This is a genomic window from Streptomyces sp. NPDC008086 (assembly GCF_042957325.1).
Classification (GTDB): domain Bacteria; phylum Actinomycetota; class Actinomycetes; order Streptomycetales; family Streptomycetaceae; genus Streptomyces.
Genome location: NZ_JBIBIA010000008.1, coordinates 284,771 through 341,033 on the forward strand (window position 1 = coordinate 284,771; position 56,263 = coordinate 341,033).

A 56,263-nucleotide genomic window follows, 5' to 3' on the forward strand; every position below is an offset into this window, starting at 1 on the left:
CCGGCCGATCCAGGCGGCCTGCGGGTCCTCGTCGGCCCAGCGCGCGATGGCCGCCTCGCCCACCCCGTACACGGCCGCCTGCCCCTCGATCAGGCATCGGGTCACCGGTGAGACCGCCGGGTAGCGCACCGACTCTCCCGGTGTGACGCGGGCGCCGCCGTCGTCGACGACGGACCGCATCGCGACCCGGTTCAGCACGGCCCGCCCCGCCGACTCGGCCGACAGCACGGGGTCCGCCTCGCCGCTGCGCCGAAAGGCGTCCAGCACCTCGACCGAGACGTAGTCCGCGACGGCGGGTACGACCACCTCGGCCAGCTCCTGTGCCGTGCGCTCGGCGTCCTCCGTGGTGCCGATGCGGGGCAGGGCCTGCAGCAGCATCCGCTGCCGGGCCGGATCGCCGCCCGCCGTGTGGTACGCCACCAGGCACACCGCACGGACCTGGCCCTCGTCGTCCTTCAGCGGGGCCAGCGACGCCGGCCAGCCGCCCTCAGCGCCGACACCCCCCGGGCCCATCACATCCGCGACATGCTGGATCCCGCCCCCGTCGAGAACGAGACGCATCGCCGCCTCGGCCCGATCGCTCAGCGGATGCGGCGCGAGCTCCGCCAGACGCCAGCCGTGCATTTCCTCCGCGCTCAGCGACAGCGCGCCCTCCAGGCCGGCGTTCGCCGCCACCAGCCGCAGCTCCCGGTCGAACACCCCTACGCTGCACGGCAGTTGACGCAGCACCCAGTCGCCGAGCATCCCGTCCCTCGGCAGATCCTCGCCCGGCGACGACGGCCCCCCGGCGGCGCCCGCCACCACCAGCCACTCGGCCGCCGCTCCACCGGACGTCCTCCGGTGCGCCAGCAGCCGCCGCGGCAGCTGGCGCCCGTCCCGGTGCCGTAGGACCGCCGAGCCGCTCCAGCCCCGCCGCCCGGCCGCGACCCGCCGTACCCGTTCCTCGATGTCATCGGCCACCAGCAGGGCCGCCGGACGGCCCACCACGTCGGCCGGTCCGTAGCCCAGGAGCCGCCCGGCCCCCTCGCTCCACCCGGTCACGATGCCCCGGTCGTCCACCGTGGCCGTGCACGGCTCCTGCGGTGCGGCGCTCGCCCGCGCCCACTCGCCGGAACGGGAGGAAGGACGCGCCATCACCGCTCCTCTCGCCGTTCACCGTTCACCGCTCACGTGCCGGCACCCCTCTGACCAGCATGATCCCGGCGCACACCAACCACAACCGGAGGCGGTGTCGGCACGGGACCGCGCCTGTGACACGCCTGTGACAGCGGGCGGACGCGGTGATGACCTCGCCCAAACATTCTCTTTACAAGGGGCAAAACAAAGTATTCAGGCATTCAGTCGTCACCAGCCACTGCTGCCAGTCATTGCCCTCTGCTTCCAAGGGTGTGAGCAGAAACGACCGTGCCGACCAGCCGGTGAAACAACCGTGCCGACCAGCCGGGAGAACACCCCCATGCACCCCACCCCCACCGCGACCCGCACCACGACCCCCTCGCTCACCCCGCGCGAACTGGAGACCCTGCGCCACATCGCCGCCGGCCGCACCTACTGCCAGACGGCTCGCCACATGGGCCTCTCCCAGCACACCGTCGACACCTACCTGCGTCGCATCCGGGCCAAGTTCGACGTCAACACCACCGCCGAACTCACCCGGCTCGCCATGGCCCTCGGCCTGTAGTCCGGCCGCAGTTCGCTCTGTAGAGCCGGCCCGGCGCAGTTGCGTTCATAAAGAACGCGGCCTTTCCCGGCATCGTCACATCCCCGAAATACGACCGTCCCATCCCCTCCAGGACTTCGATCTACGGTGGGCAGCACAGCCCGCCGCCCGGCCACCGTCGCCCGAAGGCACACCCCCGCCCTCGCCCCGACAGGAGCCCCTTGTCCCGCCCCGCACGCCCGGCCCTCGCCCTTCCGCCCTGGCTCGCCCACGCGCTGCGCACCCAGCGTGGACCCGTGCCCTGGAACGCGGTCCTCCGAGGAGCCCTGGCCGCCGGCCCCCTCCTCCTCGCCGCGGTCCTCGCCGACCGCACCTCCCTCGGCGTGGTGGCCGCCATCGCCGCCATGCTCGCCGGAATCAACGACCGTCCGGGCAGCCGCCGCGCCTCAGTCAGGAGGCTCGGAATGCCCGCGCTGGCCGGAGCCGCGGGACTGTTCGTCGGTACGTACGCCGGTGACCACCTCGGCGCCGTCCCGCTCACCCTCCTCCTCACCGGCCTCGGCCTCCTCGCCGGCGGCATCAGCGCCATCGGGTCCGTCGCCTCCGCCGCCGGCACGCAACTCCTGGTCGCCGCCGCCATCGGGGCCGGAATGCCGTTGCCGGACAGCGGGTGGCAGCGGGCGCTCGTCTATCTCGCCGGCGCCGCCTGGCTGCTCGGGCTCCGGCTGGCCCTGCCGACGCCCGGCTCGCTCGTCGGGGACTTCCGCTTCGACGGGGAGCGGGACGCCGTCGCCGATGTGTACGACGCCGTCGCGGACCTCCTCGACGCCGTCGGCACCCAGGACGCGGTCGCCCGCCGCGTCGCGCTCACCGCGGCCCTCGACCACGCGCAGGACGCCCTCACCGGACCCCGGCTCCGGCGGTACGCCTCTTCGTCCGCCGAACGCCGGCTGCACGCGCAGTACGCCGCCGCCCTGCCCCTCGCCGAGGCCGCCACCGCGCTCGCCTGGGCCGGGGAGAGAGTCGCCGAGCGCGCCTCCGAAGGGCCGCGCAGGCTCGCCGCGGCCGTACGCGGCAACACGCACACCGGCCCCCTCCCCGCGCCCTCTCGCTCCGCGCCCGCCCTGCGCGCCCTCGACGACGCCCTGCTGCACGCCGCCGAGGCGTTCGACCGGGGCCGAGGCGACAGCGACCTGCACACCCGGCGTCGCCGTACGGCCAAGGACCGGGTCCGGGCCGTCCTCGGGGCCGGCGGACGGGAGTACGGACTGCGGGTCGCGCTCGGCTTCGGCGCCAGTGCCGCCATCGCCCAGGCCCTGCACCACGCCCAGTGGTACGGCCAGCACGAACACTGGTACTGGCTGCCCGCCACCGCCGTCTTCCTCGTCAAGCCCGACCTCGGCCCGCTCGTGTCCCGGGTGCTCTGCCGGGCCGCCGGCACCGTGCTCGGCGCCCTCCTCTTCGCCGGATTCGCGGCCGTGCTGCCCCGACCCGAGGGCCTCATCGCGCTGGTCGCCCTCAGCGGCGCCCTCATCCCCGTCGCCACCCGCCATTTCGCCGCCCAGACGGCCGTCGTGACCGTGCTGGTACTCGCCCTGGTCATGGTCGGCGGCGAACCACAGGCCTCCGCCAGCCGTATCGGCGAGACCCTGCTGGCCTGCGCGATCGTGCTGGTCGTGGGGCACCTTCCGATGCCGGGCCAACGAGGCGGAGGCGTCCGCGCCCGCGTCGGCGAGGCACACCGGGCCGCGCACGCCTACCTCGCCCATGTTCTGCGCGAGGCGGACGAGGCCGACGGTGCTCACGGTGATCACCTTGGCCGCGTAAGGGATCCCCGCGGGTCGGGCGCCGCCCACGACACCCGCACGGACGCCCGCCCCCTGCGCTGGACGCTCCGTCGCGAGGCCTACCGAGCGCTCGCCGAGGCACGTACCGCCATCGCCCTCGCCGCGGCGGAACTGCCCGCGCTCGCCCGCCACACCGAGGGGGCCGATGACGTCGTCGCCACGCTGGAGCGGCTCGTCGACGCGACCACCGCGTGCGCCGTACACCTCGACGACTCGGGCCGGCTGACGCCGCGGCACGGCGCCCAGCTCACCGAGTTGCTGGCGGAACTCGCGCAGGAGCGGGGACCGGTCGGGCCTCGGCCCCCGACCCGCACCCGGACCGGCGCGTGATCCGACCCGGCCTGCCCGCGCCACCGGGCGACGGCCGCGGGATGCGCGGTTCACCTCACGCGGCCCGACGACCGAGCCGTACGTTGGCGTGATGACGCCTTCTCCCGCACAGGCCCCCGCCGACCTCATCGTCACCGGCTGCACCGTCCTCCTGCACGACGACCAGGAGCGGATCGGGTTCCAGGAGGACGCCGCGATCGTCGTACGCGGCGGTGTCGTCGAGGAGGTGACCACGGCCGACGACGTACGCGACCGGACCGCCGTCGAACGCCTCGACGCGTCGGGCCAGGTGGCCCTCCCCGGCCTCGTCAACTGCCACACCCACGCCCCGATGGTGGCCCTGCGCGGGGTCGCCGAGGACCTGCCCACCGAGGAGTGGTTCAACGACGTCGTCTGGCCGGTCGAGTCCAACCTCACCGAGAAGGACGTGGAGTTGGGGGCGCGGCTCGCCTGCGCCGAGATGATCCGGGGCGGCGTCACCTGCTTCGCCGACCACTACTTCTCGATGGACGCCGTGGCCGCCGTGGTCGAGGAGTGCGGCATCCGGGCCCACCTGGGGGAGGCGTACTTCTCCTCCCAGGGCCCCCGAGGGCGGGAGAAGTCACTGGAGTTCGCGCTGCGGCACCGCGACTCCGCCGACGGCCGGATCACCACCACCCTCGCCCCGCACGCCCCCTACACCGTCGACGACGCCGACCTCTCAGCCACCGCCGAACTCGCCCGCGAGCACGGCCTCCCCGTCCACCTGCACGCCGCCGAGAACCGCGACCAGGCCGAGACCAGCCTCGCCCGCCACGGCGTCACCCCGATCGAGGTGCTCCGGCGCACCGGGATCCTCGACACCGACGTCCTCATCGCGCACGGCACCGGCATCCTCGACCGTGACCTGCCGATCCTGCGGGACGCCTCCGGCCGTACGGCCGTCGCGACCGCGCCCCGCGGCTACCTCAAGTTCGCCTGGCCCACCACCACACCCGTCCGGGCCCTGCACGACATCGGTGTCCCCGTCGGCCTCGCCACGGACGGCGCCGCCTCCAACAACTCCCTCGACGTCTGGGAGTCGATGGCCCTCACCGCCCTCGTCCAGAAGTCGACCACGGGCGACCCCCGCTGGCTGACCTCCCGTCAAGCCCTGCACCACGCCACTCTCCAGAGCGCCCGCGCCCTCGGCCTCGGCGACATCCTCGGCACCCTCGCCCCCGGCCGCCGCGCCGACCTCATCCTCGTCGACCTCACCGGCCCCCACACCCAGCCGGTCCACGACCTCGCCGCCACCCTGGTCCACAGCGCCCGCTCCTCCGACGTCCGCACGACGATCGTGAACGGCCGGATCCTGATGCGCGACCGGGAGCTGCTGACGATCGACGTGCCCGCGGTGGTGAGGGAGCTGGGGGAGAGGCTCCCGGCGCTCCTGGACCGCGGCCACGGCGGGCGGATCCAGGAATACGACACCTGAGAAGTCCTCCGAAAAACTTCCGCACCCCGCGATGAGTTCCGCCCCGCCCACCGGTCACCACCCGGAACGGACCGTTGCGAGGAGGGGCGTCCATGTCGCTTCCGGAGGTCGTGTCGCGGGCGCGGTGGCGCGCGGCACGTGAGGAACTGCTGGTCAAGGAGAAGGCGGTCACGCGTGCGCGTGATGCGCTCAACGCCGAGCGGCGCAGACTGCCGATGGTCGAGGTGGAGGAGGAGTACGTCTTCGAGGGCGGTGACGGCAAGGCCGCCCTGCTCGATCTGTTCGAGGGGCGGGGCCAACTCGTCGTCTACCACTTCATGTTCGCCCCGGAATGGGACGCCGGATGCCGCAGTTGCTCGGGATTCCTCGACCAGATCGGGCATCTGGCGCACCTCAAGGCGCGCGGCACGACCCTCGTCGCCGTGTCCAGGGCGCCGTACACGAAGATCCTTCCCTTCAAGGCGCGCATGGGCTGGACCGTGCCTTGGTACTCGTCGTACGGCAGCGACTTCAACCACGACTTCGAGGTGACCCTGGAGCACGAGGGCGAGCTGGTGGAACGGCCCGGTGTCAGCTGCTTCCTGCGGGAGCGGGACCGGGTCTTCCACACCTACTCGACCTATGAGCGCGGTCTGGACGGGCTGGGCTCGACCACCGGCTTCCTGGACCTCACCGCGCTCGGCCGGCAGGAGGAGTGGGAGGAGCCCAAGGGGCGTGCGTCGGCCCTTGGGGCGCCTGCGGGCAGTGAGCGCATCCGGTATCACGACGAGTACGAGGACTGACACGGGGCGTAGCGGTGGATCATCGAGGGTGAGCGCATGCTCACCCATCGCGCTGAACGAGTGTCAACTACGTCTCAGTCCCGTCACCGGGCGAGGCGATTCATCTCCGGCAGGCGTTAACTCCTACAAGTACGAACGACGCTGATCGGAGGTGCAGGATGCTGAACGGGCGAACCGTGCTCGAACGCTTTCCCGCGGGCGGGCCGCGGGGTTCGTGGCCGGCGGAGGAGTTCGCACACGCGCGGCGGATGGAGGGCCTGGCCGCCGAGGTCGTCATGGACCTCGCGACGGACGCCTTCCTGGTGATCGTCCGCGGTGACGTCCCGGTCGACGCCGCCGCCTGAGCCGACCGCGGGCGTCAGCCCGCCTTCGGCGCGGGCACCCGCGAGGTGAACTGCTCCGCCTGGAGCGAGTAGAGCTCCGCGTAGACACCACCCGTGGCCAGCAGCTCGTCGGGCGTGCCGGACTCCACGAGCCGGCCCTGGTCGAGGACGTGCACCAGATCGGCGTGGCGGACGGACGCCAGCCGGTGCGTGATGAGGACGACCGTCTGCCCGGTGGAGGCGAGGGCACGGATCTTCTCGAAGACCTCAAGCTCGGCCCGCGCGTCCAGCGCCGCCGTCGGCTCGTCCACGATCAGGATGCGACCACGCCGGTACGCCGCCCGGGCGATGCCCAGCCGCTGCCACTGCCCGCCGGACAGCTCGTGGCCGCCGCTGAAGTTGCGCGCCAGCAGGGTGTCCAGCCCGCGCGGCAGATCGGCCACCACGTCCTCGGCCCCGGCCTCGCCCAGCGAGGCGGCCAGCCGTTCCTCGGTGAGCGGCGCGGAGGAGCGGCCCACGGCGACGTTGACCCGGGCGGTGAACGGCCAGCGCTTGAAGTCCTGGGCCACCATCGCGATGCGCTCGGCGAGCTCGTGCCGGTCGGCGGTCGCCGCGTCGACGTCGTCCCAGAGGATGCGGCCCCGGTCCGGGGTGTAGAGCCCCGCCAGCAGCTTCACCAGGGTCGTCTTCCCGGAGCCGTTCTCGCCGACCAGCGCGACGATCCGGCCGAGCGGCAGGGTGAGCGTGACGTCGTCCAGGGCGGGACGGGCGGACTCCCCGGGGTAACTGAAGCCGACCTTCTCGAACCGGATCTCCGTCGGATCCTCGGGCAGCGCGACCCCGCCCACCGGAATCGCCCGCTCGGCGGCCTCGACGTACAGCCGCTGGAGATCGCCCACGAAGAGGGCCTCCTCATGGAGCGCGTTGACCTCCAGGACGAGGCTGTCGAGGCTGGAGGAGCCGGTGCGGATCGCGATGACGGCCGTACCCGCCACGGAGAGCGCCATCGCGCCGCCCAGCAGCAGCCCGCCCAGCGTCGCGTACGTCGCGACGGTCGCGAGCCCCGTCCACGCCGCCGCGATCAGCCCCGTACGCGCCGCCAGCCGGGCCAGCCGCGCCTGCTCCGCCTCCGCCGTCTCCGACATCGCCCGGTAGTGCCGCAGCAGGAAGGGCCCGACGCCGTGCACGCGGATCTCGGGCGCGGCGGCCGGCTCGGTCAGCAGCCCGCTGATCAGGTGGCCGGCCCGGGAGTGCTGCACCCAGGTGTGGAAGGACTCGTAGCGGCGCCGGGCATTGGTCAGGGCGCTCCAGGCGCTGGGCAGCGTCATGGTCGCGAGGAGGGGCAGCAGGGCGGGATGCAGCACGGTGAGCACACCCGCCGCGGCGATCAGCGAGATGGCCGCGTTCACGACCCGCGTGCTGTAGGAGATCATGCGCCGGGCGGACCCGGCCCCGTACTGCGCGGTGTCCAGCAGCTTGTGAAAGGCGTGGTCCTCGATCGCGGCCAGCTCCACCGCCGCCGCCCGCTCCAGGTACAGCTCGGTCGCCACCCGCTCCACCTTGGGTTCCAGCCGCCCCGTGGCATACGTGGACGCCGCCCGCAGCAACGTCGAGACCACCATCACCGCCGCCATCGCGACCAGCGCGGGAACGGCACCCCGTAAACGCTCCTCCAGCGACCCGCCCCCGATCAGCCGCCCCAGCACACTGTTCACGGCGAGCAGCCCCACCGCCTGCCCCAGCCCCCGCCCCACCTCGGCCACCAGCACCGTCCGCGCCGCCCGCCGGTCGGCCTGCCACGCGAGCCGGAAACTCGACGCCAACAACGACGGCAGCCGCGTCACCATCGCCCGGAAGTTCAGCTCCAGAAAGGCGTCTCGATGCTGGTTCCACCCCATGTCGTACCGCAGCGGCCCCCCGAACAACAGCCGCTCCGACTCCGAAACCCCAGCCCCACCAACACCACGCTTCTTCCCCACCACACACCCTCCCCCGACCGACGGAGGGCCACTATGGCGGGAGGGGCGCGAGCAGGGGAGGGCGCGAGAGAGCCCGGCAGGTGCGCGCCGGGCGTATGCGGTCAGCTCTCAACCCGGACCGGCATCCTCCAGCCCGTCCGGCGATTGAGCACGAGGCCCGAAGGCCCGACGGTTTCAGCCCGTCCGGCGTTTGAGGACAAGGCTCGAGGGGCCGACGGTTTCAGCTCGTCCGGCGTTTGAGCACGAGGCCCGCAGGGCCCGATGGTTTCAGCCCGTCCGGCGTTTGAGGACGAGGCCTGCGGGGCCGACAGCGGGGTCGAAGGGGCGGAGCCCCTTCAAGGGAGGGGACGGGTAGGGGCGGCGGGGGCGAGGAAACGACAGTGAAGCCCTAGGCCGAGATCTGCCGAGACCACGACGGCGTAATCCCCATCACCCGGCACAACGCCAGATACAGCGGAATCGGCGGCGTATAAGGCACCGACCCCTCAGGCCGATGAATCAACCGAGGAGTGTCCAGCACCACCGCCCCCGTCGAGTACCGCACAGCCTCCGGCCACTCCAACGCGTAGTCGGAATCCGACGGCACGATCCACCACCAGTGCGCCTCGTCGGCGTACACACACCCCACCCGAGGCAACCGAGGCATGACCAGCGGCCCGAACCGCGCCGGCACCGCCACCGCGTCACACCCCAACGGCGCCGTCATCCCGTCCGGCACGGCCAGCCGCCGAGGCACACTCGAAGCGGCGGGCAACGCCCGGCGCAGACGGACCAGCGAATCCAGACTCAACACCCGACCGCCGCCGGACACGCCCCTCACAGCCATGCGGCCCCCGTTCCCCTGCCGTACCGCGCCTGCGCCTCGTCCTCGTCGCCCGACCCTCCGGACGGCCCCGGCTTGGGCCGTGACCCCCACCCGAGATCGTTGTACGGCCCCGTGCCGGCGCCGGAAGCGTCGGCAAACCCGGCGGCACGCGCCAGATCGGCCCAGACCACAAGACCGGCCCCCTGCTCATGGGCCCCCCACGCATGGCACAGGGCGTCGATGAGAAGCAGCCCCCGGCCGTGCTCGTCCTCGGGGCGCGCGGCCAGCGGGTGCGGTTCACCCGGCGCGCACCCTTCGTCACGTACGGCTATTCGCACCAGGTCGGCACCGTCGTGCAACTCGCACACGATGTGCTCGCTCGCGGTGTGCACGATCGCGTTGGTGACCAGCTCGGACACGACCAGCGCAGCCGTGTCGCAGGTGTCCTCGCACACCGCCCAGCCGTTCAGCCGCGCCCTGGTCAGGCGTCTGGCCTGCGCGGGCGAACCCGGATGCGCGGCCAGTTCGAAGCGGAACCGGCGCTCGGCGGCGGCGCCCCGCTGGGGCCCGACCGCCGGGGCGGCACCGAGGCCGTGGGGGGCCGCGGCGGCGTCTGTTCCTAAGGGCGGGGACGGAATCACGCTTGCCACTATCGCCCCGCCGTGAACACTTGGCAAGTGTCACTCTGAAAATTGCAGAGTGCTGTGTGACTCTCTGGAAGGCCGTGGCACACTGCTGGCAACAGCATGTCGAACGGCGCCAGTTGGGATCACCGAGGATCGGCCGGTTCTGCCGAGACCCTCGATAGGTCTTCGAATGGCGCCGTCGGCCTGTCAGGATTCAGCCGGTCTGTCAGGATTCGGTCGACCGGTCAGGATTCAGCCGGCCGGCCAGGGTCCGGCCGGCCTGTCAGGTTCAGTCGATGGGATTTCGTTTCGTGGAGGTGGAGCGTGAGCGAGCCGCGGTCCGCGCCTACGGTCGGCCAGGTCGTCCTCGGTCGACGCCTGCTCGACCTGCGTGAACGCGCCGGGCTGAAGCGCGAGGAGGCCGCCCGCGTCCTGCGCGTCGCCCCCGCCACGGTCCGCCGTATGGAAATGGCCGAGGTCGGGCTGAAGATCCCGTACCTCCAGCTGCTCCTGAAGGCCTACGGCATCTCCGACGAGGAGGCCGAGGCCTTCGTGCAGCTGGCCGAGGAGGCCAACAAACCCGGCTGGTGGCAGCGGTTCCACGACATCCTGCCCGGCTGGTTCTCGATGTACGTCAGCCTGGAGGGCGCCGCCAGCCTCATCCGGTCGTACGACCCCCACTTCGTGCCCGGCCTGCTCCAGACCGAGGACTACGCGCGCGGAGTGCTGAGATCGGGCGCCATCGGCCAGACCAGCCCCGACGACATCGAGGGCCATGTCGCCCTGCGCATGCAACGTCAGCAGTTGCTCACCCGGGAGGACGCACCCCGGCTGTGGGTCGTGATGGACGAGACCGTACTGCGCCGCCAGGTGGGCGGCCCGGAGGTGATGCGTGCCCAGATCGACCGGTTGCTCGAGGCCACGAAGCTGCCCAACGTGACGTTGCAGGTGGCCCCGTTCGCGAACGGGCCGCACCCCGGCACGTACGGGCCCTTCGTGCTGTTCCGATTTGCCATGTCAGAACTGCCGGACATGGTCTACAGCGAGTACCTGACCGGCGCCGTCTACCTCGACGCGCGCACCGAGGTGGCGACCCACCTGGAGGTCATGGACCGCATGGCGGCGCAGGCCGCTACGGCACATCGCACGAAGGGGATCCTCCGGGATCTCCGCAAGGAGCTGTGAATGGATCGCATCAAGCCGCGCATACAGGTCTACAACGGCATGCCCGCGCGGGACTTGGGCAGCGAAGGCTGGCACAAGCCGTGGAGCGGCGGCAACGGAGGCAACTGCCTGGAGGCGATGAAGCTCGCCGACGGCCGGATCGCCGTCCGTCAGTCGACCGACCCGGACGGGCCGGCGCTGATCTACACCTCGGCCGAGATGACGGCGTTCATCGAGGGCGCCAAGGCGGGGGAGGCGGACTTCCTTCTCTCCTGAGCCGCTTGAGTCACTTGCCTGCCTGAGCCGTAACTACCTTGATCTGGTGCTTAGTTGATAATTCTTTGCGTCTTACGGAGTGCCTCATGACTGCGATCGACACCAGCAAGCCGCATCCCGCGCGGATGTACGACTGGTATCTCGGCGGCAAGGACAACTACCCCGTCGACGAGGCCATGGGGCAGCAGATGCTCGCCCTCGACCCACGCGTCCCGGTGATGGCGCGGGTCAACCGGGCGTTCATGCACCGCGCCACCCGCTGGCTGGCCAAGAACGGCGTACGCCAGTTCCTGGACATCGGCACCGGAATCCCGACCGAGCCGAACCTGCATCAGATCGCCCAGGGGATCGCCCCCGACGCTCGCGTCGTCTACTGCGACAACGACCCCATCGTGCTGGCCCACGCCGCCGCCCTGCTGCGCGGCACGGAGGAGGGCGTCACCGAGTACCTGCAGGCCGATGTGCGCGATCCGCACGCCATCGTCGAGGGTGCCCGGAAGATCCTGGACTTCAGCCGTCCGGTGGCCCTCTCCCTCGTCGCGCTGCTGCACTTCGTCCCCGACGAGGACGGCGCGCACGAACTGGTCAGCCGGCTGCTGTCCGAACTCCCCTCGGGCAGCTACCTGGTGATGTCCCACGCGACCGCCGACTTCACTCCCGAGGAGTCGAAGGCGGCGACCGAGAAGCTGAAGGCGGCCGGCGTCACGCTGGCCCTGCGCTCCCGCGAGGAGTTCACCCGTTTCTTCGACGGCCTCGAACTCGTCGAGCCCGGCGTCGAGGTGCCCCACCACTGGCACGCTGAGCTGGGGGAACCGGTGCCCGGGCAGGACGACGGCGTCATTCCCGGGTACGGGGCGGTGGGGCGTAAGCCCTAGGCGCGTTACCGGAGGTACCCGCTGGGCGTCATCGGCTGGGCGTACTCACCGGGCATGGCTACAGGTACGACATGATGCGCCGCGGAGCGTCCACCAGACGGCTGACGACCACGACCGGTAGCGGAGGCTGCTCCGCCTTGGCCGGGCTGAGGTTCAGCCCGTAGTAGATCTGCTCGATCGACGGCGGTCCGACCGCGAGGTTGCGCCGGACCGCCTGCGACGGCGACTCCTCGCCGGTGTTCACGAGGTAGGCGGCGACCATCGCGCCCGTACGGCCGACTCCCGCGCCGCAGTGCACGAACACCGGGCCGGAGGACGAGGTGACGGTGCGCAGGAAGTTCTGCACCTGCTGGGGTGACGGCGTCTGTCCGTCGCGGATCGGCATGCGTACGGCCGTCAGTCCGGCCTTGCCCGGTTCGGCCAGCTGGGCCGCGCTCAGGTTCTCGGCGCGCAGGTCCACCACGGTGGTGATGCCCATGCCCGCAAGCGCCCGGTAACCGGCGGGGGAGGGGGCGGAGCCCCGCCACAGGCGGCCGTCGCGGTCCACCGGCTGGAAGTGGTTCACGCCCTGGACGCTGCGGGTTCCGACGGGGGCCGCGGTCTCTTGTCGGGCCAGGTACGACATGCCCAGGACGCTGCCCGCGCCCACGGCCCACAGGACGAGATAGCCGATGAGGAGGCCCACGAGGATCCGCAGGGCGCGCTGGGGGAGCGGGCGGCGGCGGACGGCAGGGCGGGGCAGGGTTGCGCTGAGAACAGCCATGAGCGACCCGGGGGACTAGGGGACGAGGGCGCAATTGGCAGAGTACCCCCGGCTTCGTGATCAATGGGTACTTTGTCCGTTTATGCGATGTATCTCACGTGGGCTTGCCTGGACTCGCGTGTACTCACACGTGTTCGCGCGCTGGCGTGGGCTCGCGGCCGCGTTCGGCCGCCGTCGCGTTCGGCTCAGTCGTCGTCCGCGTCCGCGTCACCCACGGCGACCACCGTGAGATGGGCCTGGTCCAGCGTCGCGTCCTCCAGGCAGCCGCGCAGTCGCATCAGGTTGTGCTCGGTGAGCGCGGGCCGTACGACCCCGGCGAACAGGCCATCGCCGAGGTCGCCCAGGGCCACGTGGCGCAGCGGGACGGACGTGGAGTCCCGGCAGGCCGTCCAGATCTGCTGGGCGGCGAGCGAGCGCCGCGCGGCCGACAGGTCGGCGCCCCGCAGGTCGACGTGGACGACCACGGAGGTCACCTCACTGTCGTTGGCCTCCTCCTCACGGGTCTGGGTGAGGTCGGCGAGCCCCACGATCAGCGCGGTGAGCAGGGCGGCGCCGACGACGGCGACGACGGTCCGGCGTGCGGTACGGCTCCGGGAGGTCCCGGCACCCAGCGCAGGCAGGTCGTCCTGGTCGTCCAGGGCCTGCGCCGGTTCGAACGGGCCGTCGGGGGCGGCGAGGACGGCCAGCCGTCCGGCCAGGCGTCGCTCGGCCGGCCTGGCCGTGGCCGACGCGAGCTTCTGCACCACCCAGGCGAGCCCGGACAGCGCCACCCCGGCGACCATCAGCACCGGCACGAAGACATACGACCGTTCCGCCGGGTCCTCCAGCCAGCGGAACCGCGTCTCCTCGCGCGCCGCGGCCGGCTCCCGCAGCCGCGTCAGCACGTCCTCCGTGCGGGCGTCCAGCTCCCGCTGTCGCCGGTCGTTGTCACGCAACCGCTCCTCGATCCGGCTCAGCCGCCCCAGCGTCACCAGGCCGAACAGCATCACCTCGACGACCAGCAGCAACACACCGCAGATCATCGCCCGCTGCCACTGCCAGCGGTACAGATAGACGATCAGATAGGTGCCCGCGCCGGTGGCGACCACCGCTCCGAAGACGTACGCGATCTTCCTCATGACACGTCCCCCAGTCGTACGTCACCGGCCGTCCCGTCGACGGTGAGGCGGGAGCCGGGCGGGAAACGGTGTACGGCGTCCGCGGCGCCGACGACCGCGGGGAGCCCGAACTCCCTTGCCAGAACGGCCAGATGGGACAACGGGCTGCCGGTCTGGGCGACCAGGCCGGTGAGGCCGGGCAGCAGCGGGGCGAGCGCGGGGTCCAGGGTGCGTACGACCAGGACGGCGTCCGTCGGCCGGGGACCCGTGCCGTCCCACACGGTCCCGACGACCCGGCCGGCGGACACGCCCCGCATGCCTCCACCCCGGTCGCCCCCGCGCTCGGCGACCACGACGTGACCGTCCGCGAGTCGGAACGCGTCCGGCAGCGGGGGCGACTCCGGCCGCGGCACGCGCGCGTGGAGGTCGCCGGGCACGGCGCCGCCGCCCAGCACGGCGACCAGCTCCGACCACCGCAACAGTCCGACCCGCTCCCTCGGGATCCCCAGTCGCCGCGCCACCTCGTGCACGAGCCGCACCTGCAGCTCCTGCACCCAGCGGATGCGGAGCCGGAGGGCTTCGCGGGGCGGGAGGGCGGTGAGGGAGGCGCGGGAGGTGAGGGGAGCGGCTGGGTGAGGGGAGGTGCGGGATGCGGCTGGGCGAGGGGAGGTGCGGGGTGCGGGGGTGGGAGGGGAGGTCCGGGAGTTCGCGGGGTGGGCGGTCGGGCGGACGGCGACGGCGGCACTCGTAGGGACGCTGGGTCCTGCCGGGCCGGGAGCTTCGTTCGTGGGGGCGCTCGGCCGTGCCGGGCCGATGGCGGGACGGTGGCCGCCGTCGACCTGACTCGGCGCGGACGCCTCCGGCAGCCGTCCCCGTGCGCGCAGGCTCGGGGCCGTGAGGGCGAGGGTCACGGGGTGGGTGGCGGTCACCTGATCGTCGGGTATGCCCAGGGCGCGGGCCTCGGCCAGGGCCGTGAGAGCCGCGCCGGCCGCCGTGCGGCTGTCGGGCGGTTCGTCGAGGAGGGCGCCGGCGAGGGCCTCCTGGGCGTGCAGGGAGACCAGGACCCGGCGGGTCCAGCGGAGCTCGGCGGCCAGCGCGGGGGCGGAGAGTTCCGCGGGCGACGGGACCTCGGCGAGGTGGCGGTCCACGTCGGCGGCCAGGTCGGTCGCCAGTCCGGGAAGAGAGGACACCAGGCGGCCCACCCGCCAGGCCGCGCCGAGCCTGCGCGCTCCGGGCGCCGGGTTGAGCAGCGCGAGCCAGCGGTGCCGGGGCGGGACGGCGCCGAGGAGACGCAGGTCGGCTGCGGCACGCCCGCCCACGGTCGTGACCACCGGCAGCGACCTCAGCAGCCGGCGTGGCGCGGTGCCCCCGATGTCGAGCGCGGCGGCGAGTCCGCGGGCCATCGGCGCCACCCACAGGTCCCCCTCCAGCGGCGCCAGCTGCTCCGGCAGAGTCTCCGCCACCGGCCCCGGCCCGAGCAGCCGCGCCCCACGTGCCGGTCGCGCCGCCATCGCGGTGATCGGCCGGCTCTGGAACAGCCACAGCCGACCGTCCGCGTCAAACCCGAACTCGACGTCCTGCGGCCCCCCGAAGACCCGCCGGACCCGTCGCGCGAGCCGCGCCAGCCGGAACAGCTGGCCGCGCGTGAGCGGCCCGCCGTTCGCCTGGGCCTGCGTCCACGGAGCCCGCGAAGACTCGCTCCGCAAGAGGCGTCCACGCCCGCTCAGCCAGTAGTCGGTGCCCGCCTGCGCGCCGCTGACCAGGCTGTCCGGCCCGCCGCGCACCGCGCTGACCAGGATCCGGTCGGCCCGCCCCGCCACCGGGTCGGCACCGAACATCACACCGCCGACCCGTGCCGCGAGCATCGGCTGCACCAGTACCGCCATGGGCGCCGTGGACCCGTCGGGCCGGTGCGCCGAGTCGAGCACGGTCTGTACGGCCGTACGGAATTCCGCCCAGCCGCGGACGTCGAGCACCGACGTGAACTGGCCCGCCAGGGACGACTCGGCCGTGTCCTCCTGGGGCGACGAGGACCGTACGACGAGCGGATGGGCGCCGTTGTCGGACAGATCGTCCCAGGCGCGCCGCAGGGCGACCGTGTCGCCGCCGGCGCGGTCCGGGATCACGAACCCGGGCAGTACGGGCAGCCCGGCGCGGGCCGCGCGGGCGAGGTTCGCGGCCTTGGAGCCGAGGGAACGGGGGAGCGCGGTGCCGGGCTGGTCCAGTGGGACCACGGGGCGAAGTCCGTGCTCCGGGCCGTATGCCTCGACCGGGCCGAGGGCGAAGTCGTTTCGGTGCTCGTCCCCGTCGCGCGCACCTTCTCCGTGACGTTCGTCGAGCGTCGTCATCGAACACCCTCCAGGACCGACCGCCAACAGGGGGGACGCGCCGGGGTGGCCCTGCGCCTGACGACGGAACGAAGGATGGGGGCGAGCCGGCTACCGGCCCGGGCCCATCTCCGGGTGCGGTGACAGCACGCCTCCTGCTCCGATGATCCCACTCCTGTTCGCATCCATGTAGCCCAGAAGCCACTTTTCGGACATGCGGGAGAACAAATCAGAATGCAGCAGTATGCCGGGACGGGGCAACTCGTCCACGGGCAGCAGTCGGCGGCGGTCCTGGGCTCCTCCCTGGGCAGGATCCGGCCGTGCGCGGCTCCTCCCCAGTCAGGAGGCCGGGATCCCGGCGCGGCAGGCCCGCACGTCAGTCACCCGCCGGCGGCAGCACCCCGCACAGCGCCTCCAGCGCCGCCCCGTACGCATGCTCCGAGGGCGTCGCACAGCCCACGACGATGCCGTCGCGGACCGGCATGTCCGCTTCCGCGGTGTCCTGTTCCGCGGCGTCCGGGTGCCGGAACTCGGCGAGGCCGTCGAGGGCGATGCCCTGCCAGGTGGCCGCCTTGACCGTGGACCGCTCGGTGCCGGGCGGCAGCCGCAGCACCGCGTGGAGTCCGGCGGCCACACCGGTGACCTCGATGTGCGGCGCGTGCGTGGCGAGGGCGGCCACGAGACGGTCGCGGCGACGGCGATAGCGCTGCCGCATCCGCCGTACATGACGGTCGTACGCCCCGGAGGCGATGAAGTCGGCGAGGCCCAGCTGGTCGAGGCCGCTCGCCCATGCCTCACGCTCGCCCTTGGCCGCCAGCACGTCGCCGACGTACCGCTCCGGCAGCACCATCCACCCGAGCCGCACGGCCGGCGACAGGCTCTTGCTGACCGAGCCCATGAAGATCACCCGCTCCGGATCGAGGCCCTGGACGGCACCGACGGGCTTGCGGTCGTAGCGGAACTCCCCGTCGTAGTCGTCCTCCAGCACCACGCCTCCCCGCGCGCGTGCCCAGTCGATCACGGCGGCCCGGCGCTCGGGGTGCAGCGGGCCGCCGGTCGGGAACTGGTGCGCGGGCGTGAGCAGCACGGCCCGCTCGCGTCCCAGCAGGTCGACGCGGGCGCCGTCCTCGTCGAGGGGGAGCGGTACGGTCCGTACGCCCGCGGCGGCGAGCAGCTCCCGGTGGAAGCCCAGCCCGTACGCCTCCACGGCCAGCGGACCGCGCAGCACACCACCGCCCCCGCTCCTGTCCGGCCCGAACAGCAGCCGCAGGGCGTGCGCGAACCCGGAGCAGATCACGATCCGACCGGGTTCGGTACGCACGCCACGCGCGCGTGCCAGGTACTCGGTGAGGGCCTCCCGCAACTCCACCCGCCCGGCGGGGTCACCGGGCCCGAAGGCCTCGTTCGGCGCCTGCTGCAGGGCCCGTCGGTAGGAGGTCAGCCAGGCGGCGCGCGGGAACGCCGAGGCGTCGGGCGTGCCCTGCCTGAGGTCGTGCCGGGGTCCACGCACGCGTGGAGGCGCCTTGCGCGGCACCCGCTCGGCCCGTCGCAGGGGCTCGGTGCGCTCGGCCACCCTCGTCCCCGAGCCCTGCCGCGCGGTGAGCCATCCTTCGGCGACCAGTTCCGCGTACGCGTCGGCCACGGTGTTGCGGGCGATGCCGAGGTCGGCGGCGAGCGAGCGGTACGGCGGCAGCCTGGTGCCGGGCGCGAGCCGGCCCTCACGCACGGCGTCACGCAGCGCGCGGGTCAACGCGGCCCGCCGCCCGCCCGGACCGGAGGCCCCGGACGGCTCGGACAGATCCAGATGCAGGTCGGCGCCGATCCGTGCCGCCGAGTCGACCCACGAGTCGCCCGCCGGGTCCTCCGAATTGACCCACGATTTCGCCATGGAAATGAACCCTACAGACGGTCTTTTCGCCCCGTAGGTTGATCCACATGACGACGACGAACACGACGACGAACACGATCGACACCGAGCGTGCCGAGTCCCCCAACGAGCCCATCGCCGAGTCCATCCACGAGGCCGAGGCCGCCCGAACCCGGCTCGACCTCGCGAAGTCCGCCCCGAAGGTCTTCCGCGCCATCGTCGGCTTCGACGCCGCCGCCCGCGAGGGCCTGGACCCGGCGCTCGTCGAACTGATCCAGATCCGCGCCTCGCACCTCAACCACTGCGCCTACTGCCTCCACATGCACACCAACGACGCCCGCAAGGCCGGCGAGAGCGAGGACCGGCTGCACATGGTCGCCGTCTGGCGCGAGGCCCGCCACTTCTTCACCGAGAAGGAGCAGGCGGCCCTGGCTCTCACGGAGGCGGTGACCCTGGTGGCCGACGGCGGCGTCCCCGACGAGGTCTACGCCCGGGCCGCAGCCCATTTCGACGACCAGGAGCTGGCCCACGTACTGGCCCTGATCCTCACGATCAACACCTGGAACAGGGTGGCGTTGGCGACGGGGAAGGTGGCGGGGACGGACGAGCGGCGCTAGGTCGTGCCGACACGACCTAGGGGAGGGCCCGCCCACGCGGTGACCGTCCCGCGCGTCCGTCAGACGGTCATGGGCCGGTCGTACGGCGAGATCGGCGCCGGCAACCGCGAGCTCCCCGTCAGATAGCGGTCGACGGCCGCCGCCACCGCCCGCCCCTCGGCGATGGCCCACACGATGAGCGACTGGCCCCGGGCGGCATCCCCCGCGGCGAACACGCCGGACGCGTTCGTCGCGAACCCCGCGTCCCGTGTGATCGTGCCGCGCGGCTCCATCCCTATCCCCAGCTGGTCGATCAGGCCGTCCTCCCGGTCCGGCCCGGAGAAGCCGAGGGCGAGCAGCACGAGGTCGGCCGGCAGCTCCCGCCCGGTGCCCGGCAGCGGGCGGCGGTCCGCGTCCACCTCGGTCAGGTGCAGCGACCGTACGTGCCCGTCGGCGTCGCCCGTGAAGCGGAGCGTGGACGCCGCGAACAGTCGCGCGTCCGCGTCCGCCGCGGGCGCCGTCTCCAGATCGCGCGCCTCCTCGTGCGCCGCCGACAGACGGTAGATCTTCGGGTACGTCGGCCAGGGCTCGGCGTCCTCGTCCCGCTCCGCGCCCGGCTGGGCGTAGATGTCCAGCTGGGTCACGGACGCCGCGCCCTCCCGCACGGCGGTGCCCAGACAGTCGGCCCCCGTGTCCCCGCCGCCGACGATGACGACGTGCTTCCCGGCGGCGGACATGGGGGACGCCTCCAGGTCCCCCTCACACACCCGGTTCGCCAGCGGAAGATACTCCATCGCCTGCTGGATGCCACTCAACTCCCGCCCTGGCACGGGAAGTTCACGCCAGGCCGTGGCTCCGGTGGCGATCACGACCGCGTCGTAGCGCGAGCGCACCTCGGCCGCCCCGATGTCCCTCCCGACCGCCGTGGACGTACGGAACCTCGTACCCTCGGCCCGCATCTGCTCGATCCTGCGCTCCAGATGGTGCTTCTCCATCTTGAACTCGGGGATGCCGTACCGCATCAGCCCGCCGACCCGGTCGTCCTTCTCGAACACCGCGACCGTGTGTCCGGCCCGGGTCAGCTGCTGTGCCGCGGCGAGCCCGGTGGGCCCCGACCCGATCACCGCGACCGTCCGCCCGGAGAGCCGGTCCGGCGGCCGCGGCTGCGCGAAACCGTCCTCCCAGGCACGGTCGGCGATGGCGCACTCGACGTTCTTGATGGTGACGGCCGGCTGATTGATCGCCAGCACACACCCCGCCTCGCACGGCGCCGGGCACAACCGCCCCGTGAACTCGGGGAAGTTGTTCGTCGCGTGCAGCCGGTCGGCGGCCGCCCGCCAGTCCTCCCGTGACACCAGGTCGTTCCACTCGGGGATCAGATTGCCCAGCGGACAGGCGTCGTGGCAGAACGGGATGCCGCAGTCCATACACCGGTCGGCCTGCTTGCTGACGATGGGCAGCAACGCCCCGGGGACGTACACCTCGTCCCAGTCCCGGACCCGCTCCTCGACGGGCCGGCGCGGCCAGTCCTGGCGGGGGGTCGTCATGAAACCCTTGGGATCGGCCATGGCCGTCTTCCTCGCGTGCGCGTGTGACGTGCTGGAGCCGTGCGTCAGCGGGCCGCACTCCTCCGGCCACGATACGTCCCACCGGACGCCCGCGCAGTGCGGCGGAGCGGCCGGCGGACGGGGCGGCGGGCAGGGTCGGTGGGAGGGCTGGCTGGAGGGTCGGCGGCACTTCGGCGGGCAGGTCAGCTGAGGGCCAGCACGTACGACATCGCGGCGGCGGCCGAGGCGACCGTACGTATGTGGTTCCACATGGTCCACTCGCGCACATACGTCGGCCAGTAGGCCGCCGCCTCCTGAGTGCCCGCCTCCAGCCTGGCCAGCGCCTCGTTGCGAGGCACGTTCGCCACCATGGTCACCCCGAACGAGCCGAACAGATACAGCGCGCTGCCCAGCAGCAGCTCCACCGTGCCCTCGTCCGGCCAGAGCACGAACGTCACCACGGCGATCACCGCGCACAGCACCGCCGTCCCGATGAACACCAGCATGAACGCCGGCATCAACGCGGTCACATTGATCGCCTTCATCGCGGCGACACCCTGCGCGGGCGGCAGCGCGGCCAGCCCGCGCATCACGAAGGTCGAGAAGGCGCAGAAGACGCCGGCCACCAGGCCGGTGCCGACCACTCCGATCACGACCAGGACGAAGTACGGCCCATCGATCATGTCAACGTCAACTCCCGCATCCCGCCGAGTCCCTGCCCGGCCTCATCCGTCACCACAAGTCAAACCCCGGACGGCTACGGCGACCATCGCCGAGCGGCGCCCGCCCATGTCCGAGCGTCCAGGGGAGGGGGGCGACCAGCGAAACGGCGACGGGCGACGGCGACGGTGAAGGTGAGGGCCATGAGGCGAGGGGCGCCGCGGTGTAAGCCCGGGGCGCTGACCCACCTGATCCGGCCACCTTCCGGTCACCTTCCGGCCGCCGTCAACCCACCTCCGACACCCCCGCCCGCCAAGCCCGCAACGTCGTCTCCACGGCCGCCGTGATCCGCCGCCGCGCCTCGTGCCGCGGCACGCCGCTCATCAGCAACTGGTCGTACGGCGTGTCCATGTGCCGTACGGACGCCACGACCGCCGAGGTCACCGCCCCTTCCGACAACGCCCGCCCCGCCGCACTGCGCCCCACCCGTCCGCTGCCCCGCGCCGACGCATGCGCGGCGATCTCCCGCGCCCGCTCCGCCGGACACCCCGGGAACAGCCGACGTATCTCCGCCGCGAAGGCCTCCGCGAACCGCAGGTCCTCCCGCGCCCGCCGCCGTGCGTCCCGCGCCCGACGCCGCCGCCGGGCCTCCGCATCCACCAGGCACCGCAGCTCCGCCCGGGTGAGCCCCGTCTCCTCCACCAGGACGCCCTGCCGCTCGTAACGGCCCCGGCGCCGGTTGAACCGCACGACCACCGCCGACAGCGCACTCTCCTCCCGCGACCGCCGCGTCAACGCCGTGTCGCCGCGCGGCAGGAACACCAGATGCCCAAGGTCGGCACAGTCCAGACACCGCGGCGCTCCGTCCTCCAGCACGAGCAGCTGCAACGGCCCCGCATGGCACTCCGCGCAGTGCCGTCGCCGGAGGGGTTGGATGACGACAAGGCCGGTACGGGGCGGGGGAGTTGCCAGAGGTGCCATAGGGGGTTCATTCCCCTCCGGGCGGGTCCGGGGAACTATCCGGCGGGGACCGGAACGCCGTCTGACCAGGCCCGGGCAGCGGTTCGGCCGCGCGGCGGACGCACCCCGAACGCCTCCCGCCCCACGCCGGAGCCTCCCTGTCGCATCATGGGGCGTGTGCGACTCGAAGCGATCACCTGGGAGCGGCTCGGCGACCTGCTGGCCGAGCGTCTGCTCGACCTGAAGCCGGCCGACGGCGGCCCTTGGCCCCGCGTCGCCTTCGACGGCGCCCCGGCCGCCCGCCCGGGAGACCTCGCCGAGCGGGTCGGGGAGGCGTTGCGCGTACGCGGCCGCCCCTCGCTCACCGTCGACACCCAGGGCTTCCTGCGCCCGGCCTCGGTCCGCCTGGAGTACGGCCACCGGGACGTGGAGGCCTACTACGACGGCTGGTTCGACACCGGCGCCCTGTGGCGCGAGGTCTTCGGCCCCTTGGAACCCGGCGGCGGCGGCCGCGTCCTGCCGGATCTCTGGGACCCGGTCACCGACCGAGCCACCCGCAGCCCCTACGTCAAACTCCCGCCCGGCGGCATCCTGTTGCTGCACGGCCCCCTCCTGCTGCGTCACTGGTTCCCCTTCGACCTGACCGTCCACGTCCTCCTCTCACCCGGCGCCCTGCGCCGCCGCACCCCCGAGACCGAGCACTGGACCCTCCCCGCCTTCGAGCGCTACGACCACGAGACCGACCCGGCCGCCACGGCGGACGTCCTGGTGCGCGCCGACGACCCGCGGCACCCGGCATGGAGCGGTTGAACCTTGATCCATCAAACCCCCTTTATATGCGTGTGCATTTAACTACCGTGGGTGCCATGACGACCTCCACGAGTGATCCGATCTCCTTCGACGACTCCGTCCGCTCCCTGCTCGACGCCAGGAACTTCGCCAGCGTGGCCACCCTCGGCCCCGACGGCGCCCCACAGAACTCGGTGGTCTGGATCAAACGCGAGGGCGACACCGTGCTCTTCTCCTCCGTCGACGCCAGGCAGAAAGTCCGCAACCTCCGCCGCGACCCCCGCATCAGCGTCTCGGTCTACGACCTCGCCAACCCCTACTCCTCCGTCGAGATCCGCGGTACCGCCGAGATCGTCCCGGACGAGGCCAAGCGCCTGCCGTTCGAGCTCTCCCACAAGTACCTCGGCATCGACCCGCCCGCCGAGAAGGAGGACGAGACCCGGGTGATCATCCGCGTGTCGTCCCACGGAAGATCGTGCGCTTCGCCGCCTGATCGCCGCCCCGCTGTGTGCGGGGCCGAGGGACGGCCGGGGGACCGAGGGGCGGCCGGGTCGGTGACCGGTGGCCGTCACCGCTCGGTTCCGCGTGCGTCGGCCGGGTGGCGCGGCGAGAATGAAGGGCGCCGGGACTAGCGGTGCGTCCCGCGCCGCGCCGGCCGTCCGGCATCGGGAGGTACTTCATGACCACTGCCGGAGACATCATGCACCGTGGTGCCCAGTGGATCCCCGCCCACGAGACCCTGGACCGCGCCGCTCAGCTGATGCGCGAGCTGGGCGTCGGAGCCCTGCCCATCAGCGACGAGAACGAGCGGCTCTGCGGCATCCTCACCGACCGCGACATCGTGATCGGCTGCGTGGCCATGGGCCGCGACCCGAGCAAGGTCACCGCCGGCGAGATGGCCCAGGGCACCCCGCGCTGGATCGAGGCCAACGCCGACATCAGCGACGTGCTCCGGGAGATGAAGGAGCACCAGATCCGCCGGCTCCCCGTGATCGAGAACAAGCGCCTGGTCGGCATGATCAGCGAGGCCGATCTGGCACTGAACCTGAGGGAGAACGAGATCGGTCAGTGGGCCGAGAGCGTCTACGCCAGGACCGGGTCGCCGACGACGCACTGACCCGGCGCCGGCTCTCACCGCTCACTCCTTTCACCCCTTCTTCCGTCCTCGTCCGGCCACCGTGCCGGGCGGGGACGCACCATGTCCACGCTGGCCGATGTTCCCGGCGACCGGTGGTCTTTCACGCTGGCCGATGTTCACGCGGGCCGTGTCAGAGCCATCCGTTGCGCCGGAAGCCGCGGTACAGCACCACGCACGCGACGGATATCACGCACAGAACCAACGGATACCCGAACGTCCAGCGCAGCTCCGGCATGTGCTCGAAGTTCATCCCGTACACCCCGCACACCATCGTCGGCACGGCGATGATCGCGGCCCAGGCCGTGATCTTCCGCATGTCCTCGTTCTGCGAGACGGTGACCTGTGCCAGGTGCGCCTGAAGGATCGAGTTCAGCAGTTCGTCGAAGGCGAATATCTGCTCCTTGGCCCGCAGCAGATGGTCCGAGACGTCGCGGAAGTAGGCCTGTATCTCCGGCTCCACCACCCGAATGGGCGCCGTGGCCAGCTCCTCCAGGGGACGGCTCAGCGGAACCACGGCCCGCTTCAGCTCCAGCAGTTCCCGCTTGAGCTGGTAGATCCGCCCCGGGTCGGCCCGCGCGCCGTTCTCCGCGAACACATCCGTCTCGACCTCGTCTATGTCCTCCTGCACCGAGTCGATGACGCTCAGATAGTCGTCGACGACATGGTCCGCGATGGCGTGCAGCACCGCCGCCGGCCCCTTGCAGAGCTGCTCCGGGCTCGACTCCAGCTCCTCGCGCAACGGCCCCAGCGAGCCGTGCCGTCCGTGCCGCACCGTGATCACGAAGTCCTGGCCGACGAACACCATGATCTCGCCGGTGTTCACCACCTCGCTGGTCGCCGTGAGTTCCTCGTGCTCGACGTAGCAGACGGTCTTGAACACCGCGAACAGTGTCTGGTCGTAGCGCTCCAGCTTGGGGCGCTGATGCGCTTCGACCGCGTCCTCGACCGCCAGCGGATGCAGGGCGAACAGCTCCGCGATACCCGCGAACTCCTGGTCCGTGGGCTCGTGGAGGCCGAGCCAGACGAATCCACCACCGCGCTTGCGCACCCGCTGGACGACGTCGACCAGATCCCCGCTCTCCGGGACCCGCACCCCGTCCCGGTAGGTCACGCAGTTCACCACCGATGAGCCCAGCGGGGACCGGGCGGGGTGACTGAGGTCGACGCGAGGGCGCCGTCGAGCCAGCCGTGCCACCTTGCGGAGGCCGCCGACCCTGTCGAGGCCGGTGACCTTCCGCAGATTCCCTGCCATGGACATCTGGATCTCCTTGCGTGGATCTCCCCTTGACGCCCGGCTCACCTCCGAGGCGTTTCAGCCCCCTCGGCTCGCTCACCGTGCGTCGCTTCCTGTGCCGTGGCCGCAAGTTTGCCAGCTGGGCGTGAGAGGCGGGTAAGCCTGTGGGAGCAGGAGGTTCCGCTTGGTTCCCGTCTGTGGACAAAGGGGCTGCGCGCCCATCGCGGTTCGGGAGGGGCGCCCGTACGAGTTTCAGGGCCGCCCCGCCGAGCGTCGCCCCGACCGGACGAGCCGGACAACTGGGATGATCGCACCATGACGCGAACCCACGGCTATCTCCTCGACAACCGGCAGGCCGAGGCGGGCGAGCGCTTCGACGCCTTCGCCGCTCTCTTCGACCCCACGACCTTCCGGCATCTCGAACGGCTCGGCGTCGGACCGGGCTGGCGCTGCTGGGAGGTCGGCGCCGGCGGCACCTCGGTGGTGTCCTGGCTGGCCAAGAAGGTCGGCCCGACGGGACGGGTCGTCGCGACCGACATCGACACCTCGCTGCTCGCCGCGGCCGCCCGCCCGCCGGTCGAGGTCCGCGTCCACGACGTGGCGGCCGACGAGCCGCCGGGGGAGGGGTTCGACCTCGTCCACGCCCGCCTCGTACTCGTCCATGTGCCGGACCGCGAGCGGGCGTTGCGGTCGATGATCGAGGCCCTGCGCCCCGGCGGCCGGCTTCTGATCGAGGACGCCGACCCCGCACTCCAGCCCCTGCTCTGCCCCGACGAGCACGGTCCCGAGCAGCAACTGGCGAACCGTCTCCGCCAGGGCTTCCGCAAGCTGCTCGCCGACCGCGGCGCCGATCTCTCCTACGGCCGCAGACTCCCGCGCCTGCTCCGTGAGGCAGGTCTGCTCCGGGTCGAGGCAGACGCGTACTTCCCGCTCACCTCACCCGCCTGCACCGCGCTGGAGTCCGCGACCGTCCGCCAGATCCGCGATCAGCTCGTCACCGAGGGCATCGCCACCGACCAGGAGATCGACCGCCACCTCGCCAACGTCGCGGCCGGCGACATGGACCTGGCCACCGCCCCGATGATCTCGGTGTGGGGCCGCAGGGCGCCGGAGGAGAACGGGAGCTGACGTCGCCTCAGCCGACGTTCGCGCCGCGGCCCGGCGCCGTCGCTCCTCGCTGCTGCCGCGCCCGGCTGCCGCCGTCACTGCGGTGCGGGCGGCCTTCCACCCACCCGCGCCACCGCCAGCGCACCCGCCCGGCACCCCTCCAGCGCCGCGTCCTCGGGCCGGGCGCCCTTGAGCAGGGCCGAGAGAAAGGCCCCACTGAACGCGTCACCCGCCCCGGTCGTGTCCCTCGGCGCCGTCGGCACGGCGGGGACATGGGCGCGTACCGTGCCCGACCGGGCCACCAGAGCACCGTCGGCCCCCTGCTTGGCGATCACCAGCGGGACATGGCGGCTCAACTTGGCTGCGGCGTCCGCCGCGTCGGGCAGCCCCGTCAGCAGGCACGCCTCGTCACGGCTCGGCAGCAGGACGTCCAAGCCCTCCACCAACGCCAGGAAACGATCCACGCCCAGCTCCACCAGGAAGCCCGCCGACGCCGGATCCATGCTCACCGGCACGCCACGCGCGCGTGCGGACGCGAGAGCCCTCGCCACCAGGGCCCGGCTCGACTCGGAGAACAGCAGATAGCCCGACAGGTGCAGCCAGGCGACGCCGTCGAGCAACGCGTCCGACCAGTCGCCGGGGTCCAGCCGAGTGGCCGCCCCGCTGTCGGTGAGGAACGTCCGCTCGGCGGCGGCACCCGTGTCGACCAGGCAGATCACCGTCCCGGTCGGCGCCTGCGGATCGACGACGAGAAGGGGCTCCACTCCGCTCGCGGTCAGCTCCCGCTCGTGCCACGCGACCGCGTCCGCTCCCACACGCCCGAGCAGCCGCACTTCCTCAGCGCCCCAACGGGCAGCCCAGCAGGCCACGTTGGCGCCCGCGCCACCCGGCACCGTCCGGATGGCCGCCGCCGTGTCCGTACCCGAGGCGAGCGGCCCTCGGTGGCGGGCGATGACGTCGGTGACCACGTCCCCGACGACCAGAAGCGCGCCGGCGCGCCTGAGGTCGGGGTCGGGGACCGGGGCGAGCTCGACGGTCGGGGCGGGCACGTTCCCTTCCGCGCCTCGCCCCGCCCCGTACCCCGGCTCGTTCACGCCCCGGTCCAGGCCGCCGCGATCCGCCCCGCCAGCCGTACGTTGCCGCGTACCGCCGCGAGATTGGCGCTCAGCGAGGCACCGTCCGTGTGCCGCACCAAGTAGTCCAGCAGGAACGGTGTGACGGCCTGACCGGTGATGCCCTGCTCCTCGCACGCGTGCAGCGCGTCGGCGAGCACACGCGTGTGCAGCTCGGGATCCAGTTGCTCCGCCTCCGGCACCGGATTGGCGACGATCAGCGCCGACTCCGGCCCGTCGAGCGCGTCCTGGGCGCGCATCACCCCGGCCACCTCCTCCGGCGACCGCAGCGTCCATTCCACGGGGTACCCGGAGTCGGAGAGGTAGAAGCCGGGGAAACGTTCCGTGCCATAGCCGGCGACGGCGACGCCCAGTGTCTCCAGCCGCTGGAGGGTCGCCGGCACATCCAGGATCGACTTGACACCGGCGCACACCACCGTGATCCGCGTGCGCGCCAGCAGCCCCAGGTCGGCCGACTCGTCCTGCGTCACCGTCCACTCCCGGTGCACACCGCCGAGGCCGCCCGTCGCGAACACCCGTACGCCCCCGAGACTCGCCAGTAGAGCCGTCGCCGACACCGTGGTCGCCCCGCTCGCCCCGGAGGCCACCGCGAGCGGCAGATCCCGGTGCCCGAGCTTGCGGATCCCGTCCTCGTTCGCGATCCGCTCCAGCTGCTCCTTGTCCAGCCCGACATGGGGCCGCCCGTCCAGCACGGCGATCGTCGCCGGGACGGCGCCCTCCTGCCGTACGACGTCCTCCAGCTCCAGCGCCACCTGGAGATTGCGCGGGCGCGGCAACCCGTGCGCGATGATCGTGGACTCCAGGGCGACCACGGGTCGACGCGCGTCAATCGCCTCCCGCACCTCTTCCGACACCATCAGCACCACGCGCCTGCCTCCTGTCGCTAGGTCTTCCCTCATCTCTGGCGGGCGGCGCACCGGGTCAAACCCTTGCGGCCTGTGGGAGAGGACACCAGCCTTGAACGCATGACCGACAACTCGACCCGTCTCGACCATGTGGTCCTCTGGGTGAGCGACCCCGCCGCCTCGGCCGCCTTCTACCAGGAGACACTCGGCCTGGCACCCGTCAGGCTCACCGAGTTCATCGCGGGCGAGGCGCCGTTCCCCTCGGTCCGCGTCAACGACGAGACCATCCTCGACCTCATGCCCATGACCATGGCGGAGCGCATGAAGATGCTCCCCGGTGCCGCCCAGAGCGCGGGGCACCCGGTCAACCACGTCTGTCTGTCCCTGCCGGAGGACGACTTCCACAGGTGGCGCACTCACCTGGAGGAGCAGGACGTCCCCGTATCGGACTACTCGTACGACTCCTTCGGCGCCCGTGGCAAGGCCAGGCGCAGCTTCTACTTCCGTGACCCCGACGGCAACGTCTTCGAGGCCCGGCACTACGACTAGCGAGCCGAGGAGGGGCCACGCGTGCGTGGCCCCTCCTCGGCTCGCCGCCGACGTCAGACCGGCCGTACACCGTCCAGCGCCCCATGCGGGTTCAGCACGTACTTGCGGCTGGCGCCCTGGTCGAACTCGGCGTAGCCCCGTGGTGCGTCCTCGATGGAGACCACCGTCGCGTTGACGGCCTTGGCGATGTGCACACGCTCGTGCAGGATCGCCATCATCAGGTTCCGGTGGTACTGCATGACCGGGCACTGGCCGGTCGTGAAGCGGTGGCTCTTGGCCCAGCCGAGGCCGAGCCGCACCTTCAGCGTCCCGGACTTCGCGTCCTGGTCGATCCCTCCGGGGTCGTCCGTGACATAGAGACCGGGGATGCCGAGGGCACCGCCCGCGCGCGTGATGCCCATCAACGAGTTGAGGACCGTCGCGGGCGCCTCCTGAGCGTCCGGGCCGTGGGCCCGCGCCTCGAAGCCGACCGCGTCGACGGCGGCGTCCACCTCGGGCTCCCCGAGGATCTGTGCGATCTGCTCCTCCACGCTGCCCCGCGAGACGTCGACGGTCTCGCAGCCGAAGCTCCGCGCCTGGGCGAGACGTTCTTCGTTCAGATCGCCGACGATGACGACCGCGGCGCCCAGCAACTGCGCCGAAGCGGCTGCCGCGAGCCCGACAGGGCCCGCCCCGGCCACGTACACCGTCGAACCGACGCCCGCTCCCGAGCTGACCACACCGTGGAAGCCGGTCGGGAAGATGTCCGACAGCATGGTCAGGTCGAGCAGCTTCTCGCGCGCCTGGTCCCGGTCGGGGAACTTCAACAAGTTGAAGTCCGCGTACGGAACCATGACGAACTCGGCCTGTCCGCCGACCCAGCCGCCCATGTCGACATAGCCGTACGCCGCACCCGGGCGGGCCGGGTTCACGTTCAGACAGATACCGGTCTTGCGCTCCTTGCAGTTACGGCACCGCCCGCAGGCGATGTTGAACGGTACGGAGACGATGTCGCCGACGTCGAGGGTCTCGACGTCCGAGCCCCGTTCGACGACCTCTCCGGTGATCTCGTGTCCGAGGACCAGCCCCTCCGGCGCCGTGGTGCGCCCCGCACCATGTGCTGGTCGCTGCCGCAGATGTTGGTGGCGAGGACCTTGAGGATCACCCCGTGCCGGCACTTGCGGCCGATGTTGTCGGGGGCGACTCCCGGTCCGTCCTGGAGCTCGAGCGTCGGGTAGTCGATGGTCCTGACCTCCACCACGCCCGGCTTGAGATACGCCACTGCCCTGTTTCCGCTCATGCGTGATCGCCGTCCCTTCGGCCCGTTTCCTACGGATGCCAGTCGGATGCCAGCGGCTGTGCGCATGGTCGAGTCTGCTACCGGCGTCGAGGTCCGGCCAGTCCTCACGCGGTCCCGGCCGGGCGTGGGACGTCAGCCGCCCGCCGGAAGGCCTTTGGTCCGTCTGCGCCGCGTGATCAACGCCAGCCCCGCCAACGGGACCAGCAGACACGCGGCGGTGAAGTTCAGCCAGGCGTAGCTCGCCCGGGCGACCACCAGCCCGGCGACCGCTCCGCCGACGCCCGCGGACGCGTTCATGACCAGGTCCGACAGCCCCTGCGCGGCGGCCCGCGCGGGCTGCGGCACGGAGTCCGTGAGCAGCGCGGAACCGGAGACGAGCCCCGCCGACCAGCCGAGCCCCAGGATGAACAGTCCGACGGCCGTCTGCCCATGACTGGCGCCCGCCGTACCGGCGACGAACACCGCGCACGCCAGCAGCCCGACAGCGAGCCCGATCCCGGACAGCCGCCCCAGCCGGTCCGACAACCGCCCCATGAGCGGCGCGAACGCGTACATCCCCGCGATGTGTCCGCTGATGACCAGCCCGATCAGATCGATTCCCGCGCCGTGGTGCGCGAGGTCGACCGGGGTCATCGACATCACCGAGACCATCGCCGTGTGGGCCACGGCCACGGTCACCACCGCGAGCCGCGCCCGCGGCGAGGCGGCCACGGCGGCCACCCCGGCGCGCAGCGAACGGGCCGCCGGCGACTGCTCCTCGGCCGGGGCCAGCGCACGAGCCGTCAGCAGCGGGTCCGGCCGCAGCAGTACGGCCACCACGACCGCCGATATCAGGAAGATCCCGGCCGCCCACAGGAACGGACCCGCGGCGGTCGGTATCCCGAGGCCACTGACACTGCGGCCGGCGGGCGCGGCGATGTTCGGACCGAGGACCGCGCCGATGGTGGTCGCCCACACGACGAGCGAGATGGCTCGGGCCCGCCGCTCCGGCTCGGCCAGGTCCGCGGCCGCGAACCGGGCCTGGAGATTCGCAGCCGACGCCGCGCCGAACGCGGCCATCCCGCACAGCAGCAGCGGAAAGCTTCCGACACTGGCCGCGATCACCGTGACACCGGCGCCCACGGCCCCTATCAGATAGGCCAGCACGAGCCCGGGCCGACGGCCCCGCGCGGTCATCAACGCGGCCAGCGGCATCGACAGCACCGCCGTACCGGTGACGGTCGCCGTGGGCGCGAGGCCGGACAGCGACTCGGTGCCGCTGACCTCCTTGGCCAGCACGGCCGCGAGCGCTATGCCGGTGGCGACGCCCAGGCCGCCCAGGATCTGCGTCGTGATCAGCACGGCCGAGACCCGGCGCCGAAGGGCCGGCAGCCGGTCGGGCGGGACGGCCACGGCGGCCTGCCGCTCCACGGCCGTCATGACACCGGACCGGCCGCGTACAGGTGGGTGAAAAGTGTCGTCACAGGCGCAGTCTCCCCCTCATCTCCCGCCTGCCCAACCCCAGGACGTGGTCAGGACCTCCTCAGAACAGCGGCTCCGGCAGGACTCCCTCCAGCGCGAGCAGCTTCCGCTTGGTCTCCAGCCCGCCCCCGAACCCCCCGATGCCGCCGTCGCTCTCCACGACCCGGTGGCAGGGCACGACGACCGGAAGCGGATTGGCGCCCATCGCCGTCCCGACCGCCTGCGCCGCGCCCGGCTGTCCGACCCGCCCGGCCAGATCGCCGTACCCGACGACCGTGCCGTACGGGACACCGGCCGCCAGCTCGCGCAGCACCTGCCGGTTGAAGCCGGAGATCAGTGACCAGTCCAGCGGCAGCTCGAAGTCATGGCGTGCACCCGCGAAGTACTGCTCCATCTGACGTATCGCCTCGGCCAGCAGCGGAGAGCCGGGCGCCTCGACCGGCTCGACGCCCAGCCGCGACGCCAGCCTGCCGAGCGCCGTCTCGCGCACCTTCTCCGTGGCGTGGAACACGACGCTGACCAGGCCGTCGCGGGTCGCGGCCAGCATCAGCGGACCGATGTCGGTACCGACGACGGCCCACACGACCTGCTGCTCGTACTGCCCATGGCTGTCCATGCGCCCACCGTACGACCCACCACTGACAACGCCCTCGCGACCGGGGGCCGGGTGCCCCGGACGGGGCTGCCGTCACTTCGCGGGCAGTGCGTCCCGCACCACGTCGGGGCTGTTGGTGATGATGCCGTCGACGCCGTACCCGGCGACCAGCCGGGCGGTGTCCGCGTCGTTCACGGTCCAGGTGAAGACCTCCATCGGCCTGCCGTGCGGTCCGTCGAACTCATGGACGGTGGCGACGTAGTCCGAGGAGATGGAGCTGTGCGAGGGGTTGATCTGGTCGGCGAAGTCCGCGTAGTCGGCCAGGTCCGACGTCGGCGGCGTACCGAGGAAGCCGGTCTTCACGGTCGGCTCCAGCTCGTGGACGGTCCGCACGCTCTCGGCGCTGAAGCTCTGCACGATCAGCCGGCTCGCCAGGTGGTCCGCGTCGAGCCAGCCCTCGTTGTCCAGGGCCTTGAGGGTCTGGTCCTCGATGCCCGGATACAGGTCGGGGTTCTTGATCTCCAGGAGCAGCTTCTGGTGGTGCAGCTCCAGACGGTCGATGAACTGCTCCAGCGTCGGCACGCGCGCGCCCGCGTAGGCGGGGCTGAACCAACTGCCCGCGTCCAGGAGGGCGATCTCGTCGGCGGTGAAGTCCTTCACCTTCCAGGGCGCCCTGCCGGGGAAGACCTCCTCCGCGTCGGTCGTGCGCTTCAGGCTGTCGTCGTGAAGGACGACGAGCTCGCCGTCCCTGGTGCGCTGCACGTCGTTCTCGACCCAGTCGATGCCCAGTTCGGCGGCCTTGTCGACGGCGGCCAGGGTGTTCTCCGGGGCATACGTGGAGGCTCCTCTGTGGGCGATCACCGTAGGCCGCTCGGCGCCGGCCCGGGCCTGGGAGGCGGGAAGCAGAAGAGCGGCGGTTCCCAGGAGTGCGGTCGTCGTGGCGGCTACAGCGCGCGCGTGCATGCGTACTCCTCGCGTCGAACGATCACAGACAGCTCAACTGTGACAGCAGAGGGTCAACGGTGGAGGAGTACAGAATGGCCACAGAATGAATGGAGTTGCCCGGGCCCGCTCACTCGTGCCGCACAACTGGGGCAAGGCCGTGTTTCTTTGCCGGAGAATCGTTCGACCATTCCGGTGGGAGTTACTCTCTGCCTCAACCCTGACCGCTCGGGCGGTGCTGGGAGGGGGGTCTGTTCACAGCATTCCGGGATGCAAGAGGGCGGGAAGGGCGGTCGCGTATGCGGGGCACGATCGACGGATTCAGCTACGGACTCGTCACACCGCTGGTGGCCTACCTCATGGCCTGCCTCGGCGGTGCGCTCGGTCTGCGCTGCACCACGAGATCGATGCTCGTTTCGCACTCGTGGCGCCCCGGCTGGCTCGCCCTCGGGTCGGCGGCGATCGGCTCCGGCATATGGACCATGCACTTCGTCGCGATGATGGGGTTCACGGTCGAGGAGACGTCGATCCACTACGACAAACCGATGACGTTCGCGAGTCTCGCCGTCGCCATCGTCATGGTGGGCGTCGGGATCTTCATCGTCGGTTACAAGGGCGCCAGGGGAACCGCCCTGTTCACCGGCGGCACCATCACCGGCCTGGGCATAGCCTCGATGCACTACCTGGGCATGGCCGGCCTGCGGCTCGAGGGCAAGCTGGAGTACAACACGTTCACCGTCGGCGTCTCCGTCGCCATAGCCATGGTCGCCGCCACCGCCGCGCTCTGGGCCGCCGGACAGGTCCGAGGGCTCATGTGGAGCGTCGGCGCGAGCCTCGTCATGGGCCTCGCCGTCAGCGGCATGCACTACACCGGCATGGCCGCCCTCAGCGTCCATCTCCACGGCACCGGAGCCACCGCCACGGGCGACTCACCCGCCGCCCTGCTCGCGCCGATGCTGATCGGCCCGCTCGCCTTCCTGCTCCTCGCGGGCGCCGTCGTGCTGTTCGACCCGCACATGATCATGGGCGGGCCCGCCGCGGCCCCCGTCGAGCACAAGCCGGGCGTCCCGGCCCACACGTCCGTCCCGCACCAGGCTCGCCGCCCCCAGCTGCGCGCGCGCCGCACCCCGGACCACCGAGGCTCCCGCACCCCGCAGAACCACTGATCGGACCGCGTTGTCAGTGGCGGGTCGTACGGTGGATCCATGCGGCCCGTTTCCAGCATCGAACGCACGGTGGCGCCCTTCGAGGTCGTCAGCCCGTACCAGCCCAACGGCGACCAGCCCCAGGCCATCGCCGAGCTCGCCCGGCGCATCGGCGCCGGCGAGAAGGACGTCGTCCTGCTCGGCGCGACCGGCACAGGAAAGTCCGCCACCACGGCGTGGATGATCGAAAAGCTCCAGCGCCCCACCCTCGTGATGGCGCCGAACAAGACCCTGGCCGCCCAGCTGGCGAACGAATTCCGCGAGCTCCTGCCGAACAACGCCGTCGAGTACTTCGTCTCGTACTACGACTACTACCAGCCCGAGGCCTACGTCCCGCAGTCGGACACCTACATCGAGAAGGACTCCTCGATCAACGAGGAGGTCGAGCGTCTGCGCCACTCCGCGACCAACTCACTGCTCACCCGCCGTGACGTCGTCGTGGTCGCCTCGGTCTCCTGCATCTACGGCCTCGGCACCCCGCAGGAGTACGTGGACCGCATGGTCCCGCTCAAGGTCGGCGAGGAGATCGACCGGGACCAGCTGCTGCGCCGCTTCGTCGACATCCAGTACACGCGCAACGACCTGGCCTTCACCCGCGGCACCTTCCGGGTGCGCGGCGACACCATCGAGATCTTCCCGGTCTACGAGGAGCTCGCCGTCCGTATCGAGATGTTCGGCGACGAGATCGAGGCACTGTCCACGCTCCACCCCCTCACCGGCGAGATCATCAGCGACGACCAGCAGCTGTACGTCTTCCCGGCCTCCCACTACGTGGCGGGCCCGGAGCGCATGGAGCGCGCCGTCAACGACATCGAGAAGGAGCTCGGCGAGCGCCTCACCGAGCTGGAGAAGCAGGGCAAGCTCCTGGAGGCCCAGCGCCTGCGCATGCGCACCACGTACGACCTGGAGATGCTCCGTCAGATCGGCAGCTGCTCCGGCGTCGAGAACTACTCGATGCACTTCGACGGCCGCGAGCCGGGCTCCCCGCCGAACACCCTGCTGGACTACTTCCCGGACGACTTCCTGCTCGTCATCGACGAGTCGCACGTCACGGTGCCGCAGATCGGCGCCATGTACGAGGGCGACGCGTCCCGCAAGCGCACCCTCGTCGACCACGGCTTCCGCCTTCCCTCCGCGCTCGACAACCGCCCCCTGAAGTGGGAGGAGTTCCAGGAGCGCATCGGCCAGACGGTCTACCTGTCGGCGACCCCGGGCAACTACGAGCTCTCCCGCTCGGACGGTCAGGTCGAGCAGATCATCCGCCCTACCGGCCTGATCGACCCGGAGGTCGTCGTCAAGCCCACCGAGGGTCAGATCGACGACCTGGTCCACGAGATCCGGGGACGTGTCGAGAAGGACGAGCGCGTCCTGGTCACCACCCTCACCAAGAAGATGGCCGAGGACCTCACCGACTACTTCCTGGAACTCGGCATCCAGGTGCGCTATCTGCACAGCGACGTCGACACCCTGCGCCGTGTCGAGTTGCTGCGAGAGCTGCGCGCCGGCGAGTTCGACGTCCTCGTCGGTATCAACCTGCTCCGTGAGGGTCTCGACCTGCCCGAGGTGTCCCTCGTGGCGATCCTCGACGCCGACAAGGAGGGCTTCCTGCGCTCCGGCACGTCCCTGATCCAGACCATCGGCCGCGCGGCGCGCAATGTCTCCGGCCAGGTCCACATGTACGCCGACAAGATCACCCCGGCGATGGCGAAGGCCATCGACGAGACCAACCGCCGCCGGGAGAAGCAGGTCGCGTACAACAAGGCGAACGGCATCGACCCCCAGCCGCTGCGCAAGAAGATCAACGACATCGTCGCGCAGATCGCCCGCGAGGACGTCGACACGGAGCAACTGCTCGGCACCGGCTACCGCGCGAAGAAGGACGGCCGCGGCACCAAGGCTCCCGTGCCCTCCCTCGGCGACAAGGCGGCCAAGGGCGCGAAGGCGGCCAAGCCGGCCAAGGGCAAGGCCAAGGAGACGGTCCCGACCGACCGCCCGGCGGCCGATCTCGCCGAGCAGATCGAGGAGTTGACGGAGCGTATGCGCGCCGCCGCCGCCGACCTGCAGTTCGAGATCGCGGCCCGGTTGCGTGACGAGGTGTCCGAGATGAAGAAGGAGCTGCGCCAGATGAAGGAGGCCGGCCTGGCCTGACGGGCACGCGCTGTGTTGCAAGACCGACACAAAGTGGGAACCGGGGTACGGCACTGTCAGTGCCCCTGCGTAGGGTTCTGGTCATCCGCGGAGTCCGCGGCCAACAGGGGACAGCTCGAGAGGGGAAACAGCACGTGACCGTCAACATGACCAAGGGTCAGGCCATCAGTCTGCAGAAGGACGACGGCGGCAGCCTGACCGCGGTGCGCATGGGTCTCGGCTGGCAGGCGGCTCCCCGGCGGGGCCTGTTCGGCACGCGCACGCGGGAGGTCGACCTCGACGCGTCCGCCGTCCTGTTCGCGGACAAGCAGCCGGTCGACGTCGTCTTCTTCCGCCACCTGGTGAGCGACGACGGCTCGGTGCGCCACACCGGTGACAACCTCGTCGGCGGTGTCGGCCAGGGCGGCGACGACGAGGCGATCCTCGTGGACCTCGCGCGCATCCCGGTCCACATCGACCAGATCGTCTTCACCGTGAACTCCTTCACGGGCCAGACGTTCCAGGAGGTGCAGAACGCGTTCTGCCGTCTGGTCGACGAGACCAACGGCCAGGAGCTCGCCCGGTACACGCTCGCGGGCGGCGGCGCCTACACCGCCCAGATCATGGCGAAGGTGCACCGCACCGGAGCGGGCTGGACGATGACGGCCCTCGGCACGCCGGCCAACGGCCGCACGTTCCAGGACCTGATGCCGGCCATCCTGCCGCATCTGTAGGACGGCAGGGCGGCCCGGCGGGCGGCACACGACAAGACAAGCGACACAGGGGGACGAAGGCATGACGGCCGAGCTGGTGCGGGGGCAGAATCACCCGCTCTCCCAGGCCCGTCTGGAGATCCGGGTCTCGGCCGGCACACCGGTCGTTGCCGCCGCCACGCTCGGCGACGAGCAGGGCAGGATCCACGGCGTGGAATGGGTGGCCCATCCCGGCACCCCCACCCTGCCCGGCCTCGAGGTCTCCCGGCAGGCGGCCGCCGCCCATCGCCTCGCGGTGGACCTGGACGCCATGCCGGAGGCCGTCCACCGCGTCAGTGTGCTGCTCGCCCTGCCGATCGGAGGAGGCGGCCCGACCCGGTTCGGCGCCGCCGCCACCCCATTCGTCGCCGTCACCGGACTCGACGGCACAGAGATCGCCAGCTACACCATCACCGGTCTGGAGGCCGAGTCGGCCGTCGTCGCCCTGGAGCTCTACCGTCGTCAGGGTGCCTGGAAGGTGCGCGCCATCGGCCAGGGGTACGCGGGCGGCCTCGCCGACCTCTTCGCCGACCAGGGCCTGGCCCAGGCCCATCAGCTCGCCGGCGGCATCCATGAAGCGGTGGCCCAGGGCATGGCCCGCTCGGTGCCGGCCCCCCCGACCCGGACGGACGGCGACCGTTCCCGGCAGACGGCCGCACCGGCGCTCGGCCCGGACCAGGGCGCCCCCGGCGCCGGTTCCGGCTCTGTGTCACCGCAGCCCACTTCGCCCTACGGCACCCACACTCCGGGCGCGCCGGGCCAGCCCGCGCCTCAACCGCCGTACCAGAGCGGAAGCGGAGCCGCGGATCCCGCCCAACCGGCCGCCCCCGCCACCGGCGGCCCGATCAACTACAGCCATCCCGGCCGACAGACCGCGGCTCCGCCGCCGCCTCCGCCGGCCGCGCCCCCGGCCCAGCCCGGGCAGCCCGCCCGGCCTGTCGCGGGTGACGCCACCGGCTGGTCCATGGACGAGCGGCTCTACAACCAGGTCTGGGGTATGTTCGAGGACCTGGCCCGCACCACGGCTGCCTATCGCAGTGCGGTCGACTTCGCCGACTCCCGTATGGAGAAGGAACTCGACCAGGTCCTGTCGGACCCGCGCAGCCGAATCGGCGGACAGGGCGATGCCGCGCGCGAGGCCGCCCAGGCCAAGCACGCCCAGCTCGTCAATCAGGCCCGGGCCACGCTCGACCGCGACCTCGCCCAGCTCACCGCCGAAGTCGAGGTCGTCGAGCCCGCACTGCCGCCCGCCTACGCGGGGTGGGACAACCCCATCTGGCACGGCTACCGCGTACCGATGGAGATCCCCATGGCCCTGCGCCTGGGCGACCTCCATCTGCCCGAGAGCGCCGAGCTGCGGATCCCGATGCTGGTCCGACTGCCGCTGGAGCGCGGCCTGTGGATCGACAGCGGACGCGGCGCATCGATCGACGGCTCGTTCACGGACTCCCACGACCTGCGGCGCCTCGCGATGGAGACGGCGGTGGCGCACGCGGCCCGGCTGCTCGCCGTCTATCCGGCGGGTGAGTTCGCCGTGCGGGTCATCGACCCGGCCGGTTCCGGCGCGCAGGCACTCGTACCGCTGGTTCAGTCCGGCGTGCTCGCGGCCCCGCCCGCCGTGGGCGCTGCCGGCGTCGCGGACGTCCTCGCGCAGCTCACCCAGCGCGTCGACCTGGTGCAGATGGCGCTGCGCGGGGGAGCGCCCGACGCCCTGCCGCCCGATTTCGACACGGCTCAGCAACTGCTGATCGTCAACGACTTCCCGCACGGCTTCGACGACCGGGCCGTGAACCAACTGCGCTACCTCGCGGACGAGGGGCCGGCCGTCGGGGTCCACCTGATGATGGTCGCCGACCGTGAGGAAGCCTCCGCCTACGGCCCGCTGCTCGACCCGCTGTGGCGTTCGCTGCTGCGACTGACCCCGGTGCCGGACGATCATCTCGCAGACCCGTGGGTGGGGCACGCCTGGACGTATGAGCCCTCCCGCGTGCCGCCCGGCAGCCAGGTCCTCCACCAGGTGCTCACCCAGGTGGCGGCGGCCCGGGCCAAGTACCGGTAAAGACCCTCTGACCAGGGAACTTGGCACTTCTTTTGCCAAGCACTTTACCTTCCCTTGGTGATTGGGGTACTGTTTGTCCCACGGAGGGGAGTACTCCCTGTCTGCTGCGGCGTACCCGTCAATACGGATCAGGCCAGATCCCGGGGCGTCGGCCCATCGTGGGTGGAAGAGACCTCCGGCGCGCGACGACGCTGACATTTGCCGTTACGACTGCCGGAGGCGCAGTGGAAGTCTCGACGACCCTATGGGTCCTGACCATCGTGGGCCTTGCCGCCCTGATCGCGGTCGATTTCTTCATCGGCCGCAAGCCGCATGACGTATCGATCAAGGAAGCCGGAATCTGGACGATCGTCTGGATCGTCCTGGCAGGGCTCTTCGGGCTCGGCCTGCTCATCTTCGGCGGCGGACAGGCGGGCGGCGAGTTCTTCGCCGGCTTCATCACCGAGAAGTCGCTGAGCGTCGACAATCTTTTCGTCTTCGTCCTGATCATGGCGAAGTTCGCCGTGCCGACCCAGTACCAGCAGCGCGTGCTGCTCGTCGGTGTCCTCATCGCCCTGGTGCTCCGGGCCATCTTCATCGCCGCGGGTGCCGCCATCCTCGCCAGCTTCGCGTGGGTGTTCTACCTCTTCGGCGCCTTCCTCATCTGGACCGCCTGGAAGCTCATCCAGGAGGCCCGGGCCGGCGAGGAGGACGAGGAGTTCGAGGAGAACAAGCTGCTGAAGGCGGCCGAGCGCAGGTTCGGTGTCGCCGACCGCTACCACGGCACCAAGCTGTGGATCCAGGAGAACGGCAAGCGGGTCATGACCCCGATGCTGGTCGTGATGCTGGCGATCGGCACCACCGACGTGCTCTTCGCCCTCGACTCCATCCCGGCGATCTTCGGCCTGACGCAGGACCCGTACATCGTGTTCACGGCCAACGCCTTCGCGCTGATGGGTCTGCGGCAGCTGTACTTCCTCATCGGCGGTCTGCTGAAGAAGCTGGTCCACCTCAGCTACGGCCTGTCGATCATCCTGGGCTTCATCGGCGTCAAGCTGGTGCTGCACGCGCTGCACGAGTCCGGCGTCCATGTCCCCGAGATCAGCATCCCGGTCTCGCTCGGCGTGATCTGCTCGGTCCTGGTCATCACCACGATCACCAGCCTGAGGGCCTCCAAGAAGCAGGCGGCGGCCGAGGCGGCGCAGAAGGAGAGCGAAGGCGCTCCGAAGGACAGCATCGACGTCTGACCACGTCGAACGTAGAAAGAACCAACACCGGGGGTGGTGCCCAGCGAATTGCCGAGCACCGCTCCCGGTGCTTCTTTGGGTGCTGGGTGTTCCCGCCGGGGGACACCACGGCCGGGGGTGGAGGCACCTGTGGACGCACCCGTGAAGTTCGTACAGATCATCGACTTCGAGACCGAGCGCATCGACGAGATGCGGGAGCTGGCCCACGAGACGGAACAGCGCCTGGCGGGCCGCAGCGGCGGTCCCACGCGCCGTCTCGTCCTCAAGGACCGCGGCCTGCCCAACCGCTACCTCGTAGTGATCGAGTTCGACTCCTACGAGGACGCGATGCGCAACAGCGACGACCCCGAGACGACCAAGTTCGCGGAGCAGATGGCCGCGCTGTGCACCAGGCCGCCGTCCTTCACGGACTGCGACGTACAGGAGACGACCGATTTCGCGTAGCGACATACGATCCACAGGGGCCCCGCATCCCGAGGGCGCGGGGCCGCCTGACCACCACACCGACCGGAATGCGAACCCCCCACCCCTCTGCGACGATCGCTCCATGATCGCTAGGCTCAGGCGGCTCACGACCCAGTGGACGTACGCCGTGCCGGTGCTCGCGGTCGTCCTGCTGGTCTTCACCTGGGGACAGGACCTGCCCGGCGCGGTCGTCGCGCTGGTGACGCTGGTCCTCGCGGGTGCCGTCCTGGCCGCCGTGCACCACGCCGAAGTGGTCGCTCACCGGGTCGGCGAACCCTTCGGTTCCCTCGTCCTCGCGGTCGCCGTCACGATCATCGAGGTCGCCCTGATCGTGACCCTCATGGCCGACGGCGGAGACAAGAGCTCCACCCTCGCGCGGGACACGGTCTTCGCCGCCGTGATGATCACCTGCAACGGCATCGTCGGCCTGTGCCTGCTGGTCGCCTCGCTGCGGCACGGCACGGCCGTCTTCAACCCCGAGGGCACCGGAGCCGCCCTCGCGACCGTCGCCACCCTGGCCACGCTCAGCCTGGTGCTGCCGACGTTCACCACGAGCAAGCCCGGCCCGGAGTTCTCCACCGTCCAGCTGACGTTCGCCGCGCTCTCCTCGCTGGTCCTCTACGGCCTGTTCGTGGCGACCCAGACCGTGCGCCACCGTGACTACTTCCTCCCCATCACCCGGCAGGGCGAGGTGATCACCGCGGACGACCACGCCCACGCGCCCTCCCAGCGCACGGCCTTGATCAGCCTGGCGCTGCTGGGCCTGGCCCTGATCGGCGTGGTCGGTCTGGCCAAGGGCGTGTCGCCGACCATCGAGTCCGGGGTGGCCGCCGCCGACCTGCCGCACGCCGTCGTCGGCGTGATCATCGCCCTGCTGGTGCTGCTCCCCGAGACGATCGCCGCGCTGCGCTCCGCCCGCCGCGACCGGGTGCAGACCAGCCTGAACCTGGCGCTCGGCTCGGCGATGGCCAGCATCGGCCTGACCATCCCCGCGGTCGCCCTGGCCTCCCTCTGGCTCTCCGGCCCGCTCGTCCTCGGTCTGGGCCCCACCCACATGGTGCTGCTCGCCCTGACGGTGGTGGTGAGCTCGCTGACGGTGGTGCCGGGGCGGGCGACGCCGCTTCAAGGCGGCGTCCACCTGGTGCTGTTCGCGGCCTACCTGGAGCTCGCCATCAACCCGTAGCCGGCACTGAGGTGTCCCGGAGCCCGTCACCCGGTGGCGGGCTGGGCCGCCGCAGCCGGCACCGGACGCGTCTCGGGCAACAGTGCGAAGCACCCGAGACTGAGCAGCGCGACCCCGGTCATGTACGCCCCCACACCCCAGGGCACCCGACCGCCCTGGTCGGCGAGCGAGGTCGCCACGATCGGCGTGAGCGCGCCGCCGAGGACGCCACCGAGGTTGTAGCCCACCGCGGCGCCCGTGCAGCGCACCCGGGGCTCGTACAGCTCCGGCAGATACGCGGCGATCACCGCGAACATCGTGATGAACGCGATCATCGCCCCGAGGAAGCCGAGGAACATCAGCAGCGGCTCGCCCGTGGCGAGGAGCGCGACCATCGGGAACATCCACAGGGCGGTGGCGGTGCACCCGATCAGACACAGCGGCCGCCGCCCGTGGAGGTCGCCGAGCCATGCCACCAGCGGGGTGAGCGAGCCCTTCACCAGCACCGCGCCCATGATGCAGGTCAGCATGACGCTGCGGCTCACGTCGAGCCGCTCGGTGGCGTACGCGAGGGACCAGGTCGTCACGGCGTAGAAGACCGCGTACCCGATCGACAGCGCGCCCGCCGTCAGCAGCACGAGCCGCCAGTGCTCGCGCACGACCTCGGCGAGCGGCACGCGCGCGTGGTCGTCGATCTCGAGGAAGCGAGGGCTCTCGGCGAGCGACGACCGCAGCCACAGCCCGATCAGCGCGAGCACCCCCGCCGCCCAGAACGGCACCCGCCACCCCCACGCGGCGAACTGCGCCTCGGACAGCGTCGCCGACAGCCCCAGCACCACTCCGTTGGCCAGCAGAAAGCCCAGCGCGGGCCCGACCTGCGGGAAGCTCGACCACAGTCCGCGTCGCCCAGCGGGCGCGTGCTCCACCGTCAGCAGGACGGCCCCGCCCCACTCGCCGCCGAGCCCCAGCCCCTGAAGGAAACGCAGCACGAGCAGCAGCAGGGGAGCGGCCACCCCGATCGTGTCGTACGTCGGTACACAGCCGACCGCGACCGTGGAGGCGCCGGTCAGCAGCAGCGAGGCGACGAGGACCGGCCGGCGCCCGCGCCGGTCGCCGATGTGCCCGAACAGCACCGACCCCAGGGGGCGCGCCACGAAGCCCACGCCGAACGTCGCGAAGGCGGCCAGGGTTCCCGCCACCGGCGAGAACGTCGGGAAGAACAGCGGGCCCAGGACCAGGGCCGCCGCGGTCCCGTAGACGAAGAAGTCGTAGAACTCGATGGCCGTCCCGGCGAGCGAGGCCGCCGCGAGCCGCAACATGGAGGGCGCCCTTACGGTGCGTACGTCGTGCATGCCGCGTCAACTACCCACAGTGATCGCGGGTTACGGGGGCGCGCGGGGCGGTCGGTCCCCGTCAGTATGTGACGGTGATGCGCCGGGAGGGACCGTCGACGCGCACGAAGCCGCCGTAAGGGATCACCAGTTGCGGGTCGGTGTGCCCGAAGTCGACGTCGAAGACGATCGTGGTGTCGGGGGCGTAGACCCGCATCGCGCGTAGGACGGCCTCGCGCTGCTCGGCGGCGTAACGAGCGGCCTCCTCGGGGCTGTTGGGGCGCTCGAAGGACCAGGTCTTCGCGCGGCCCATCAGCAGCGCGGAGAAACGATGGAGCAGTCCGCGCTCGCCCATGTTCCGCAAGGTGCGGAAGACCTCCTCGCCGCTCGGCAACTCCTCGGAGGTCTCCAGGAACAGCACCCCGCCGTCGTACTCCGAGAGGTCGCGCGCGATCTCCCGGTCGGCCATCAGCAGCCAGCCGAGGATCTCCAGGCACCCGCCCCAACTGCGGCCCTCCACCACCCGGCCGGCGTTCACCCACGTCCAGCCATCGGCGGGCCGCGTCTCCGGCTCCGCGTCGAAGGTCGCCGGGTCGGCCCAGTCGCGGTTGACGTCGTTCCAGCGCTCGGCGGGCCTGAGCTCGTACCCGCCCGAGGTGAACAGCGCCGCCCGCAGTGACTCGGCGGTCAGCTGATCCATGGCGACAGGGCGGCCCAGCGCGGCCATGACGGTCGCACCGTGGTAGCCGACGATGCCGGTGTTGCGCAGGAACATGAGGAGGTTCGTGTTGTCGCTCATCCCGAAGAACGGCTTCGGGTTCGCCCGGATCAACTCCCGGTCCAGCAGCGGCAGCACGGTGATCTGGTCGTCGCCGCCGATGGACGCCATGACCGCCTTGACGTCCGGGTCGGCGAACGCGGCGTGGATGTCGTCGGCCCGCTCCCGCTGCGTCGAGCCCATCTTGCGGGTCGCCGGATACTCGACCGGTTCGAGCCCGAAGTCCTCGCGCAGCCGCTCCAGGCCCAGTTCGAAGGGGCGCGGGAAGAGGCCGGGCAGGCCGGCGCCGGGAGAGATGACGGCGACGCGGTCGCCCGGCGAGGGCTTCGGAGGGTACGAGATCATGGTCATAACGGGAGGGTAGGACCCGCGTCGTGACCCACGCACCGTGATAAACCGGGGTCTGAGCAGCGGTCACCGACGGACCGCCCGACCCCGAACGGACCGGAGGAACCGTGCCCCGCACCCTGGCCCACGCCCCCATCATGATCCTCAACGGCCCCAACCTGAACCTGCTCGGCCAGCGCCAGCCGGAGATCTACGGCTCCGAGACCCTGGCCGACGTGGAGGCCCTGTGCGCCAAGACGGCGGCCGCGCACGGCGGCACGATCGACTTCCGGCAGTCCAACCACGAGGGTGAGTTGGTCGACTGGATCCACGAGGCACGGCTCAACCATTGCGGGATCGTGATCAACCCCGGCGCCTACTCGCACACCTCGGTGGCGATCCTGGATGCGCTCAACACCTGTGACGGCCTTCCGGTGTTGGAGGTCCACATCTCCAACATCCACAAGCGTGAGTCGTTCCGCCACCACTCGTACGTCTCGCTGCGCGCCGACGGGGTCATCGCGGGATGCGGTGTGCAGGGGTACGCGTTCGGCGTGGAGCGGGTCGCGGCGCTCGCGGGTGCGGGGCAGGCGGCCACGTGACCTGGCTGTGAGGGGCTGACATGTAAGGACCGCCCCGCCATGGTGAGCGGTCCTTACAGGCGGCCGGCCTCCACTATCCGCCGCAGGAAGCGCCGCGTACGTTCCTGCTGCGGATCCCCGAAGATCCGCTCAGCCGTACCGCGCTCCAGCACCACTCCTCCGTCCAGAAAGCAAACCTGGTCGGCGACCTCCCGCGCGAACCCCATCTCGTGCGTGGCCAGCACCATCGTCATCCCGTCCGCCTTCAAGTCACGTACGACGGCTAGGACTTCGCCCACGAGCTCCGGGTCGAGAGCCGCGGTGACCTCGTCGAGTAGCAGCAGCCGGGGCCGTACGGCCAGGGCGCGCACGATCGCCACCCGCTGCTGCTGGCCGCCGCTCAGCCGGTCCGGGTACTCGCCGGCCTTGTCCGCCAGCCCGAGCCGCTCCAGCAGCTCACGCGCGCGTGCCTCGGCCTCCGCCCGGGACACGCCGTGCACCCGACGCGGGGCGAGGGTGATGTTCTCTAGCACCGTCATGTGCGGGAAGAGGTTGTACGCCTGGAACACCACGCCGATACGCCGTCGTACGGCGTCCTGGTCGACGCGCGGATCGGTGATCTCCTCGCCGTCGAGCCAGATCGCGCCGTCGTCGATGTCCTCCAGCAGGTTCGCGCACCGCAGCAGCGTCGACTTGCCGGAGCCGGAGGCGCCGATCAGCGCGGTCACCGTGTGCGGGGCGACCTCCAGGTCGACGTCCCGCAGCACGACCGAGTCGCCGAAGGTCTTGCGGACGGACTCCATCCGCAGCACAGGTGCGGTGTCCACGGCCACGTCGCTCACAGGGCCCCTCCTTGGGCGCGCCTACGGTCCATTCGGGCCGTCACCCAGTCCGTGAAGCGGGTCATGGGAATGGTCAGCGCCACGAAGACCAGGCCCGCGACGATGTACGGCGTGTAGTTGAGGCTGCGCCCCACGATGATGTCCGCGGCCCGTACCGCGTCCACCGCACCGCCGATGGACACCAGACCGGTGTCCTTCTGCAACGACACCAGGTCGTTCAGCAGGGGCGGCACCTGACGGCGCACGGCCTGGGGCAGGACGACGTGCCGCAGCGCCTGCCGGTTCGTCAGACCGAGCGAGCGCGCCGCGGCCCGCTGGGACGGGTGGACGGACTCGATGCCCGCGCGGAACACCTCCGCGACGTACGCCGAATACGTCAGCGTCAGTGCCGTACCGCCGAGCAGCACCGGGTCGACGGTCACGCCCTGCAGCCGCAGCGCGGGAACGCCGAGCACGACGATCATGAGGTTAATGATGAGCGGAAGGCCCCGGAAGAAGTCCGTGTACGCGGCGGCCAGCGCCCGCAACGGGAAGAACACCGGGCCGCGCAACGTACGGGCGACGGCGATGAGCATCCCGAGGACCAGCACCGCCGCGCCACAGACCAGCAGCAGCCGCACGTTGAGCCAGAGCCCTTCGAGGACCTTGGGGAACGCCTCGCGCGCGTACTGCCCGTTGAAGAACGTCTCCTTGGTGCGCGGCCAGCCAGGCGCGTTGACCACGACGAGGTAGAGAACGACGGCCGTGACCAGGGTGGAGAGGGCCGCTATTGCCGTGGCACGGCGCGCGCGGGCACGCTTGTGGCGCTCGCGGTCGAGACGTCGCTGCGAGGGGACGTAGCCGTCGCCCCCGCCGGACACGCCGCCCTTGTCGCCCGCGCCCTCCTGGCCGGACTCCTCCTTGGTGACCGTCACTTGAGCACCGGGGCGTCGACGGCGTCCGACAGCCACTGCTGCTCCAGACCGGCCAGGGTGCCGTCCTCGCGCAGGCTGTCCACCGCGTCCGTCACGCACGCGGTGAGGCCGCTGCCCTTGTCGAGCACGAGGCCGAACTGCTCCGTGGCGCCGCCCTGGTTCTCGAACTGCCCGACGATCGTCGCGTCCGTCACCTCGGCGGCGGTGATGTAGAAGGCGGTCGGCAGGTCGACCACGATGGCGTCGACCTGGCCGTTCTTCAGCGCGGACTTGGCCTGGTCGTTCTTGGCGTACGCGGCGGCCTCCTGCGTCGGCTTCACCACGTCGTCGATGTAGCCGAGGCTGGTGGTGCCGACCTGCGCGCCCAGCTTGAGACCCTTCAGGTCCGCCACGCTCTTCGCCTTGGCGGCCTTGCTGCCCTTCAGCGCGATGACGGCCTGACGGACGTCGTAGTAGCCGGAGGAGAAGTCCACGGCCTTCTTGCGCTCGTCGCTGATCGACACCTGGTTGATGTCGAAGTCGAAGGTCTTCTCACCGGGCGCGAAGGCCTTGTTGAACGGCACGCTCTGCCAGACGACGGCACCCTTGTCGTAGCCGAGCTGCTTCGCCACCGCGTACGCGACGGCCGACTCGAAGCCCTTGCCGTTGGCCGGCTTGTCGTCCTTGAACCAGGGCTCGTATGCCGGCTCGTCCGTGGCGATCGTCAGCTTGCCTGAGGTCTTGGTGGCCAACTCGCCCTTGGCGCAGGTGTTCCCGGCCGACCCCGACGGAGTGTCGGCGGCCTTCTCGTCCGGCTGTGGAGCACAGCCGACAGCGGTGGCGAGCAGGGCGGTCGTGGCGACGGCTACGGCGTGGCGCAGCGCGCGAGCGGCAAGAGGCATGGCGGGAGATTGGCAGGACAACGTCGTGTTTGTCGAGGTCACGACGGTCGGTTTCCGCATAGTGGGAACGAGTGTTGCGTTCTTGTGAACACTTCCCTGGGCAGGCGCCGGGGCCGCCGGCCGAGGGCGGGGATTGAAGGCCGGCGGCCCGTACCGCTCAGGAGCCGTCATCCTGTGCGGGGCTGCTTCCAGTTGACTGCGCAACTACGTACGCCGGGAGCGCGCGCATGACACCGGCGCGTGTGAAGCATTCACACGGGGCGCGTGCGCGGGGCGCGCTCCCGGCGTGAGGTCACCAGCCCCGCGCGTGCCACTCCGGCAGATGGGGCCGCTCCGCGCCCAGCGACGTGTCGTTGCCGTGCCCCGGGTAGACCCATGTCTCGTCCGGCAGGGCGTCGAAGATCTTCGTCTCCACGTCGTGGATCAGACTGGCGAACGCCTCCGGGTCCTTGCGGGTGTTGCCCACACCGCCCGGGAACAGGCAGTCCCCGGTGAACACATGGGGATGGCCGTGCGGGTCGTCGTAGACGAGCGCGATGGAGCCGGGGGTGTGCCCGACCAGGCGGCGTGCGGTGAGCTCCACGTGCCCCACCTGGATGGTGTCGCCGTCGTCGACCAGGACGTCGGTCGGCACCGGGATGCCGTCGGCGTCGTCCCGACCGGCGTACGTGCGCGCGCCGGTGGCCTCGACGACGGCGGCGAGCGCCTGCCAGTGGTCGCCGTGCTGGTGGGTGGTGACGACGGACGCGATGCCGTCGTCACCGATCATGCCGATCAGTGTGTCCGCGTCGTTGGCGGCGTCGATCAGCAGTTGCTCGTCCGTGGCCCGGCAGCGCAGCAGATAGGCGTTGTTGTTCATCGGGCCGACCGCGATCTTGGTGATCATCAGGTCCTTGAGCTCGTGCACGTCGGCGGGGCCACCGACCGTCACCTGTCCGCTGTACGTCATGTCGGCAGCCTATAGCCGCAGAGCGGCCCAGGGGCTGTCCAGCCGCCGCGACGGCGGAACGCCCCTGGGAGAGCGCCGGGCGACTACAGCGGGGGCAGCGTCGGCAGCGTGCCGCCCGCCACGGTCAGCCCCGACCCGTCACGGCGTCCGGCGAGCCAGCCGAGCAGGTCGGGTCCGGGACCCTGGACGATGACCTCGGGAGCGCCCGTCTCCCGTCCCGTGCTCCACGCGTGCGTGCCGTCCGTCAGACGGGTCGGCGGGACATCGGGGTGCCCGGCGAACCGCTCGGCGAGGAAGTCGATCTCCCGCTCCACGAACTCGGCCGGCAGATCCTCCAGCTCGTACCCGATCCCGAGATCCACATGGTGCAGCTCCACCTCGACCCACCGCCGGAACGGCACCCGGGCCGCCGCGTCGGTGACCCCGTTGCGCAGCTCCACGGTGCGCGACCAGTCCGCGGGCGCCACTCCGGTCTCCTGGAAACGGGCCGCGCTCTCGCGCACGTCGGTGAGCTGGACGTCGAGGGGGCGCGGGGCGTCCCGGTCGATGTCGGCGTCCCTCGCGGTGCCCGAGACGTACATGGGGCGCCCCTCGAGGACGTTCACGAGGGCGTCCGCGTTACGGGCGAGATGGGCCAGGACATGGCCGCGGCTCCAGCCGGGAAGCCGTGACGGCTCGGCCACCGACGCGTTGTCCATCTTGGCCGCTGCGGTGAGCAGCCGTTCCGTAGCTTCACGTACAGACACCAGGTCACGAGCGTGATCAATCATGGTGCTGACATTAGCCCCGCCACACCTTTGGGTGAAGGTGGTGAACGAGTGCCGTAAATCGAATGCGCGTGCTATAGGGTCGGTCGTGGCGTCGGGCATGCTGGATGCCCGCGGATTGTTATGCATCCCGGAATCCGACCGGCGTTGTCAGTGGCTCCCCCTAGTCTGAAAAAGCACGGGGGCCTCGAAGCCGAGAACACACGGGGGCCTCGCCCCCTGTCACTTCTCTCAAGAAAGGTGCGGACCGGCGTGGCCGACCGTCTCATCGTCCGTGGCGCGCGCGAGCACAACCTCAAGAATGTCTCGCTCGACCTGCCGCGCGACTCGCTCATCGTCTTCACGGGCCTGTCGGGGTCGGGCAAGTCCTCGCTGGCCTTCGACACCATCTTCGCCGAGGGGCAGCGGCGTTACGTGGAGTCACTGTCCTCGTACGCCCGGCAGTTCCTCGGCCAGATGGACAAGCCGGACGTCGACTTCATCGAGGGACTGTCCCCGGCGGTCTCCATCGACCAGAAGTCGACCTCGCGCAACCCGCGCTCGACGGTCGGCACCATCACCGAGGTCTACGACTACCTGCGTCTGCTCTTCGCGCGTATCGGCAAGCCCCACTGCCCCCAGTGCGCCCGCCCGATCTCGCGCCAGTCGCCGCAGGCCATCGTCGACAAGGTCCTGGAGCTGCCGGAGGGGAGCCGCTTCCAGGTGCTGTCGCCGCTGGTGCGCGAGCGCAAGGGCGAATTCGTCGATCTCTTCGCCGACCTTCAGACCAAGGGCTACTCCCGCGCGCGGGTGGACGGCGAGACGATCCAGCTGTCCAATCCGCCAACACTGAAGAAGCAGGAGAAGCACACCATCGAGGTGGTCGTCGACCGCCTCACGGTGAAGGACTCCGCCAAGCGCCGGCTCACCGACTCCGTGGAAACCGCCCTCGGCCTGTCCGGTGGCATGGTCGTGCTCGACTTCGTCGACCTCCCCGAGGACGACCCCGAGCGCGAGCGCATGTACTCGGAGCACCTGTACTGCCCCTACGACGACCTCTCCTTCGAGGAGCTGGAGCCGCGGTCCTTCTCCTTCAACTCGCCCTTCGGCGCCTGCCCCGAGTGCACCGGTATCGGCACGCGCATGGAGGTCGACCCGGAACTGATCGTCCCGGACGAGGACAAGTCCCTCGACGAGGGCGCCATCCACCCCTGGTCGCACGGCCATACCAAGGACTACTTCGGCCGCCTGATCGGTGCCCTCGCGGACGCGTTGGGATTCCGGACGGACATCCCCTTCGCGGGCCTGCCGCAGCGTGCCAAGAAGGCCCTGCTCCATGGCCACAAGACGCAGATCGAGGTCCGCTACCGCAACCGGTACGGCCGCGAGCGGGTCTACACGACGCCGTTCGAAGGGGCCGTCCCCTTCGTCAAACGCCGGCACAGCGAGGCCGAGAGCGACGCCAGCCGCGAGCGCTTCGAGGGCTATATGCGCGAGGTGCCCTGCCCCACCTGTGAGGGCACCCGCCTGAAGCCGATCGTCCTCGCGGTCACGATCATGGAGAAATCGATCGCCGAGGTCTCGGCGATGTCCATCAGCGACTGCGCGGACTTCCTGGGCAAGCTGAAGCTCAACACCCGCGACAAGAAGATCGCCGAGCGCGTGCTGAAGGAGGTCAACGAGCGGCTGCGGTTCCTGGTCGACGTAGGCCTCGACTACCTCTCGCTCAACCGCGCGGCCGGCACCCTCTCCGGCGGCGAGGCCCAGCGCATCCGCCTGGCCACCCAGATCGGCTCCGGACTCGTAGGTGTGCTGTACGTCCTCGACGAGCCGTCCATCGGTCTGCACCAGCGCGACAACCACCGGCTCATCGAAACCCTCGTCCGCCTGCGCGACATGGGCAACACGCTCATCGTCGTCGAGCACGACGAGGACACCATCAAGGTCGCCGACTGGGTCGTCGACATCGGCCCCGGCGCCGGTGAGCACGGCGGCAAGGTCGTGCACAGCGGCTCCCTGAAGGAGTTGCTCGCCAACGCCGAGTCGCAGACCGGTCAGTACCTGTCCGGCAAGAAGGCCATCCCGCTGCCCGACATCCGTCGCCCGCAGGACCCGACCCGTCGGCTCACGGTGCACGGAGCGCGGGAGAACAACCTCCAGGACATCGACGTCTCGTTCCCGCTGGGCGTGTTCACCGCGGTCACGGGCGTGTCCGGCTCCGGCAAGTCGACGCTGGTCAACGACATCCTGTACACGCACCTGGCGCGCGAGCTGAACGGCGCACGCAATGTCCCCGGGCGGCACACGCGCGTGGACGGCGACGACCTCGTCGACAAGGTCGTGCACGTCGACCAGTCGCCCATCGGCCGCACCCCGCGCTCGAACCCGGCGACCTACACGGGCGTCTTCGACCACATCCGCAAGCTGTTCGCCGAGACCACCGAAGCGAAGGTGCGCGGCTACATGCCGGGCCGGTTCTCCTTCAACGTCAAGGGCGGCCGCTGCGAGAACTGCGCGGGCGACGGCACGATCAAGATCGAGATGAACTTTCTCCCGGACGTCTACGTCCCGTGCGAGGTCTGCCATGGCGCCCGGTACAACCGGGAGACCCTGGAGGTCCACTACAAGGGCAAGTCCATCTCCGAGGTCCTGAACATGCCGATCGAGGAGGCCATGGACTTCTTCGAGGCCGTCCCGGCGATCAACCGTCACCTCAAGACGCTGAACGACGTCGGTCTCGGTTACGTCCGGCTCGGCCAGTCCGCGACCACCCTGTCCGGTGGTGAGGCCCAGCGGGTGAAGCTCGCCAGCGAGCTCCAGAAGCGCTCCACCGGCCGCACGGTCTACGTCCTCGACGAGCCGACCACCGGTCTGCACTTCGAGGACATCAGCAAGCTGCTGAAGGTCCTGGGCGGCCTGGTCGACAAGGGCAACACGGTCATCGTCATCGAGCACAACCTCGACGTGATCAAGACCGCCGACTGGGTCGTGGACATGGGCCCCGAGGGCGGCGCCGGTGGCGGTCTCGTCATCGCCGAGGGCACGCCCGAGGAGGTTGCAGCGGTTCCGGCCAGCCACACCGGCAAGTTCCTGCGCGAGATCCTCGGCGCCGACCGGATCAGCGACGCGGCTTCGGTGAAGGTGCCGCGCAAGGCGGCGGCCAAGAAGACGGTCGCGGCGGCGTCGACGGCGAAGAAGACGGCGACGGCCAGGACCACGAGGACGGCCAACAACAAGGTCACCGGCAAGACCGCTGGAGCCACCAAGAAGGCGGCAGCCGCGAAGAAGGCGACGCCCGCGAAGAAGACGACGCGGGCACGCAAGGCCTGAGGCCCACCGGCCACGAGTCACGGGCCAAGAACCCGAACAATTCCAGAAAAGTACGGCGCCTCGTGGGAACTCCCTGCGGGGCGCCGTGCGTTGGATCATCAGCGGCCCGACTTCTGTGGCTGTGACGAACCTTGACTGCTCAACAGTGGAATGGAAGCGACCGGAACGCCTCCTGGAAGTCCCCCAGTTCGGAGGCGTACGGCGGCTCGGCACCCGCCCGGGAGCAGGTGATCGCGGCAGCCCGCGCCGCGAACCGCAAGAGCCGTGTCCAGCCGTCGGCGCCCAGTCCCGCGAGCGCCTCGGCGGACAGGCCGTCCTGGGCGGCCAGGCCGTGCAACAGGGCCGCGTTCACGGTGTCGCCCGCACCGATCGTGTCCACGACGTCCACCTCCTCACCCGGCACGGAGTGCTCCGCGCCGTCCCGTGTGAAGGCCGTCAGCCCGTCACCGCCATGGGTGATCACAACGGCCGCAGGTCCCGCGGCCAGCCACTCACGCGGTGTGCCGCCCAGCCACAGCGCGTCCTCCTCGGAGAGCTTGAGCAGCGACACCGACGGAAGCCAGCTCTTGAACCGGGCCCGGTAGCCATCCGGGTCGGGGATGAGTCCGGCCCGGATGTTCGGGTCGAGCGCGGTGAACACCCCTTGCGCGGCCGCGCTGCGCATCAGCTCCTCATAGGCGCTCGCCCCCGGTTCCAGGACGAGCGAGCAGGTACCGAAGGAGACCGCGCGGGCAGCCGCGGGCAGCTCCGAGGGGGCCGTGAAAAGCCGGTCGGCGGTGCCCTCGACGTAGAAGGAGTAGGCGGCCGAGCCCTGCGCGTCGATCGTGGCGACCGCGAGGGTCGTCGGTTCGATGCCGCGCTGCACGGCCGACACGTCCACCCCTGCCTCCCGCAGCCCGTCCAGCAAGGCCTCACCGAAGGCGTCGTAGGAGGTGCGTGAACAGAACGCGGTGGGGGAGCCGAGGCGGCCGAGGGCCACGGCGGTGTTGTAGGGCCCGCCGCCGAGCGTCGGCTTCAGGCTCGCGAGGGCGCCCGTGCCCTGCGGTACCAGGTCGATCAAGGCCTCACCGGCGACGACGATCACGAGACGGTTCCTTCCACGGACGGCAGGGGTTGTTCGGGGCACCCGCACGAGGTGCGATGCACGAAGGCGCACGGCAGACGCAGGGTCCGGGCGGGCCGGTCCGGCTCGGCGAGGCGGTCCAGCAGCACGCGGACCGCCTGGGCACCGATCTCCCTGCTGGGCTGGGCAATCGCGGTGAGCCTCGGGGAGAAGAGGTCGGCCCAGGCGAAGTCGTCGAAACAGCACAACGCGATGTCGCCGGGCACGGACATGCCGTGACCACGCAGGGCGCGCAGGGCACCGATGGTCATCGCGTTGTTGGCGGTGACCAGCGCGGTGGGAGGCGAGTTGAGTGACAGCAGCGCGGCGGTGGCCTTTTCGGCACCGGCTGATTCGGAGTCGCCGTGTACGACCAGGCGCTCTTCGTACCCGAGCCCGGCCGTCGCCAGGCCCTCCCGGTATCCGGTGAGTCGCTCGCTGGTGGTGCTGAGCCCCGGCAGACCGGCGACCAGGCCGATCCGACGGTGACCGAGGCCGGCGAGGTGGGTGACCAGCTGGGCCATGGGCCCGGCGCTGTCGGCGCAGACCTGGTCGAACCGCGCCGGGCCGTCCTCCGGCGTGTCGACCAGGCGGTCGAGGAGGACGGTCGGCACCTTGTGCCGCCCGAGGTAGGCGAGGAGCTCGCGCGGGTCGGCGGAGGGCGCGACGATCATGCCGTCCACCCGGCGCTCGTGCAGGAGCTGGACGACCTTGCGCTCATGCTCGGGATCGTCGTGCGGGTCGGCGATGAGCAGGCTGTAACCGTGCTCCAGGGCGCCGGCCTCGACGCCCTGGAGTATCTCCGTGAAGTACGGGTTGCTGATCGCCGAGACCGCCAGCCCGACGGACCGGGTGCGGGAGGTCACCAGGGAGCGGGCGAGGGTGTTGGGCGTGTAGCCCAGCTCGTCCATGGCGTCCAGCACCGCCTGGCGTGTGTGGGGCAGCACCGGCCGGGTGCCGTTCAGCACATGCGAGACGGTCGCCACGGACACGCCTGCGCTCCGCGCGACGTCCGCCATGGTGGCCATCGAGATCCCCTTCCTGCCGCGCCCCTGCCTTGGGCAGCCGCGGTTCCTCTGGCGGGGAAGGTATCCCATTCGGCGGCGGACGTAAACGCTTGCGCAATCGTTTACGTGAAGGTGGGGGTCAGCCGCGAAGCCCCGGCCGCCACCCCCGGCCGCACCGACGACGCCGGAAGCGCCGGCTCACTCCCACTCCCACCCGCTCACTCCCACTCCCATCCGATCCCCACGATCCCCGTCCGCACCCGTGGCTCGACCAGGTGGACGGAACGGTGCAGCCCGCTGAGGGCGAGTCCTTGGCGGCCACTGCGGGGCGCTGCCGCGGAGTGCTGGGAGAAGCGGTGGCAGTGGACCGGCAGGGCGTTCTCGGCGAAGCGGACCTGGAGGGCGTACTGGCCCCCCGCGAGAGGGAAACCGCGGGCGTACTCGCGGGACACGTCGGCCGTCCCGTCCTCGACGCCGTGACGGAAGAGATAGGTGTCGCCCGCCCGCAGCCGGGTGCCGAAGAGCAGCTCGGCCACGAGGACACCGGTCTCCTGGTGCCACCGGACTCGCCCCGTCCGGCAGTTCTCCAGCGCGTGCACCGTCATGCGCTCCGGAGCGCATCCGGGGTCGCCGTGGTGGACGGCGACGTAGCGGTCCACGCCGTCCTTGTGGGCGCGCACGATGTGGTGCGACTCGCGGCCCGCCAGCTCGCGGCGGGCCCCGATCCGTACGCGCTCGTGGTGGGCGAGGGTGTGCAGGCCACCGTCCATCGGCCAGTCCAGTTCGGCCAGCAGCTGCTCCAGAACGCCCGATGCCTCCACCAGGGAGCGGTAGGAACGGGCCGCCGGTCGCTGGAGGGCGGAGTGGTCGTCGGCCTCGGCGAGCAGCCGGATCAGGGACTCCTCGGGCAGCTGGAGGATCTCCTCCAGCGCGCGTACCGCACGCAGCGACTCGGGGCGCTGCGGCCGGCGGGCGCCCTGCTGCCAGTAGCTCAGGCTGGTGACGCCGACCTTCACACCACGACGGGACAGATGGTGCTGCACACGCTGCAGCGGCAGTCCCCGGGCGGCTATCGCGGCGCGCAGGGCGACATGGAAGGGGCCGCCTCGCAGGGCCGTGTCCAGTTCCGCGGTGGCGACGGCGGGGATGTCCGCGTGCTGTGTGGGGATGTCCGCGTGCTGTGTGGCGTGCGGCATGCAGGGGCCTTTCTGTGGTTGTTCACAACGGCTGGTCAGACCGGGTCGTGCAGCTGGCCGGGCCACTTCGTCGGCGCGGCGGGAGTCTTCACATCCGTACGCCGTCGCCCAGGGCCCTGAGTTCCCACGCATTGAAGCGTGTTGACCAAGTCCCGACAACACCTGGTGCCCAACAGCGCCGCGCACTGGCCGAGTCGCGATGGGTCCGACTCAAGTCACTCTGTCTGTAGGGGCGTTGTGGGTGAAGGCCGACGTGATCACCACAAGGTGC

50 protein-coding genes and 1 pseudogene (1 of these 51 only partly in view) are annotated in these 56,263 nt (G+C 71.1%); 23 read left to right on the forward strand and 28 right to left on the reverse strand.

Going from position 1 to position 56,263, the window contains the following annotated elements; translation table 11 throughout:
• Window positions 1-1,134, reverse strand: partial view of a SpoIIE family protein phosphatase gene (locus tag ACFZBP_RS28720; RefSeq protein WP_391417272.1) — the 5' end (the start) only. It extends 1,305 nt beyond the left edge of the window; only the first 1,134 of its 2,439 coding nucleotides appear in the window; the start codon lies at window positions 1,132-1,134; its stop codon lies off the left edge, out of view.
• Between the two features lie 322 nt (window positions 1,135-1,456).
• On the opposite strand from ACFZBP_RS28720, the gene ACFZBP_RS28725 reads away from it, so the two are divergent.
• From ACFZBP_RS28725 to ACFZBP_RS28745, 5 genes are all read left to right on the forward strand, one after another.
• Window positions 1,457-1,681, forward strand: a complete 225-nt coding sequence (locus ACFZBP_RS28725) for a response regulator transcription factor (RefSeq protein ID WP_383444939.1) — start codon at window positions 1,457-1,459, stop codon at window positions 1,679-1,681.
• 200 nt (window positions 1,682-1,881) lie between these two features.
• Window positions 1,882-3,837 (forward strand): FUSC family protein, encoded by a 1,956-nt coding sequence (locus ACFZBP_RS28730; protein ID WP_391417274.1) that lies wholly within the window; start codon window positions 1,882-1,884, stop codon window positions 3,835-3,837.
• Between the two features lie 91 nt (window positions 3,838-3,928).
• A complete protein-coding gene (locus ACFZBP_RS28735; RefSeq protein ID WP_391417276.1) occupies window positions 3,929-5,293 on the forward strand; it encodes an amidohydrolase family protein in 1,365 nt (454 codons plus the stop codon).
• A gap of 92 nt (window positions 5,294-5,385) precedes the next feature.
• On the forward strand, window positions 5,386-6,075 hold the full coding sequence (locus ACFZBP_RS28740; RefSeq protein WP_383444948.1) for a DUF899 domain-containing protein: 690 nt from the start codon (window positions 5,386-5,388) through the stop codon (window positions 6,073-6,075).
• Window positions 6,076-6,233: 158 nt separating this feature from the next.
• Window positions 6,234-6,419, forward strand: coding sequence for a hypothetical protein (locus tag ACFZBP_RS28745; protein WP_383444951.1), 186 nt, complete (start codon window positions 6,234-6,236; stop codon window positions 6,417-6,419).
• Between the two features lie 14 nt (window positions 6,420-6,433).
• Here ACFZBP_RS28745 and ACFZBP_RS28750 read toward each other — a convergent pair whose 3' ends face one another.
• The 3 genes from ACFZBP_RS28750 to ACFZBP_RS28760 all read right to left on the reverse strand — a co-directional run bounded on the left by ACFZBP_RS28750 (window position 6,434) and on the right by ACFZBP_RS28760 (window position 9,832).
• The gene (locus ACFZBP_RS28750; protein ID WP_383445703.1) at window positions 6,434-8,296 is read right to left on the reverse strand and encodes an ABC transporter ATP-binding protein; all 1,863 of its coding nucleotides are present in this window, start codon (window positions 8,294-8,296) and stop codon (window positions 6,434-6,436) included.
• Window positions 8,297-8,765: 469 nt separating this feature from the next.
• Window positions 8,766-9,203 carry a hypothetical protein gene (locus ACFZBP_RS28755; RefSeq protein ID WP_391417279.1) on the reverse strand — a complete coding sequence of 146 codons (438 nt, stop codon included), beginning with the start codon at window positions 9,201-9,203 and terminating at the stop codon, window positions 8,766-8,768.
• Window positions 9,194-9,832 (reverse strand): ATP-binding protein, encoded by a 639-nt coding sequence (locus tag ACFZBP_RS28760; RefSeq protein WP_391417281.1) that lies wholly within the window; start codon window positions 9,830-9,832, stop codon window positions 9,194-9,196. The genes ACFZBP_RS28755 and ACFZBP_RS28760 overlap by 10 nt, the downstream gene beginning before the upstream one ends.
• Before the next feature lie 300 nt (window positions 9,833-10,132).
• On the opposite strand from ACFZBP_RS28760, the gene ACFZBP_RS28765 reads away from it, so the two are divergent.
• The 3 genes from ACFZBP_RS28765 (at window position 10,133) to ACFZBP_RS28775 (ending at window position 12,123) form a co-directional block, all read left to right on the forward strand.
• Complete coding sequence (locus tag ACFZBP_RS28765; protein ID WP_383444960.1) at window positions 10,133-10,993, forward strand: helix-turn-helix domain-containing protein; 861 nt, start codon at window positions 10,133-10,135, stop codon at window positions 10,991-10,993.
• On the forward strand, window positions 10,994-11,248 hold the full coding sequence (locus tag ACFZBP_RS28770; protein ID WP_062719140.1) for a DUF397 domain-containing protein: 255 nt from the start codon (window positions 10,994-10,996) through the stop codon (window positions 11,246-11,248). It abuts the gene before it with no gap.
• A gap of 86 nt (window positions 11,249-11,334) precedes the next feature.
• Window positions 11,335-12,123 carry an SAM-dependent methyltransferase gene (locus ACFZBP_RS28775; protein WP_391417284.1) on the forward strand — a complete coding sequence of 263 codons (789 nt, stop codon included), beginning with the start codon at window positions 11,335-11,337 and terminating at the stop codon, window positions 12,121-12,123.
• A gap of 58 nt (window positions 12,124-12,181) precedes the next feature.
• On the opposite strand, the gene ACFZBP_RS28780 is transcribed toward ACFZBP_RS28775, so the two are convergent.
• The 4 genes from ACFZBP_RS28780 to ACFZBP_RS28795 form a co-directional block, all read right to left on the reverse strand.
• Window positions 12,182-12,886, reverse strand: coding sequence for a dual specificity protein phosphatase family protein (locus tag ACFZBP_RS28780; protein ID WP_383444966.1), 705 nt, complete (start codon window positions 12,884-12,886; stop codon window positions 12,182-12,184).
• Between the two features lie 185 nt (window positions 12,887-13,071).
• Window positions 13,072-14,004 (reverse strand): hypothetical protein, encoded by a 933-nt coding sequence (locus tag ACFZBP_RS28785; RefSeq protein WP_391417286.1) that lies wholly within the window; start codon window positions 14,002-14,004, stop codon window positions 13,072-13,074.
• On the reverse strand, window positions 14,001-16,331 hold the full coding sequence (locus tag ACFZBP_RS28790; protein WP_391417288.1) for a PEP/pyruvate-binding domain-containing protein: 2,331 nt from the start codon (window positions 16,329-16,331) through the stop codon (window positions 14,001-14,003). Before ACFZBP_RS28790 ends, ACFZBP_RS28785 begins: the two co-directional genes overlap by 4 nt.
• Before the next feature lie 355 nt (window positions 16,332-16,686).
• Window positions 16,687-18,198 (reverse strand): aminotransferase class I/II-fold pyridoxal phosphate-dependent enzyme, encoded by a 1,512-nt coding sequence (locus tag ACFZBP_RS28795; RefSeq protein WP_391417290.1) that lies wholly within the window; start codon window positions 18,196-18,198, stop codon window positions 16,687-16,689.
• Between the two features lie 47 nt (window positions 18,199-18,245).
• On the opposite strand from ACFZBP_RS28795, the gene ACFZBP_RS28800 reads away from it, so the two are divergent.
• On the forward strand, window positions 18,246-18,794 hold the full coding sequence (locus tag ACFZBP_RS28800; protein ID WP_391417292.1) for a carboxymuconolactone decarboxylase family protein: 549 nt from the start codon (window positions 18,246-18,248) through the stop codon (window positions 18,792-18,794).
• 59 nt (window positions 18,795-18,853) lie between these two features.
• On the opposite strand, the gene ACFZBP_RS28805 is transcribed toward ACFZBP_RS28800, so the two are convergent.
• The 3 genes from ACFZBP_RS28805 to ACFZBP_RS28815 form a co-directional block, all read right to left on the reverse strand.
• Window positions 18,854-20,341 carry a glutamate synthase subunit beta gene (locus tag ACFZBP_RS28805; protein WP_383444981.1) on the reverse strand — a complete coding sequence of 496 codons (1,488 nt, stop codon included), beginning with the start codon at window positions 20,339-20,341 and terminating at the stop codon, window positions 18,854-18,856.
• Between the two features lie 182 nt (window positions 20,342-20,523).
• Window positions 20,524-21,003, reverse strand: coding sequence for an anthrone oxygenase family protein (locus ACFZBP_RS28810; protein WP_391417294.1), 480 nt, complete (start codon window positions 21,001-21,003; stop codon window positions 20,524-20,526).
• Window positions 21,004-21,265: 262 nt separating this feature from the next.
• On the reverse strand, window positions 21,266-21,961 hold the full coding sequence (locus ACFZBP_RS28815; protein WP_391417296.1) for a DUF2293 domain-containing protein: 696 nt from the start codon (window positions 21,959-21,961) through the stop codon (window positions 21,266-21,268).
• 147 nt (window positions 21,962-22,108) lie between these two features.
• On the opposite strand from ACFZBP_RS28815, the gene ACFZBP_RS28820 reads away from it, so the two are divergent.
• Genes ACFZBP_RS28820 through ACFZBP_RS28830 form a run of 3 tightly spaced genes read left to right on the forward strand, consistent with a single transcriptional unit; the run spans window position 22,109 to window position 23,846 of the window.
• Entirely contained in the window at window positions 22,109-22,750 is a 642-nt protein-coding gene (locus tag ACFZBP_RS28820) for a uridine kinase (protein ID WP_391417298.1), read from the forward strand.
• Window positions 22,751-22,806: 56 nt separating this feature from the next.
• A complete protein-coding gene (locus ACFZBP_RS28825) occupies window positions 22,807-23,361 on the forward strand; it encodes a TIGR03618 family F420-dependent PPOX class oxidoreductase (RefSeq protein ID WP_391417300.1) in 555 nt (184 codons plus the stop codon).
• A 47-nt stretch (window positions 23,362-23,408) separates the two neighbouring features.
• Window positions 23,409-23,846, forward strand: coding sequence for a CBS domain-containing protein (locus ACFZBP_RS28830; RefSeq protein WP_383444996.1), 438 nt, complete (start codon window positions 23,409-23,411; stop codon window positions 23,844-23,846).
• Between the two features lie 151 nt (window positions 23,847-23,997).
• On the opposite strand, the gene ACFZBP_RS28835 is transcribed toward ACFZBP_RS28830, so the two are convergent.
• On the reverse strand, window positions 23,998-25,125 hold the full coding sequence (locus ACFZBP_RS28835) for a CorA family divalent cation transporter (RefSeq protein WP_391417302.1): 1,128 nt from the start codon (window positions 25,123-25,125) through the stop codon (window positions 23,998-24,000).
• A gap of 291 nt (window positions 25,126-25,416) precedes the next feature.
• On the opposite strand from ACFZBP_RS28835, the gene ACFZBP_RS28840 reads away from it, so the two are divergent.
• Window positions 25,417-26,229: a methyltransferase gene (locus ACFZBP_RS28840; RefSeq protein WP_391417304.1), complete on the forward strand. Its 813-nt coding sequence runs from the start codon at window positions 25,417-25,419 to the stop codon at window positions 26,227-26,229.
• Window positions 26,230-26,303: 74 nt separating this feature from the next.
• On the opposite strand, the gene ACFZBP_RS28845 is transcribed toward ACFZBP_RS28840, so the two are convergent.
• Window positions 26,304-27,257 carry a PfkB family carbohydrate kinase gene (locus tag ACFZBP_RS28845; RefSeq protein WP_391417306.1) on the reverse strand — a complete coding sequence of 318 codons (954 nt, stop codon included), beginning with the start codon at window positions 27,255-27,257 and terminating at the stop codon, window positions 26,304-26,306.
• Between the two features lie 41 nt (window positions 27,258-27,298).
• Complete coding sequence (locus ACFZBP_RS28850; protein ID WP_391417308.1) at window positions 27,299-28,207, reverse strand: pseudouridine-5'-phosphate glycosidase; 909 nt, start codon at window positions 28,205-28,207, stop codon at window positions 27,299-27,301.
• Window positions 28,208-28,306: 99 nt separating this feature from the next.
• On the opposite strand from ACFZBP_RS28850, the gene ACFZBP_RS28855 reads away from it, so the two are divergent.
• Window positions 28,307-28,735: a VOC family protein gene (locus tag ACFZBP_RS28855; protein ID WP_383445015.1), complete on the forward strand. Its 429-nt coding sequence runs from the start codon at window positions 28,307-28,309 to the stop codon at window positions 28,733-28,735.
• Window positions 28,736-28,788: 53 nt separating this feature from the next.
• Here ACFZBP_RS28855 and fdhA read toward each other — a convergent pair.
• The 4 genes and pseudogenes from fdhA to ACFZBP_RS28875 form a co-directional block, all read right to left on the reverse strand.
• Window positions 28,789-30,014 (reverse strand): annotated as a pseudogene (gene fdhA / locus ACFZBP_RS28860) (formaldehyde dehydrogenase, glutathione-independent).
• 132 nt (window positions 30,015-30,146) lie between these two features.
• The gene (locus ACFZBP_RS28865) at window positions 30,147-31,433 is read right to left on the reverse strand and encodes an MFS transporter (RefSeq protein ID WP_391417311.1); all 1,287 of its coding nucleotides are present in this window, start codon (window positions 31,431-31,433) and stop codon (window positions 30,147-30,149) included.
• 103 nt (window positions 31,434-31,536) lie between these two features.
• Entirely contained in the window at window positions 31,537-32,091 is a 555-nt protein-coding gene (locus ACFZBP_RS28870; protein WP_391417313.1) for a methylated-DNA--[protein]-cysteine S-methyltransferase, read from the reverse strand.
• A 72-nt stretch (window positions 32,092-32,163) separates the two neighbouring features.
• Entirely contained in the window at window positions 32,164-33,033 is an 870-nt protein-coding gene (locus ACFZBP_RS28875; protein ID WP_391417315.1) for a glycerophosphodiester phosphodiesterase family protein, read from the reverse strand.
• A 278-nt stretch (window positions 33,034-33,311) separates the two neighbouring features.
• On the opposite strand from ACFZBP_RS28875, the gene ACFZBP_RS28880 reads away from it, so the two are divergent.
• The 7 genes from ACFZBP_RS28880 to ACFZBP_RS28910 all read left to right on the forward strand — a co-directional run bounded on the left by ACFZBP_RS28880 (window position 33,312) and on the right by ACFZBP_RS28910 (window position 42,029).
• Complete coding sequence (locus ACFZBP_RS28880; RefSeq protein WP_391417317.1) at window positions 33,312-34,178, forward strand: MHYT domain-containing protein; 867 nt, start codon at window positions 33,312-33,314, stop codon at window positions 34,176-34,178.
• A 39-nt stretch (window positions 34,179-34,217) separates the two neighbouring features.
• Complete coding sequence (uvrB, locus tag ACFZBP_RS28885) at window positions 34,218-36,365, forward strand: excinuclease ABC subunit UvrB (RefSeq protein ID WP_391417319.1); 2,148 nt, start codon at window positions 34,218-34,220, stop codon at window positions 36,363-36,365.
• Between the two features lie 134 nt (window positions 36,366-36,499).
• Entirely contained in the window at window positions 36,500-37,078 is a 579-nt protein-coding gene (locus tag ACFZBP_RS28890) for a TerD family protein (protein WP_383445040.1), read from the forward strand.
• A gap of 61 nt (window positions 37,079-37,139) precedes the next feature.
• The gene (locus tag ACFZBP_RS28895; RefSeq protein ID WP_391417321.1) at window positions 37,140-39,155 is read left to right on the forward strand and encodes a TerD family protein; all 2,016 of its coding nucleotides are present in this window, start codon (window positions 37,140-37,142) and stop codon (window positions 39,153-39,155) included.
• A gap of 224 nt (window positions 39,156-39,379) precedes the next feature.
• Window positions 39,380-40,381 carry a TerC/Alx family metal homeostasis membrane protein gene (locus ACFZBP_RS28900; RefSeq protein ID WP_383445050.1) on the forward strand — a complete coding sequence of 334 codons (1,002 nt, stop codon included), beginning with the start codon at window positions 39,380-39,382 and terminating at the stop codon, window positions 40,379-40,381.
• Between the two features lie 129 nt (window positions 40,382-40,510).
• The gene (locus ACFZBP_RS28905; protein ID WP_383445053.1) at window positions 40,511-40,825 is read left to right on the forward strand and encodes a hypothetical protein; all 315 of its coding nucleotides are present in this window, start codon (window positions 40,511-40,513) and stop codon (window positions 40,823-40,825) included.
• 103 nt (window positions 40,826-40,928) lie between these two features.
• Window positions 40,929-42,029 carry a calcium:proton antiporter gene (locus tag ACFZBP_RS28910; RefSeq protein WP_391417324.1) on the forward strand — a complete coding sequence of 367 codons (1,101 nt, stop codon included), beginning with the start codon at window positions 40,929-40,931 and terminating at the stop codon, window positions 42,027-42,029.
• Between the two features lie 26 nt (window positions 42,030-42,055).
• On the opposite strand, the gene ACFZBP_RS28915 is transcribed toward ACFZBP_RS28910, so the two are convergent.
• Entirely contained in the window at window positions 42,056-43,327 is a 1,272-nt protein-coding gene (locus tag ACFZBP_RS28915) for an MFS transporter (RefSeq protein WP_391417607.1), read from the reverse strand.
• Between the two features lie 94 nt (window positions 43,328-43,421).
• Window positions 43,422-44,468: an LD-carboxypeptidase gene (locus ACFZBP_RS28920; protein ID WP_391417326.1), complete on the reverse strand. Its 1,047-nt coding sequence runs from the start codon at window positions 44,466-44,468 to the stop codon at window positions 43,422-43,424.
• A 104-nt stretch (window positions 44,469-44,572) separates the two neighbouring features.
• Here ACFZBP_RS28920 and aroQ point away from each other — a divergent pair, with 104 nt between their 5' ends.
• Window positions 44,573-45,046, forward strand: a complete 474-nt coding sequence (gene aroQ, locus ACFZBP_RS28925) for a type II 3-dehydroquinate dehydratase (protein WP_383445065.1) — start codon at window positions 44,573-44,575, stop codon at window positions 45,044-45,046.
• Window positions 45,047-45,099: 53 nt separating this feature from the next.
• On the opposite strand, the gene ACFZBP_RS28930 is transcribed toward aroQ, so the two are convergent.
• From ACFZBP_RS28930 to ACFZBP_RS28950, 5 genes are all read right to left on the reverse strand, one after another.
• Window positions 45,100-45,828: an amino acid ABC transporter ATP-binding protein gene (locus tag ACFZBP_RS28930; RefSeq protein ID WP_383445706.1), complete on the reverse strand. Its 729-nt coding sequence runs from the start codon at window positions 45,826-45,828 to the stop codon at window positions 45,100-45,102.
• Window positions 45,829-45,863: 35 nt separating this feature from the next.
• Window positions 45,864-46,781, reverse strand: coding sequence for an amino acid ABC transporter permease (locus ACFZBP_RS28935; protein ID WP_383445068.1), 918 nt, complete (start codon window positions 46,779-46,781; stop codon window positions 45,864-45,866).
• Window positions 46,778-47,662, reverse strand: a complete 885-nt coding sequence (locus ACFZBP_RS28940; protein ID WP_383445071.1) for an ABC transporter substrate-binding protein — start codon at window positions 47,660-47,662, stop codon at window positions 46,778-46,780. The genes ACFZBP_RS28935 and ACFZBP_RS28940 overlap by 4 nt, the downstream gene beginning before the upstream one ends.
• Window positions 47,663-47,954: 292 nt before the next feature.
• Window positions 47,955-48,611 (reverse strand): MBL fold metallo-hydrolase, encoded by a 657-nt coding sequence (locus tag ACFZBP_RS28945; protein ID WP_391417329.1) that lies wholly within the window; start codon window positions 48,609-48,611, stop codon window positions 47,955-47,957.
• A gap of 83 nt (window positions 48,612-48,694) precedes the next feature.
• Window positions 48,695-49,381 carry a maleylpyruvate isomerase family mycothiol-dependent enzyme gene (locus ACFZBP_RS28950; protein WP_383445076.1) on the reverse strand — a complete coding sequence of 229 codons (687 nt, stop codon included), beginning with the start codon at window positions 49,379-49,381 and terminating at the stop codon, window positions 48,695-48,697.
• 249 nt (window positions 49,382-49,630) lie between these two features.
• Between ACFZBP_RS28950 and uvrA the strand changes: the two genes are divergently transcribed.
• Window positions 49,631-52,687 carry an excinuclease ABC subunit UvrA gene (gene uvrA, locus ACFZBP_RS28955; protein ID WP_391417332.1) on the forward strand — a complete coding sequence of 1,019 codons (3,057 nt, stop codon included), beginning with the start codon at window positions 49,631-49,633 and terminating at the stop codon, window positions 52,685-52,687.
• Between the two features lie 139 nt (window positions 52,688-52,826).
• On the opposite strand, the gene ACFZBP_RS28960 is transcribed toward uvrA, so the two are convergent.
• The 3 genes from ACFZBP_RS28960 to ACFZBP_RS28970 all read right to left on the reverse strand — a co-directional run bounded on the left by ACFZBP_RS28960 (window position 52,827) and on the right by ACFZBP_RS28970 (window position 55,992).
• Window positions 52,827-53,771 (reverse strand): PfkB family carbohydrate kinase, encoded by a 945-nt coding sequence (locus ACFZBP_RS28960; RefSeq protein WP_391417334.1) that lies wholly within the window; start codon window positions 53,769-53,771, stop codon window positions 52,827-52,829.
• Window positions 53,768-54,817, reverse strand: a complete 1,050-nt coding sequence (locus ACFZBP_RS28965; RefSeq protein ID WP_391417336.1) for a substrate-binding domain-containing protein — start codon at window positions 54,815-54,817, stop codon at window positions 53,768-53,770. The genes ACFZBP_RS28960 and ACFZBP_RS28965 overlap by 4 nt, the downstream gene beginning before the upstream one ends.
• A 197-nt stretch (window positions 54,818-55,014) precedes the next feature.
• Window positions 55,015-55,992, reverse strand: a complete 978-nt coding sequence (locus tag ACFZBP_RS28970; protein WP_391417338.1) for a hypothetical protein — start codon at window positions 55,990-55,992, stop codon at window positions 55,015-55,017.
• Between the last annotated feature and the right edge of the window lie 271 nt (window positions 55,993-56,263).

What these genes read in the sequence shown, in the direction of transcription:
- ACFZBP_RS28920 (WP_391417326.1), bottom strand. Translation starts at nt 44,468, where the DNA reads ATGACCATGATCTCGTACCCTCCGAAGCCCTCGCCGGGCGACCGCGTC.
- ACFZBP_RS28915 (WP_391417607.1), bottom strand. Translation starts at nt 43,327, where the DNA reads ATGTTGCGGCTCGCGGCGGCCTCGCTCGCCGGGACGGCCATCGAGTTC.
- ACFZBP_RS28780 (WP_383444966.1), bottom strand. Translation starts at nt 12,886, where the DNA reads ATGGCTGTTCTCAGCGCAACCCTGCCCCGCCCTGCCGTCCGCCGCCGC.
- ACFZBP_RS28855 (WP_383445015.1), top strand. Translation starts at nt 28,307, where the DNA reads ATGACCGACAACTCGACCCGTCTCGACCATGTGGTCCTCTGGGTGAGC.
- ACFZBP_RS28950 (WP_383445076.1), bottom strand. Translation starts at nt 49,381, where the DNA reads ATGATTGATCACGCTCGTGACCTGGTGTCTGTACGTGAAGCTACGGAA.
- ACFZBP_RS28910 (WP_391417324.1), top strand. Translation starts at nt 40,929, where the DNA reads ATGATCGCTAGGCTCAGGCGGCTCACGACCCAGTGGACGTACGCCGTG.
- ACFZBP_RS28750 (WP_383445703.1), bottom strand. Translation starts at nt 8,296, where the DNA reads ATGGGGTGGAACCAGCATCGAGACGCCTTTCTGGAGCTGAACTTCCGG.
- ACFZBP_RS28825 (WP_391417300.1), top strand. Translation starts at nt 22,807, where the DNA reads ATGACGACCTCCACGAGTGATCCGATCTCCTTCGACGACTCCGTCCGC.
- ACFZBP_RS28820 (WP_391417298.1), top strand. Translation starts at nt 22,109, where the DNA reads ATGGGGCGTGTGCGACTCGAAGCGATCACCTGGGAGCGGCTCGGCGAC.
- ACFZBP_RS28970 (WP_391417338.1), bottom strand. Translation starts at nt 55,992, where the DNA reads ATGCCGCACGCCACACAGCACGCGGACATCCCCACACAGCACGCGGAC.
- ACFZBP_RS28800 (WP_391417292.1), top strand. Translation starts at nt 18,246, where the DNA reads ATGACGACGACGAACACGACGACGAACACGATCGACACCGAGCGTGCC.
- ACFZBP_RS28790 (WP_391417288.1), bottom strand. Translation starts at nt 16,331, where the DNA reads ATGACGACGCTCGACGAACGTCACGGAGAAGGTGCGCGCGACGGGGAC.
- ACFZBP_RS28735 (WP_391417276.1), top strand. Translation starts at nt 3,929, where the DNA reads ATGACGCCTTCTCCCGCACAGGCCCCCGCCGACCTCATCGTCACCGGC.
- ACFZBP_RS28840 (WP_391417304.1), top strand. Translation starts at nt 25,417, where the DNA reads ATGACGCGAACCCACGGCTATCTCCTCGACAACCGGCAGGCCGAGGCG.
- ACFZBP_RS28875 (WP_391417315.1), bottom strand. Translation starts at nt 33,033, where the DNA reads ATGCACGCGCGCGCTGTAGCCGCCACGACGACCGCACTCCTGGGAACC.
- ACFZBP_RS28865 (WP_391417311.1), bottom strand. Translation starts at nt 31,433, where the DNA reads ATGACGGCCGTGGAGCGGCAGGCCGCCGTGGCCGTCCCGCCCGACCGG.
- ACFZBP_RS28770 (WP_062719140.1), top strand. Translation starts at nt 10,994, where the DNA reads ATGGATCGCATCAAGCCGCGCATACAGGTCTACAACGGCATGCCCGCG.
- ACFZBP_RS28815 (WP_391417296.1), bottom strand. Translation starts at nt 21,961, where the DNA reads ATGGCACCTCTGGCAACTCCCCCGCCCCGTACCGGCCTTGTCGTCATC.
- ACFZBP_RS28965 (WP_391417336.1), bottom strand. Translation starts at nt 54,817, where the DNA reads ATGGCCACCATGGCGGACGTCGCGCGGAGCGCAGGCGTGTCCGTGGCG.
- ACFZBP_RS28745 (WP_383444951.1), top strand. Translation starts at nt 6,234, where the DNA reads ATGCTGAACGGGCGAACCGTGCTCGAACGCTTTCCCGCGGGCGGGCCG.
- uvrB (WP_391417319.1), top strand. Translation starts at nt 34,218, where the DNA reads ATGCGGCCCGTTTCCAGCATCGAACGCACGGTGGCGCCCTTCGAGGTC.
- ACFZBP_RS28870 (WP_391417313.1), bottom strand. Translation starts at nt 32,091, where the DNA reads ATGGACAGCCATGGGCAGTACGAGCAGCAGGTCGTGTGGGCCGTCGTC.
- ACFZBP_RS28795 (WP_391417290.1), bottom strand. Translation starts at nt 18,198, where the DNA reads ATGGCGAAATCGTGGGTCAATTCGGAGGACCCGGCGGGCGACTCGTGG.
- ACFZBP_RS28880 (WP_391417317.1), top strand. Translation starts at nt 33,312, where the DNA reads ATGCGGGGCACGATCGACGGATTCAGCTACGGACTCGTCACACCGCTG.
- ACFZBP_RS28755 (WP_391417279.1), bottom strand. Translation starts at nt 9,203, where the DNA reads ATGGCTGTGAGGGGCGTGTCCGGCGGCGGTCGGGTGTTGAGTCTGGAT.
- ACFZBP_RS28830 (WP_383444996.1), top strand. Translation starts at nt 23,409, where the DNA reads ATGACCACTGCCGGAGACATCATGCACCGTGGTGCCCAGTGGATCCCC.
- ACFZBP_RS28895 (WP_391417321.1), top strand. Translation starts at nt 37,140, where the DNA reads ATGACGGCCGAGCTGGTGCGGGGGCAGAATCACCCGCTCTCCCAGGCC.
- ACFZBP_RS28725 (WP_383444939.1), top strand. Translation starts at nt 1,457, where the DNA reads ATGCACCCCACCCCCACCGCGACCCGCACCACGACCCCCTCGCTCACC.
- ACFZBP_RS28930 (WP_383445706.1), bottom strand. Translation starts at nt 45,828, where the DNA reads ATGGAGTCCGTCCGCAAGACCTTCGGCGACTCGGTCGTGCTGCGGGAC.
- ACFZBP_RS28775 (WP_391417284.1), top strand. Translation starts at nt 11,335, where the DNA reads ATGACTGCGATCGACACCAGCAAGCCGCATCCCGCGCGGATGTACGAC.
- ACFZBP_RS28940 (WP_383445071.1), bottom strand. Translation starts at nt 47,662, where the DNA reads ATGCCTCTTGCCGCTCGCGCGCTGCGCCACGCCGTAGCCGTCGCCACG.
- ACFZBP_RS28740 (WP_383444948.1), top strand. Translation starts at nt 5,386, where the DNA reads ATGTCGCTTCCGGAGGTCGTGTCGCGGGCGCGGTGGCGCGCGGCACGT.
- ACFZBP_RS28835 (WP_391417302.1), bottom strand. Translation starts at nt 25,125, where the DNA reads ATGTCCATGGCAGGGAATCTGCGGAAGGTCACCGGCCTCGACAGGGTC.
- ACFZBP_RS28785 (WP_391417286.1), bottom strand. Translation starts at nt 14,004, where the DNA reads ATGAGGAAGATCGCGTACGTCTTCGGAGCGGTGGTCGCCACCGGCGCG.
- ACFZBP_RS28810 (WP_391417294.1), bottom strand. Translation starts at nt 21,003, where the DNA reads ATGATCGATGGGCCGTACTTCGTCCTGGTCGTGATCGGAGTGGTCGGC.
- ACFZBP_RS28805 (WP_383444981.1), bottom strand. Translation starts at nt 20,341, where the DNA reads ATGGCCGATCCCAAGGGTTTCATGACGACCCCCCGCCAGGACTGGCCG.
- ACFZBP_RS28945 (WP_391417329.1), bottom strand. Translation starts at nt 48,611, where the DNA reads ATGACGTACAGCGGACAGGTGACGGTCGGTGGCCCCGCCGACGTGCAC.